Raw genomic sequence first — 57,218 nt, 5'->3', positions numbered from 1 at the left:
CGAAGCCCAGAATGCTGAGCAGGCTGACAAAGATGTTGTACAGCGAAACGTACAGACTGACGGTCGCACGAATATAGTTGGTTTCACCGCCGTGAATGATGTTACTGGTTTCATACAGGATAGCGCCCGAGGAAATCAGGATAAACACCGCGCTAATCGCCAAGTGCAATGCAGGCAGTTGCAGGAAAATATTCGCCACCATACCAATCAGCACGACGACGATCCCGGCCATTAACATACCGCCCAGGAAAGACATATCCTTACGGGTGGTCAGAACGTAAGCGGAGCAGCAGAAAAATACTAACGCGGTACCACCCAGCGCCAGGCCAATGACATCGCCCATGCCTGCTGACAGATAGGCGTTAAGAATCGGGCCCAGGATATACCCGAGGAAGCCGGTAAACGCAAAAGCAGACAGGATACCGACCGGCTTATTGGCGGTTTTATAGGTCAGGAACATCAGCCCATACATACCGACCAGCGTCAGAATCAGGCCGGGGGAGGGCAGCATCAGTACCGTACTGGCTGTCGCGGTAATTGCGGAGAAAGCCAGCGTCAGGCTCAACAGAAAATAGGTGTTGCGCAGTACTTTGTGCGTACTCAGTAGCGAGCTACGATCACGCGATGATGTAATGATACGATCCATTAGTCACTCTCTTATGACAGATGTAATTAATAAAGGAGAATAATAAAAACAGTCACTGTCACCCAGTGGTTTTACCCATCTTTACGCATTCGTTTACGTTTAGTTTCCTTTAGAGATTTCAGGTGATTACCGTCGTTAAAACGGTCTGCTCATGCCTGGCGCTACGCCATAAAACAGGCGGCTGCGCCAGCCACGCGTTACCGATAAAAAATTGATAATCACAGCGGTAAAACAGTGGGGACGATCAACACGTATTAAGCCCGTTTTTGTGTTGAAGAAATGGTCAATGTGCCGCTATTTCAGGCAATTAACGAAAATTTGCCTGTTTTTCACGCAAACGAACACATTCGGTCTTTACATGACGCACCGGGATGTTTATAGTGCGCCTCATTCCGGAAGTGTGGCCGAGCGGTTGAAGGCACCGGTCTTGAAAACCGGCGACCCGAAAGGGTTCCAGAGTTCGAATCTCTGCGCTTCCGCCAGATTAAACAAGGGGTTACCGAAAGGTAACCCCTTTGTTTTTTGGGTGCTTAGAATATAGTTAGAAAATACTGCTAGAACATTTCCCGAAAAAACGGACTACGTGGGTTTTTAGTTTCTTTTCGTTTCCTGATGTGTCTATTTATTGAAGATGTAGACCATTCTGGGAGGTGAAGGATGCCCCATCTCTTTCAGAATAATGTTGGTATATTCGACAACAGGGCCTCTTGGATGATTTTCTTCTTTATCCTGAAGATGGGTCAGTGCATGTACAACTTCATGAATAAATGAACGTTTTGTGTCAAAAAGTTGTCTTCCTTCGTTACTTTCATAATGTTCGGTATATGAATCATCAGAATCGTCCAGATTGAGACAAATAACTTTCCTGCCTTCTGAAAGTTTGAAGTGTTCCTGAGCCACGGTAGTTTCAAAGGCTTCGCCTGCCCCCAGTAGCCAGCGCTGCTCCACATCATGTAGTTCTTTTTCATATGCGTAACTCATCAGTCTGCGGAATGTTTCGCTTTGGGTATACGCATTTTGAAGTACGGAGGATAGTTCATCGTAGCATTCGTCATAAGTGTCGTCATCAATTTCTGTATCAGGGTCTATTCCACCCGCGCCTGAGATAAGGTATTCCACCACACACTCTGGCTCCAGACGGAATTCACTGTTTATGGCAAGGCTGTCATGAGCAAGGCGTAGCCGTGAGGGGTTTGGTGCATGTTCGGGAATATCGGGGAAAACAGGTGTATCTGCGGTATTTAATCCATATGTGGATACTCCGCTTTGAGGTATTAATCTGTAGGTGACCGGAAGCATAACTTCTTATTTCCTGACTACAATTATGAATTATTTAAATTAAACAATAATAGTGTTTTTAGTTAATGTGCCACATACAGATAACGCTATGATTCAGACAAAGTCAACAAGTAATACGCTGAAAATGTTATTTATAATGAAACTTAGGAGCGGGGTTATTTAATAAAACAAGGGGCTTCTGTTTGAATACTTCTTGTTTATAAAATCCCTTTATCTCGACTAAAATATCGGATGGGGGAAAAGAGTTCTATCATTGTAATCCGGGAGTGGAGTAGGGGTATGTTGACTACCTGTCAGATCGGCTCCTGTTAATGATTTCGCTAAAGTTAGAGCTATCTTATCTAATTTCGCACCATTTAGTTTGGTGTCAGTTAAGTCTGAGCCGAATAGAATTGCAGCGGTTAAGTTTACACCGGACATGTTAGCGCAAGTCAGGTTTGCGTGAGTCAGGTTTGCTTTAGTCATGTTTGAACCCATTAGATTTACAGCGTGTAGATTTGCACAACACAAATTTGCACCGACTAAATTTACATTAGATAGAGTTGTTTCACGGAAATCTGCATCAGAAGCATCTATGTCTGACAAATCTTCCCCCTGGAAATCTTTATGAGCCAGATTTACTCCGCGCAGGTTCAGAAAACCATCCTCGGTTATAAGTGAATCAGGCTGTTGTATATTATGTTTACTCATCAGCTTTAACATTCGGCATACATTCCAAAATCTCTCACTATCAACTTTATCCGTTACAGTTTTTCCATTTTTGTTCACTTCAATAATGACCATGGGAGCCGTATTTTCGGATGCTGCTCCACATGACAGACATATAGTACACCCGTTGACATCCTCCAGAAATATTTTATTACCATCGAAGAAAGCATCTTTATTTACATATAATAATGATGTGGTCAGTTTTCCAATTACCTCCTGAAAGCATCTTTCATTGCTTCTTCTTACTCCACCACAGGTAAAAAAATTGACAAACCATTCCAGTATACCGCGTGGTGAAGTTGCACTTTTCATTGCTTCTTTCGTACCGGTACCGGCCGCATGCAAATATCTTAATATATTTTCTGGGGACGCGTTAGTTATTGGCATTTTGATTCCTTCTTATGGAAGTGAGTCGATTCCTTATAGGTGTGAGTCAAGTCACATTTATACAAGAAATAATAAAAAAAGATATAAGGTGATTTTTGTATTTAGAGCTTTGGTTGAGTATGAGTAGGTGTCTGGCATCTGACAAGAGGCGATGATATCTGCCATAACGGTGAAGCAGAAGTAATATCACCCGTGAATAATAAGATTATCCTTGCTATTGACTTCCTTCATTTCCAGCATAGCTTACGCTTCATCATCATTGAATAAACAATTAAGTTTGTTGAGCGAAAATTTACCTAAAGAAAAAATAATAAGCTTTAATATTTTTTGCAGCATTTCAACTTATAGCAGAATAAATGTGCGTAGATGGCGTAAAAACCTGATGAGCAGGAATACTTACACACTAAAAATGCTCCCGCAAACAGAGCAAAATGAGAGAGATGAACGTTTGCCCCTTACATTTCCACCAAAGATTCTGGTCTTGTCTCTTGTAAAGGGCATACGTATCGCGTTTTATCTCATTAAGAAAGTATGTTGACGTATTAAATTATGCATAATGCTCTTTCAATTGCTTCACGTTTGAAATGAATAATTCAAAACCAGTGAGCGCCTCTTCTTCGGTACTGGTTTGTGGCAAGCGATAAAGCGCCACTAAAGCAGTATTGTCTGCGTCAGCGCCGATAGTGACGGCGCTGGTGTAGTTCAGACGTAAAAAATGCTGCAAAGTCAGGATGTCGTCAGGCAATGGCATAAAGGGACAGCACATTTCCAGTGTATGATCGGATTCATTAAAATAAACCTGTATCCCATCATCAATGATAAGCAGTGGCTCATCTTCTGGCGCATCCAGGCCTAACGCGTCATATAAACGATTTAATAGACTTTCCATATAGTTACCTCAAGACTCAAGATGTGATTAATGAAGAAATGCCTTTTACTGACTGCCAAATATTTTCATCCCCAACTCGTTTTTGATAGGAAAGATTGAGCACCTCTGGCGATAAATTTTTCATTACTTTGTTTCCCGCCCCGCCCGTATTTTGTTTCTGAATCTCCAGGTTACCGCTATTCAGTAATACTTTTTGGAAAATTTTCTGTCCACCGCTATCCGGAAGACTACCAGGCGCACTTAACATATGGGTCTGATGTAAAGAAATGTGCTCTCGCTTGATTTCTGAATCCATCATTCCTGTACGATCTTTGCCGCTTTTACAATTCCAGGCGGGTACCGCGTCAATTTCATGGGCTAACATGGCAAGGCGTTGTGCGAGTTTATAGGGTTCGCCGCCATCTTTATGATGTTGGTTATTTTTCCATATATCCTTAATCTGGCGCGCTAATGTATTGACGACCTCATAATTATCCGGGTATTGCGCCAGCCATTCGCCAACCCAGCCACCTGGTCTGGCTTCAGGGCGTAAATCATTGCCTAATAACTGATGTAGCGCCTCGGCATTATAGCTATCCGATGCCTTAAGGCCAAAGCCGAGCTTGAGCGCCAGCTCATTAACACCCACATTAAATGCGGCGACGTCCGGTTTTATTTTTACCGTCTGTAGATCGCCATCTTTATTGCGGATTTTTAAATGAATCATTTTTCCCGGCTGGGTCAACGATTGCCATGCGCGCATTTGGTCCTCGACCATCGTTCCCTCTTTGCCGAAAATATTCGACGCGGTGAGTAACCCGACGGATACCAGTTTCAGGCTTACCGCCTCGCCCGCTAAGGCTTTGTTAAGCAACTCAGGTTTACTAAAAAGTGCCGCAGTTAATACTTCTTTGGCTTTGTTTTCAGCGCCGACGTGACGCAGAAGCGGATCTTTTTCATGATAGGGGGAAAGCACGCCATGACGTATCCCGCAAAAAAGCGTTTTATCTTTACCGTCCTCATGCACACTCACCGTGGACATCCACAAATTATTGGCGTGATGAATATTCTTGGTATCCCAACTGCATACGCCCTTTCCCTCATAAGCACTGGGAAAGATATCTTTTGCGCCGATTTTCATCTCTGCTGCAGGGAGCTGCGTGTTGGTATAGTGATGCCCGTTATGCGTGAGTGTATTTTTTATGGTTTGCCAGGGCTGGTTATTAAGCTGCTTGACCTGAGCATCTCTAAACGCTACTGCCGCAAAGCGATGAGCTTCTTTTGCAGGTAAGCCATCCTGCTGCTGAGTGCGTGCTGCAATAAGTTCGATAAGATTTTTCTTCAATGCTTTTGCCGCGGCTTCTTCTTGTTTTGTTGCTGGCCGGTCCGCTTTAACTTTGGCTAACTCCATTTGGTTTGCCATTGACGTTAGAACCGGGTCTTGTTTACCCAGAACGGTTGCCGCGACGGTAAGAAGATCGCGCTGTAAGTTATAGAGGTTATGCAGCGAGTGGTTAGACGTCTTCTGATGCTGTAGATAATTCCCCCATGTCGCGCCAGGTTCTCGCAGGACAATAATTTCCGGGCGAGCGTCGGGCGCTTTAGCCGGCGCTTTGCCCTGGCCTGAGAGAATCTGCATTCCGTTGTATAAGGTTTTTTGTAGGCTTTTAAAAGCCTCCTGGGTTTTTAGTGAAGCTGAGTGATAGAAGCTCTGTATTTGCATAGCGTTTTTAATATTCCTGAATAGGGGAGTGGGAACATTCAATAGGGTTAACAACCCTTTAAAAGGATGTGACTTTTATGCACCAGGAACTTTAAAAAAATGTCCTTTTTAATGAGGAAACGCTTCTGATCAGGCGGGGAGGCATCCTGACGTCCATACGTAGTGGCGATCATGGGGGAGATCGGTACATCAAATGTTCATAAAATCTACAAACTTCACAATTTATGGCACAACTTTTATTGAAAACCCACCTTCTTGACTCAGATCAAATTCACCGATTTACTCCTGCGTAAAGTAACGGCGTTACATCAAATGTTATACAGGTGTGTGTATGCCAGCAAAGCCCCGGACAAGTAAGACCGTGACGAAGAATATTCGTTTTTCCTATTCCATGCTTGAACAGATAGAATTCGCGTTGAAATCTGAAAAGACGCGGAATTTTTCAGCATGGGTAAAAGAGGCCTGTCGGGAAAAGTTATGTAACACGGGACATAAGCTGTAGTTATCGTCTTATGTAAGAGGGGGCGGCCATTTTGAAAAGAACAACGTGCTTATATACCTCCTGGGTTTTTGCCGCTTTTGTCTCTCTGCTGATATTTGCCTGGAGTGTCATAAACTATCCTCTCTATGAATCCATAATAATTATTGTCTTTTATATCTGGCTAATTCTGGTACCGCTTTATCTTATTGTGTATGAGTGGCTAATAGATTGTCATTAAATTTATGGTTGCGTACTTGAAAAGTGATATTTCATATCTGTACGGTAAGTCATTGTCGTAATAATATTATTGGTCAGGCGACGGGCGAGCGTCTGCGCATTTTGCATCGTTTTATCTTCAAAATTTTGCAGTAAGCGTTGCGCTTCTTTCGGATGCGACGCATATAATCTCAGATAGCTCTGCTCCATCTTATACTGCTGCTTAGCTGTTTGCTGTTCAAATGTTTTCCAGGCGTGTTGCACATCTGGCGCAAACGCATTGTAGTCCTGCATAACCAGCGTTTGCAGCGTGCGGAATGTCCAGTAGGTAGAGTCGTTGCTCGCCCGATCGGTTCCTTTATCATCTCCGGGTTGATAATGACGCATCCCCTGATAATAGGGGAGATAGACGCTAAGAGATGGCATTCCATAGGCGATGTATTCTACGTTGCCGATAGCCTGCGGTAATTTCGGTCTGACCTGTAAAATATGCGACTCCTGGGTACGAAAAACGGATATGGGTCGCCATGGTTCTTGTGGATTATGACTGGCATAAGGGTCGTGCGACGTTCCCTGATAGTGATTTCGTAACGCGTTTTTTACTGCCGCCACGCTAATTTTTGTTATTGGTGTTAAAAAAACAGGAAATGTTTCCCCTTCGCTAACGGCCGTATCCAGATGCGGATTAAACTGGTGTTGTAGCGTCCAGACGCGCGGATAATTATAGGTGGTATCGTTTTTGTTATCCTGCGAATAGGCTTGATGAAAGTCGAATTCGCCGCGGGCCGGATCATATAATCCCTGCTTTTTCGCAAAGCTTACTAACGTTGGTGACGCCATATAATTCGCGTTATCATTCGGATCGTAATGGCGTAAACGTCCCTGATTGGCGGAAACGAAATAGCTATCTGCCGGAAGTCGTACTGCCAGCCATTGATGACCGCTTCCCGTCTCCAGATACCATATCTCTTTGCTATCAATAAACGCGACGCCGAAACCTTCGCCAGCGCCTTTTTGTTCAATAATGTCTCCCAGTAATTTGGCGCCCTGACGCGCCGATTGCGCCACTGGCAGGATCACGGACTCAATGGCGTCTTCCGTGATTCCTGTTTTTGTCACGTAAGGATCGGCAGCCAGCGCCGCTCTGCCGTTATAAATGGTTTCCGTTGCGCTCATTCCGACGCCCGCCGAATTGAAACCGGCTTCACCCATGGCGTTATCGTTAGTATCAAAGTCATGAATCGCCGTATAGCGCATCGCTGTCTCCGGAAGCGGCCAGCTAAAATTGTTGCGATGTGCTTTATACTCGCCTTGTTGATGAAACGCGACGGGATGAATAACCTTATGCTTGGCGTTATTTGCCGAGCCATCTTCGTTGCGCGCGATAATGAAGGAGCCGTCAGCCGAAGCCTGATTGCCTACCAAAAGGGTAGTACAGGCGATGACTTTACCCATACCCAGCAGCGTAACGGCGAATGCAAGATACTTTTTCATAAAGGTTCCCACTGAATAACGCGTTATGGGATGAATTGACCCTGGATTGGAAACCGAGAAAGTGATCGAGCCAGCAATATTCTTTGCCGGCATCCTTTATTTTCTCTTTATTGAGGTTGTATTGATAACCACAGCCCTGTGGCAGGGAAGGGGAACAGAACCTGTACTGACCTTAGCTATCACCGCTATCGGGCAGACGAACCGAAAAGATATTATGTTCATCGGCATAGCGGTAAGATGCCGAACCACCGTGTAATAGAGCAATCGCGTTAACTAACGATAACCCCAGGCCGAAACCGGCAGTGTGGCGGGCATTATCTCCTCGCCAAAAACGCCGGAAAAGCTTATCCGCATCGGCTGGGTGGCTGCCCGGATTAGCGACCCGAATTTCTGCAACGTTATCATCATAAGCGCTTTCAATACGTATCACGGCGTTTTCATCAGAATAACGGATGGCATTCGTCAGCAGGTTTGAGAGCACTCTTTGTAATAATATTTCGTCAGCCCATACCGTTCCCTGACATTGATTTATAAAACAGATGCGCTTCTCCTCGGCAAGGGGGCTAAGATAATCCAGCATATTTTCGACCAGCGCATTGAGCGAAACAGGCTGTTTTTTTACCGCTATATTCTGGTGCTCCGCGCGTGCCAGAAAGAGAATATTTTCTGTCAGTCGCGACAGTCCCTCCAGCTCTTCAATATTATCGACAAGGGCTTGTTGATACTCTTCGGCGCTGCGTTCCTGACTCAGCATCACCTGATTCTTCCCCAGTAAAATATTAACCGGCGTGCGCAGCTCATGCGCCAGATCGTCGGCAAATTGGTTCAGGCGTTCAAAATCGTCGGAAAGCTTCTGGCGCATGGTATTTAGCGCTTGTCCAAGCGGCCTGAGCTCAACGGGTAACGCCTGTTCCGCCAACGGCTGGCGAAGTGTGCCGCTATCTGTCGCCGCGGTGAGTCGGCTGAGCGACGTAATGGCCCGCAGCCCGTTTCTGATGACTAATGGACTGAGCGCCGAACAGACGAGGATCGCGATAAGGCTCATCAGCAAACTGTTGCGGCGATATTGCGTCAGCATTTGCCGCCTTTCCGTCGCCAGCCTGGCAATAGTAAGGGTCAGCGGGTCATCGCCGCTTCTGGCGTTTACTCGTACCGCGGTAAGTTCCGTGCCTTGTACCGCCTGGCGAAATAAGGTTTCGCGGGTGATGTTTTTAGCCAGCGGAATCTCGTTAAAGCGTTGGTCGGGGATGCCGCTATGATTAATCGCAACATTGTGGCCTGTTGCTGAATGGATCAATAAGATATCCTGCTTCGTATCCACCATCCGATTGAAATAGAGCGGCAGATTTTCCGGCCTGGCGCCATCCAGTAACAGTTGCTGCATTTGCGCCGCCCGATTTATTAGCGTCATATCATCACGATACGTTAATTCTTTGCTCAGCGCGTTATAGAGCGTCCAGCTAATGCCGGTACAGGCGAGGATAAGGATGGCGATAAAAGAAATTGTCAGGCGCAGCGTCATTGATAACTTAACCATTCTGCGACGTTTCCGCCTGTAATCGATAACCCATCCCCCGGACGGTCATAATGAGCTTCTTTTCAAATGGATCGTCTACTTTGGCGCGCAGCCGACGAATCGCGACATCAACGGTGTTGGTTTCACTATCAAAGTTAATTCCCCAAACTTCGCTGGCGATCGCGGTTCGGGGCACGATTTCTCCTGCCCGGGACGCCAGTAACCAGAGGAGCAGGAATTCTTTGCGGGTCAGGGAAATCGGTTTGCCATTTCGTGACACCGATTGCTTTGTGGCATCCATGTCCAGACCATTGATCGTCAGTCGGGTAAAGACAGGGACATGCTGTCTGAGTTGAGCTCTCACCCGGGCCAGCAGTTCGGCGAAGGAAAAAGGCTTAACAAGGTAATCATTAGCGCCCGCCTCAAGACCTTTGACGCGATCCTCAACCGAGTCGCGCGCCGTCAGGCAAATAACAGGGGACTGATGCGCAGTGCGTAACGCGCGTAAAACCTGCCATCCATCAAGCCCCGGCAGCATAATATCAAGAATAATCAATGAATAATGTTCCTGAAGGGCCAGGTGTAATCCGTCTCGTCCATCACAGGCATAATCAACCACATAGCCTGCTTCCGTGAGTCCCTGACGTACCCACTCAATGGTTTTCTGGTTATCTTCAATCAATAAAATCTTCATCAACGCAGTATGCCATAGGCTTGTTAGCGAATCCGTAAATCTCCAACAAGATGACATAATTGTCATGTCCGTGTAAGGTTAATCCTGGACGCGCCAGATATATTTTCCTGCATCAATACCGTAAAGGAGTGAAGCATGAAACGACATATACTGGCTACCGTGATAGCATCTCTTGTTGCAGCCCCGGCAATGGCGCTGGCCGCTGGCAACAATATTCTCAGCGTACATATTCTCGATCAGCAAACAGGCAAACCGGCGCCCGGCGTGGAGGTGGTACTGGAGCAGAAAAAGGATAACGGATGGACGCAATTAAACACCGGGCATACCGACCAGGATGGACGTATTAAAGCACTGTGGCCCGAAAAAGCTGCCGCGCCGGGGGATTATCGCGTTATTTTTAAAACCGGCCAGTATTTTGAAAGTAAAAAACTGGATACGTTTTTCCCGGAGATTCCCGTCGAGTTTCATATCAGCAAAACGAATGAGCACTATCATGTGCCGCTGTTATTAAGTCAGTATGGTTATTCAACCTATCGCGGGAGCTAATTTAGAGCCTATCCCATTAGGGCTATTTTACTTGCCATTTTGGACCTGGGCAGTGCTCGCCAAAACGCGTTAGCGTTTTGAACGCCGCTAGCGGCGGCCCGAAGGGCGAGCGTAGCGAGTCAAACCTCACGTACTACGTGTACGCTCCGGTTTTTGCGCGCTGTCCGTGTCCAAACTGGCTGCGCCAATAACACCTGGTGGGATAGGCTCTTAGATTGTATTAATCGCCGCGATTTATGGCGAGCAAACATCGCGGCGGGAATAAAAATCTTCAGCGTATCGACTCTTCTCCCACAAGCGGTGGTTATCCCGCTTGTGGGCATGAGTGACGGTTAAACAGGCGCTTCCATCTCAAGTCTGACCGGATGAAAACGGCGTTTGAAATAAATCAGGCCATGCCCATCCTGGCTAAGAATAATATTTTTGATCGCCACCAGATACACCAGATGCGTGCCAATGGTTTGTACCTCGCTGATCTCGCCTTCAAGACCGGCCAGCGCGCCGTTAAGTACCGGCTGGCCCAGCGGCCCGTTTTGCCAACATGGCTGGTGAAAACGCTCTTCCATCGCCATCCCCGTCATACCGGCAAAGTGGCGCGCCATCAGCTCCTGCTCATGGTTAAGTACATTAATGCACAGCTTGCCGTTGCCCTGAAAGACGGGGTTCATGGCGCTATTGGCATTAATACATACCATCACGGAGGGCGGCGTATCGGTGACGGAACAGACCGCTGTTGCGGTGATACCGCAGCGTCCGGCGTGACCCGCCGTGGTTACGATGTTGACCGCTGCCGCCAGACTTGCCATCGCATCGCGAAAACGCAGACGTTGTTCATCTACTTGCATGAGAACCTCCTGCCGCGTTATTTCAGCAGCTTATCCAGTTGATTGATGTCGTCGTTATTGTGCAAATGCGAAACCGTCCAGCCATTCTGATCGTATTCGGAGAGGCAGCGATCAACCATTGCCATCATCTTATCCATATTGCCGGAGCTCTGGGCCTGACGCAGGCACTGCAGACGAATTTCATCCTGGCTGCCCGAGTAGTTAATCTCGTACAGCTCATGGCGACCGCCAAACTCGCTGCCGATGGCATCCCACATCAATTTAAGAATTTTGATACGTTCAACATGGTCCATTCCGTTAGAGCCGCGTACGTATTTCGCCAGGTACTGGTCGATTTGCGGATTATTCAGATCGCGGGCGCTGGAAGGCAGGTAAATCAGGCCGCTGGTAACGTTACGTTCAATAATATTTTTAATTTTCGCGTAGGCCATTGGGGCCATGACACGATAGGTTTGCAGCGCGGCGTGGTCCGGTAGCCAGGCGCCGTTTACCCACGGGGTTGCTTCAGAACACATAGAATCGCTCAATGCCCAGAACATATTGCGCCACGCCACGACTTCTCCGAGATCGGCCTGCACGCCCCGGAACTCTACGGTACCCGTACATTCGAGCGATTTTTTCAGCAGCGCGGTAATGAAATCAAGTTTAACCGCCAGACGAACACAGGCTTGCAGTGGATACATACGGGCAAAGCCGCCTTCCATCGTCCAGCGACGGCAACGATCGAAATCACGGTAAATCAACACGTTTTCCCACGGGATCAACACCTTGTCCATCACCAGAATGGCATCGTTTTCATCAAAGCGGCTGGAGAGTGGATAATCAAACGGCGAGCCCGTCGCGCCCGCGACCATTTCATACGAGGCGCGCGAAATAAGTTTTACGCCTTCGGCATCCATTGGCGCGACAAACATCAGAGCGAAATCCGGGTTTTCGCCCATCACCTGGGCTGAGCCGAAACCAATCATGTTGTAGTGAGTCAGGGCGGAGTTAGTGGCGACGACTTTCGCCCCGCTGACAATAATCCCGGCGTCCGTCTCTTTCTCCAGCTTGATATAGACGTCTTTCACTTCGTCGGCAGGTTTGTGGCGGTCAATGGGCGGGTTGACGATTGCATGGTTAAAGTACAGGCCGGTCTCCTGAATACGGGTGTACCAGTTGCGGGCGTTCTGCTCAAACTGGCCGTAGAAGGCTGGGTTAGCGCCCAGGGCGCAACCAAAGGCGGCTTTGTAATCCGGTGTGCGTCCCATCCAGCCGTAACTCAGGCGTGACCACTCGGCGATAGCATCACGCTGTTGGCGCAGATCGTCTGCGCTTTTCGCAACGCGGAAAAATTTATGCGTATAACCGCCGCTGCCGGTATCGGTATTCCAGCATAGGGTATCTTGCATCGACGGTTTATGTAATGCGTCATACAGTTGTGCGACAGAGGCTGCGGCATTGCGGAATGCCGGATGTGTCGTAACATCTTTAACGCGTTCGCCGTAAATATAAATTTCCCGCCCGTCCTGCAGGCTTTTTAAATACTCTTCGCCCGTTAACGGACGCTTGTTATCAGTACGAAAATCTTCAGGTTTCATTGCGGCCTCTTCCTCATTAATCGGAATGTTTTGTTAATAATATGTTTCTTATTTGTTGTTTAATTGAATAGGCAGAAGCGTAAACTGTGAAGAGACTTTCAGGACAACGGCGGGTACTTTTCAGATGAACGTCGAAGAAGAAGAGTAAAATGCGATCGCCGTCAACGTTGTAAGCGGGAGGGGATTCCCGTGTCGGCGGCGTGGGAAGGTAAGAATACTATGCTTCCGCTTCGCTATCAGGATGCTGGCGTCCCAGGGCAATAAGATCGTCCAGCAGCAGCATCAATTGCTGTGTTTTTTCGGGCGTGAAATCGGCCTCAATTTTTCGATAAGCCTCTTCTACCTGGCTTCGGGCACGGGCGTACAACGTTTGTCCCTGCTCCGTCAACATGACATATAACTTACGCTGATCGTTAACCGGCTTGAGTCGCAACACCAGTCCGTCTCGCTCCATGCGCGTCAATATTCCGGTCAGACTTGGACGCAAAATGCAGGTACGAAAGGCCAGCTCGTGAAAATCCATAGAGGGGCTATCGGCCAGGATTCGCACAATGCGCCATTGCTGGTCGGTCAGATTGTGGCTTTTAACGATGGGGCGGAAATAGGTCATTGCCGCTTCGCGCGCCTGAAGCAAGGCGATGGTTAATGAATCATGCATAAGCGTTTCTCTTTTGCAGAATTATTAATACCTGAATAATCGTGTTTACCGATGTGAGCTATGACATCTGTTTTATGTCCAAAGTTTAACAGAAACAAGGGGTTTTATTTAACTCTTTGATATGTATGCATTTAATAATAAATTTGTGAAAATATTGTTAATCACATCACAAATACTTTACTTCAGCTTGCTAAATGTACAGCGAAAGCATAAATCTAATCATTAATATATTAATGAAATCACAGCCCGTTGAATCGGCCTGAGGAGTTTATGTATGAAGGGTACTGTTTTCGCCGTTGCGTTAAACCATCGCAGTCAGCTTGATGCCTGGCAAGAGGCTTTCTCTCAGCCTCCCTATAATGCGCCGCCTAAAACCGCAGTGTGGTTCATCAAACCGCGTAATACGGTGATTCGTCACGGCGAACCCATTCCTTATCCGCAGGGAGAAAAGGTACTGAGCGGCGCGACAGTGGCGCTCATTGTGGGGAAAACCGCCAGCCGGATACGCCCTGAAGCGGCGGCGGACTATATCGCCGGGTATGCGCTGGCTAACGAGGTCAGCCTGCCGGAAGAGAGCTTTTATCGCCCGGCGATTAAAGCGAAATGTCGCGATGGCTTTTGCCCGCTGGGTGAAATGGCACCGCTGAGTGATGTGGATAACCTCACCATTATCACGGAAATCAACGGACGAGAAGCGGACCACTGGAATACTGCCGATTTACAGCGTAGCGCCGCACAACTACTTAGCGCGTTAAGTGAGTTCGCTACGCTTAACCCTGGCGATGCGATCTTACTCGGTACGCCGCAGAATCGCGTTGCGCTGCGTCCCGGCGATCGGGTGCGTATTCTGGCGAAAGGTTTACCCGCGCTGGAAAATCCGGTTGTCGCAGAAGATGAATTCGCCCGCCACCAGACGTTTACGTGGCCGCTGTCAGCGACGGGTACGTTATTTGCGCTGGGGTTGAACTACGCCGATCACGCCAGCGAGCTGGCATTTACGCCGCCGAAAGAGCCGCTGGTATTTATCAAAGCGCCAAACACCTTTACCGAACATCACCAAACGTCGGTGCGCCCGAACAACGTCGAATATATGCACTACGAAGCCGAGTTGGTCGTGGTGATTGGCAAAACGGCGCGTAAGGTGAGCGAAGCCGAAGCCATGGAGTATGTGGCCGGTTACACCGTCTGTAACGACTACGCGATCCGCGACTATCTGGAAAACTACTACCGTCCGAATCTGCGGGTAAAAAGCCGCGACGGCCTGACGCCGATAGGCCCGTGGATTGTGGATAAAGAGGCGGTTTCTGATCCGCACAACTTGACGTTACGCACCTTTGTTAACGGTGAGCTGCGCCAGGAAGGGACGACCGCCGATCTGATCTTCAGCATCCCGTTCCTGATTTCTTATCTGAGCGAATTTATGACGTTGCAACCGGGCGACATGATTGCCACCGGTACGCCGAAAGGGCTTTCCGATGTGGTGCCGGGGGATGAAGTTGTCGTGGAAGTAGAAGGCGTGGGCCGCCTGGTTAACCGAATCGTCAGTGAGGAGAGCGCAAAATGAAGAAAATAAATCATTGGATTAACGGCAAAAACGTTGCAGGTAATGACTACTTCCAGACCACTAACCCGGCGACCGGTGACGTGCTGGCGGAAGTAGCCTCCGGCGGTGAAGCAGAAGTGAACCAGGCTGTCGCGGCGGCAAAAGAGGCGTTCCCGAAATGGGCCAACCTACCGATGAAAGAGCGCGCGCGCCTGATGCGCCGCCTTGGCGACCTGATTGACCAGAACGTACCGGAAATCGCGGCGATGGAAACCGCCGACACCGGTCTGCCTATTCACCAGACTAAAAACGTGCTGATCCCGCGCGCCTCGCATAACTTCGAATTCTTCGCCGAAGTGTGCCAGCAGATGAACGGCAAGACCTATCCGGTTGACGATAAAATGCTCAATTATACGCTGGTGCAGCCCGTCGGCGTCTGCGCGCTGGTGTCGCCGTGGAACGTGCCGTTTATGACCGCGACCTGGAAAGTCGCGCCGTGCCTGGCGCTGGGCAACACCGCGGTGCTCAAAATGTCCGAGCTGTCGCCGTTGACTGCCGACAGGTTGGGCGAGTTGGCGCTGGAGGCAGGAATTCCGGCAGGCGTGCTGAACGTGGTGCAGGGCTACGGCGCGACGGCGGGCGATGCGCTGGTACGCCACCATGACGTGCGTGCGGTGTCGTTTACCGGCGGTACCGCCACCGGTCGCAATATCATGAAAAATGCCGGCCTGAAAAAATACTCGATGGAGCTGGGCGGCAAATCGCCGGTGCTGATTTTTGAAGATGCCGACATTGAGCGCGCGCTGGACGCCGCGCTGTTCACCATCTTCTCGATCAACGGCGAACGCTGCACCGCCGGGTCGCGCATCTTTATCCAGCAGAGCATTTACCCTGAGTTCGTGAAGCGCTTTGCCGAACGCGCGAATCGCCTGCGTGTCGGCGATCCGACCGACCCGAACACTCAGGTCGGCGCGCTGATTAGCCAACAGCACTGGGAAAAAGTCTCTGGCTATATTCGCCTCGGCATTGAAGAGGGCGCAACGCTGCTGGCGGGCGGTGCGGAAAAACCCACTGACCTGCCTGCGCATCTGAAAGGCGGTAACTTCCTGCGCCCAACCGTGCTGGCCGATGTCGACAACCGTATGCGCGTCGCGCAGGAAGAGATCTTTGGGCCCGTTGCCTGTCTGCTGCCATTCAAAGACGAAGCGGAAGGGTTACGCCTGGCGAACGACGTCGAATACGGTCTGGCCTCTTATATCTGGACCCAGGACGTGAGCAAAGTATTGCGCCTGGCGCGTGGGATTGAAGCCGGCATGGTCTTCGTCAACACCCAGAACGTCCGCGACCTGCGCCAGCCGTTCGGCGGCGTGAAAGCCTCCGGTACCGGGCGCGAAGGCGGCGAATATAGCTTCGAAGTGTTTGCGGAAATGAAAAACGTCTGCATCTCAATGGGCGACCATCCTATCCCAAAATGGGGAGTTTGATATGGGCAAGTTAGCGTTAGCAGCAAAAATTACCCACGTGCCGTCGATGTATCTTTCTGAACTGCCGGGAAAAAATCACGGTTGTCGTCAGGCAGCCATTGATGGGCATATTGAAATTGGCAAGCGTTGCCGCGAAATGGGCGTTGACACCATTATCGTATTCGACACCCACTGGCTGGTGAATAGCGCTTACCACATTAATTGTGCCGACCATTTCCAGGGCGTCTATACCAGCAACGAATTGCCACACTTTATTCGCGACATGACCTATGACTATGACGGCAATCCGGAGCTCGGCCACCTGATCGCCGACGAGGCAGTCAAACTGGGCGTGCGCGCTAAAGCGCATAACATCCCGAGCCTGAAGCTGGAGTATGGCACGCTGGTACCGATGCGCTACATGAACAGCGACAAGCACTTCAAAGTGGTCTCCATCTCGGCGTTCTGCACTGTGCATGATTTTGCCGACAGCCGCAGACTGGGCGAAGCCATTCTCAAGGCGATTGAGAAATATGACGGTACCGTAGCGGTATTCGCCAGTGGTTCTCTGTCGCACCGTTTTATTGACGACCAACGGGCGGAAGAGGGGATGAACAGCTACACCCGCGAGTTCGATCATCAAATGGACGAGCGTGTGGTCAAGCTGTGGCGCGAAGGAAAATTCAAGGAGTTTTGCACCATGTTGCCGGAGTACGCCGACTACTGCTACGGCGAAGGCAACATGCACGACACGGTCATGCTGCTGGGAATGCTGGGTTGGGACAAATACGACGGCAAGGTGGAGTTCATCACCGACCTGTTCGCCAGCTCCGGTACCGGCCAGGTAAACGCTGTTTTCCCGCTGCCTGCGTAAGGGGTGTTTATGCCGCACTTTATTGCTGAATGTACTGAAAATATTCGCGAGCAGGCTGATTTACCCGGCCTGTTCAGCAAGGTAAACGAGGCGCTGGCCGCCAGCGGGATTTTCCCCATCGGCGGTATCCGCAGTCGCGCCCACTGGCTGGATACCTGGCAGATGGCTGACGGTAAGCATGATTATGCGTTTGTGCATATGACGCTGAAAATCGGTACCGGGCGCAGCCTGGAGAGCCGTCAGGAAGTCGGCGAAATGCTGTTTGGGCTGATTAAAGCCCACTTCGCCGACCTGATGGAGAACCGCTATCTGGCGCTGTCGTTTGAGATTGCCGAGCTACATCCGACGCTCAATTACAAACAAAACAACGTACACGCGTTATTTAAATAGCACACTCTTTCGCCCGGTGGCGCTGCGCTGACCGGGCCTACAAAAAAACGATGCACGAAGCAATACCGAACCGTAGGCCGGGTAAGACGCACCCGCGTCGCCACCCGGCACAGCAGCACCGAATGACGTAACAGGAAACACTATGCTCGATAAACAGACCCATACCCTGATCGCCCAGCGACTTAATCAGGCTGAAAAACAGCGTGAACAAATTCGCGCAGTGTCGCTGGATTATCCCAACATCACTATTGAAGATGCCTATGCCGTACAGCGTGAATGGGTCAATATCAAGATCGCCGAAGGGCGCACGCTCAAAGGCCACAAAATCGGCCTGACCTCAAAAGCGATGCAGGCCAGCTCGCAAATCAGCGAACCGGATTACGGCGCGCTGCTTGACGATATGTTCTTCCATGACGGCGGCGATATCCCCACCGACCGTTTTATCGTCCCGCGTATTGAAGTGGAGCTGGCGTTCGTGCTGGCGAAACCGCTGCGCGGCCCTCACTGCACGCTGTTCGACGTCTACAACGCCACGGATTATGTGATTCCGGCGCTGGAACTGATTGACGCCCGCAGCCACAACATCGACCCGGAAACCCAGCGCCCGCGCAAAGTGTTCGACACCATTTCCGACAACGCCGCCAACGCCGGGGTGATCCTCGGTGGTCGCCCCATCAAACCAGACGAGCTGGATCTGCGCTGGATCTCCGCGCTGCTCTATCGCAACGGCGTGATCGAAGAAACCGGCGTCGCCGCAGGCGTGCTGAATCATCCGGCCAACGGCGTGGCGTGGCTGGCGAACAAGCTTGCCCCCTACGATGTCCAGCTTGAAGCCGGGCAGATCATCCTCGGCGGCTCGTTCACCCGCCCGGTGCCGGCGAGCAAGGGCGACACCTTCCATGTCGATTACGGCAACATGGGCGCGATCAGTTGCCGGTTTGTGTAAGGAAGAAACGATGAAAAATGCTTTCAAAGACGCGTTAAAAGCGGGGCGCCCGCAAATCGGTTTGTGGCTGGGGCTTGCCAACAGTTACAGCGCTGAACTGTTAGCGGGCGCCGGCTTCGACTGGCTACTGATCGACGGTGAACACGCGCCAAACAACGTGCAGACGGTGTTGACCCAGTTGCAGGCGATTGCGCCTTATCCCAGCCAGCCGGTGGTGCGTCCGTCATGGAACGATCCGGTACAGATTAAGCAACTGCTCGACGTCGGCGCGCAAACGCTGCTGATACCGATGGTGCAGAATGCCGATGAAGCGCGAAACGCCGTAGCGGCTACGCGTTATCCGCCTGCCGGTATTCGCGGCGTGGGCAGCGCGCTGGCGCGGGCATCGCGCTGGAACCGCATTCCGGACTATCTCCACCAGGCCAACGACGCCATGTGTGTACTGGTGCAGATTGAAACGCGTGAGGCGATGAGCAATCTGGCGTCAATTCTCGACGTGGATGGCATTGACGGCGTGTTTATTGGTCCGGCGGATCTCAGCGCCGATATGGGCTTTGCCGGCAATCCGCAGCACCCGGAAGTGCAGGCGGCGATTGAGAACGCCATCGTGCAGATACGCGCGGCGGGGAAAGCGCCGGGGATTCTGATGGCCAATGAAGCACTGGCGAAACGTTATCTGGAACTGGGGGCGCTATTTGTCGCCGTCGGCGTTGACACCACGCTGCTGGCGCGCGGAGCGGAGGCGCTGGCGGCGCGCTTTGGCGCAGAAAAAAAACTGTCCGGTGCGTCCGGCGTCTATTAAGCCTGGCCCGGTAAGCGCAGCGCTACCGGGCAACCGTAGTACCCTACAAAATTCCCATCAGAGGAAAAAAAAATGAGCGACACATCATCTGCACTTCCGGAAAGCCCCGAGTCTGTCCGTTCGCACAACGCGCTCAGCACGGGTCAACAAACCGTCATAAATAAACTGTTCCGCCGACTGATCGTATTTTTATTCGTGTTGTTTATCTTCTCGTTTTTAGACCGTATCAACATCGGTTTTGCCGGGTTGACGATGGGGCAGGATCTGGGGTTAAGCGCCACCATGTTTGGCCTTGCCACGACGCTGTTTTACGCCACCTACGTCATTTTCGGCATTCCCAGCAACGTGATGTTGAGCATTGTCGGCGCCCGCCGCTGGATTGCGACCATTATGGTGCTATGGGGCATTGCATCTACCGCCACGATGTTCGCGGTGGGACCGAAAAGCCTGTATGTGCTGCGAATGCTGGTGGGCATTACCGAAGCGGGCTTTTTGCCAGGAATACTGCTCTATTTAACCTACTGGTTCCCGGCATTTTTCCGCGCCCGCGCCAACGCATTATTTATGATTGCCATGCCGGCCACTACCGCGTTGGGGTCGATTGTCTCCGGCTATATTTTATCGCTGGACGGCATATTCAATCTGCATGGATGGCAGTGGTTATTCCTGTTGGAAGGATTTCCGTCAGTTTTGTTAGGCATTATGGTCTGGTTTTACCTGGATGATACCCCGGCAAAAGCCAAATGGCTGACGGCAGAGGATAAAAAATGTTTGCAGGAGATGATGGATAATGACCGCCTGACGCTGGTTCAGCCGGAGGGGGCCATCAGCCATAACGCCATGCAGCAGCGTAGTCTGTGGCGCGAAGTATTCACGCCAATTGTACTGATGTATACGTTGGCCTATTTTTGCCTTACCAATACGCTTAGCGCCATTAGTATCTGGACGCCGCAAATCCTGAAAAGTTTTAATGAAGGCAGCAGCAATATCACCATCGGCCTGCTGGCGGCGATCCCGCAGATTTGTACTATTCTGGGCATGATTTACTGGAGCCGCCATTCGGACAAACATCAGGAACGTAAACATCACACGGCGTTGCCGTTCCTGTTTGCCGCCGCGGGCTGGCTGCTGGCGTCGGCGACCGACCATAACCTGATCCAGCTCCTGGGGATCGTGATGGCATCCACGGGTTCCTTTAGCGCGATGGCGATCTTCTGGACCACGCCGGATCAGTCGATCAGTTTACGCGCCAGGGCGATAGGCATTGCGGTCATCAATGCCACCGGCAATATTGGCTCCGCGCTCAGCCCGTTTATGATTGGCTGGCTAAAAGATATCACCGGTAGCTTCAATAGCGGCCTCTGGTTTGTCGCTTCTCTGTTAGTCGTCGGCGCCGCCATTATCTGGCTTATTCCCATGAAAGCATCGCGTCCGCGCGCCACCCCTTGAGGAGAAACTATGTGCCAACGTGCGATCGCCAATATTGATATCAGCAAAGAGTATGACGAAAGCATGGGCAGTAACGATGTGCATTATCAGTCGTTTGCTCGTATGGCGGATTTCTTTGGTCGTGATATGCAGGCGCATCGCCACGACCAGTTTTTTCAAATGCACTTTCTTGATACCGGGCAGATTGAGCTACAGCTCGACGATCATCGCTATTCGGTGCAGGCGCCGCTATTTGTGCTAACGCCGCCCTCGGTGCCGCATGCTTTTATTACCGAATCGGATAGCGATGGTCATGTTCTGACGGTACGCGAAGAGCTGGTTTGGCCGCTGCTGGAAGTGCTTTATCCCGGCACCAGAGAGGCCTTCGGCCTGCCGGGAATCTGTCTGTCGCTGGCGGATAAACCCAACGAGCTGGCGGCGCTCAAACATTACTGGCAGCTAATTGAGCGGGAGTCCACGGAACAACTGGCTGGCTGCGAACATACCCTGGTGCTACTGGCGCAGGCGGTATTTACCTTGCTGTTGCGTAATGCGAAGCTGGACGATCACGCCGCAACCGGGATGCGCGGTGAACTGAAACTTTTTCAGCGCTTTACCCTGTTAATTGACAACCACTTCCATCAGCACTGGACGGTGCCCGATTATGCCTGTGAGTTGCATATTACCGAATCTCGTTTGACCGATATTTGCCGCCGTTTTGCTAATCGCCCGCCTAAACGCCTGATTTTTGATCGGCAATTACGCGAGGCGAAACGACTGCTGCTTTTTTCCGACAATGCTGTCAACGAGATCGCCTGGCAATTAGGTTTTAAAGATCCGGCTTATTTCGCCCGTTTCTTTAATCGCCTTGCTGGCTGTTCTCCTTCGCAGTTTCGCCAACGTGAAGTTCCCTCTTTTCTCAACTAAGAAGAGTAAAAACATGATGAAAAAAAGCGTCGCTATGCTGGCGGTTTGTATGCTGGCGCAAAGCCACCTTGCCATTGCTGCCAGTGCTCCTGCGCCTCAAGAGATCAACATTGTTTTACTGGGCACCAAAGGCGGGCCTTCTTTGCTCAATACAGCCAGACTACCGCAAGCGACAGCGCTCACTATCGGCGATAAAATATGGCTGATAGATGCCGGCTACGGCGCCAGTCTGCAACTGGTGAAAAACGGCATTCCACTGCGCAACATCAATACTATTTTGCTCACCCATCTGCACAGCGACCACATACTGGATTATCCTTCCTTGCTGATGAATGCCTGGGCAAGTGGCCTGAAAGACCATACCATACAGGTGTATGGCCCGCCGGGAACCCAGGCGATGACGAAGGCTAGCTGGAAGGTCTTTGACAGGGATATCACGCTACGCATGGAAGAAGAGGGGAAACCCGATCCGCGCAACCTGGTTAAGGCGACCGATATTGGTCAGGGCGTCATCTATAAAGATGAACTGGTTACAATAAGCGCGCTGAAAGTGCCTCATTCCCCTTTCCCGGACGGTGAAGCGTTTGCTTACCGTTTTGATACCCAGGGTAAGCGAATCGTCTTCTCTGGCGATACGTCCTGGTTTCCGCCGCTTGCAACGTTTGCCCAAGGGGCGGATATCCTGGTACATGAGGCGGTACATGTCCCCTCGGTAGCAAAACTGGCTAATAGTATTGGCAACGGAAAAACGCTGGCTGAAGCGATTGCGTCGCATCACACCACGATTGAAGATGTCGGTAAGATTGCTCGCGAGGCCCACGTGAAAAAACTGGTGTTAAGTCATCTGGTGCCTGCGACGGTTGCGGATGACGTCTGGCAACAGGAAGCCATGAAAAATTACCCGGGCCCTGTCATTGTCGGTCATGACAATATGACGATAAGCGTACCGTAAGTATCAGAGCAGGGATAAACCCACGGGCTGACATGATGTCAGCCCGTTATGCTTTTGGCGATCAGCATGACGCGCAGAGCTTTTGTCTAAAACATTATTTTTTCTAAACACTACTTGCTGATTTTTATGCACAATAAAGGTAAGATGATTGCTCTGGTGAAATATCACTAAATAAGAATGTCACGGATGGAATTTATACAGTGTTAAAAGCAATGCGTTTCTTTGTCTGCCGGCCATCAGTAATATCCTCTGTACCGGCTCCTCGTTGCCAAAGTGAAGGTTAGATTAAACGAATCAAAAAATATCCGAACTGTACAATTTTTATATCAAACATATTTAACTGCAAAATACTGCAAACGTGCGCGAATACACTTAATCAGTAGTATGGCTAATGCATACTTTATTTCCTAAACTTTCTTATTATCTATTTGAATATTTCTGGTTAAACCAAATGGACAAACGGATACCAGACACTCGAAAGGATAACTGCAGGCTTCTGGTTTAGGATTGCAGTTACCAGGACAGTGGCTATTTTCTTTAAGCGATTTCCATAGAACAGGATTAAACCTGGTAACGTTGTAAACAGTAACGGGATAAAGTTTATCGTTTATTAAGACCCCCTTATTAAAGGGGATGATAATGCTACCTGGAGGCATGTAAACATCTGCCTGATACCATAAGGTCAATCTAAGATTTTTTAGGCTATGTATGCATGAGAACGACACTCCGGTAGAGGGACTTATAACTGTATCAACGACCTTCCATTCCATTACAGAAACCTTTTAAGTGAAATAGTCAATGGTGTAAATTACATTTTCCGTAAGCCTATTCAGGATAGATGAAAATCTGAGAAACATAACTCGTTGAAAACGATCGTTTTTTATTGACCACTCTATTTATATTGATTTTTTAATAAGTTATTTATTTTATGCTCTTATTTTGTTTACATTCTATTACATTTTTGTATTTTAGACGTGGTGTAAATATTGGGCGGTAGTGGATGTTATAACGCTGAATTATTAAACTGTAAGTGACTGTTGTATTTCTTATTTATAAATACCGCAACCTGTAAGCGCAGCGGTACATTTTACCCGGCATTGACAGGGAGAAGGTACGTATCAACCAGAGAGTACAAAACAGTGAAAGAATATATTCTTCAGGCAATAAATGATCGCTAACGTGTAAAAATAACCGACGTATCTAAAAAATGTGAACGTGTGGCTGGTCTTTATTTAAACGATGATCTTCGCAATGGCGCATTAATGGCTGACATTGGCGGTTCGTTGATCGGGTTGTGCGCGGTGAAAGGCTATATTTCTTCCGTTGGGGGAAGTATGTCAGAGGCATTCTGGTATTATACCGGGTGCATGTAAATCCGGGGTGGGCAGAAAGCCCACCCTCGGTTTATTGCCTTTATCGTGGATTAGGGATGCGAGATAAAGCGAGAAAGGCGTTGCAGTAGTAACCGGTTTTCTTCGCGCAGCCGTGAATTCTCTTCCAGCAGCGTTAACGCGACCGCGATCCCAGGCCAGTCGAGCGCCAGCTCCTCACGTAAGCGTAGCGCGCGTTGTACCACGCTCGCTGCGCGATCGTCGAATTGCCAGTCGGCGTTATCGTCTTCGTAAGGCTCAATTACGCCAAGTCCGACGATTTCGTTTAGCTCCTCTTCCGTCACGCCGGTGTGCAAACAAAATTCGGTGATGGTAAAGGTGACAGTGATGTTAGCCATTATGCTTTCCCCCATTGCTGGCGTGGGTCAAAGGACGACTGCGCGTCCGCCAGTTGTTGCCACAGGGCAGCTGTTTTCTCGTCAGGTTTCGGCGGCATAACGATTTTGATGATGGCATAGAGATCGCCAGTGTGCTTTTTACTGGCTAATCCTTTTCCTTTGATACGCAGCCGCTGACCTGCCTGGCTACCGGGGGGAATGGTCAGCAAAATACGCTCTTTAAGCGTTGGCACAGACACCTTAGCGCCGAGCGCCGCCTCCCATGGGGCAAGCGGAAGGACGACTTCCAGATCCTGATTGACAATATCAAAGAGCGGATGCGGGGCAATATGGATAACGAGCCATAAATCGCCATTAGGTCCGCCGTTTTCCCCCGGCGTGCCCTGGCCTTTCAGTCTGATTCGTTGCCCGTTGCTGACGCCAGCCGGGATTTTCACATTCAATGTCTTGGGAATTTCCCGCTCCACCAGGCCGAACGCGTTATAAACGGGGACGGAATAGCTAATCGTACGCTGGTGCTCTTCCAGCGTTTCTTCCAGGAATACCGCCACTTCAATTTCGATATCATGACCGCGTGCGGCGTGGCGGTGATGCGAATGGCGACCGTGCTGACCAAAAATAGACGAGAAAATATCATCAAAATCTTCAGCGTTATACGGCTGGCCTTCGTGTTGCTGGAACTGGCGATTAAATTGTGGATCGTTACGGTGTTGCCATAACTGGTCATACTCGGCGCGCCGTTGCTCATCACTCAGCACTTCCCATGCTTCAGCAACCTCTTTGAAACGGGCTTCGGCATCGGGTTCTTTGCTGACATCTGGATGGTACTTGCGGGCCAGTCGGCGATAGGCGGTCTTAATCGTCTTGAGATCGTCCGTCGGTTTCACGCCCATAATGGCGTAATAATCCTTAAGTTCCATAGCATCATCTCGCTAAATCAATACATACAGAAGGGACCCCAAAAAGGTTTCTCCACTAAGTGTAGGGTAAACCTGAAAAGTGCGTATGAAAACACCAGTTATATCATTAGTAAGAATAAATTACGTTGTTCGACTATCAGAAGGTTGCGCAGCGCGCCGACATAACTTTACAGGGGAAAGGTTGCCAAAACCGCGCCAGTGGCTAAGATAACTCGCGTTAAACAGTGAGGGCGCAATGGCGAAACAACAACGGATGGGCTGGTGGTTTCTTTGCCTTGCATGTGTCGTGGTAATGGTTTGTACCGCGCAACGCATGGCGGGCCTGCACGCCTTGCAGATGCAGGCGACGGCCTCTGCTGCGGTGATCAGCGCTCCCTCCTCGACAGATGACGGCTCGCCGGTCACCCCCTGCGAATTAAGCGCCAAGTCGCTGCTGGCGGCGCCTCCGGTACTCTTTGAAGGCGCTATCCTTGCGCTTTGTCTACTGCTTTCCTTACTGGCGCCTGTCCGGGTCATGCGCCTGCCGTTTTCGCCTCCACGGGCTATTTCGCCGCCCACATTACGGGTACATCTACGATTTTGTGTCTTCCGTGAATGACAGACCGGTTATTGCTAACGGTTAATTACTCATTCACGGAGAAAAAATATGATGATTTTATTCAGGCGGATACTGTTCTGCCTGTTATGGCTTTGGCTGCCCGTCTCCTGGGCGGCGGAAAGCGGCTGGCTGCGTTCGCCCGATAACGACCATGCCAGCATACGGCTACGTGCCGATACGTCCGCTAACGGTGAGACCCGGCTGTTGCTTGACGTCAAACTGGAAAACGGCTGGAAAACCTACTGGCGCGCGCCGGGGGAAGGGGGCGTGGCGCCCTCTATCGCCTGGAAAGGTGACATGCCTGAGGTAAGCTGGTTCTGGCCAACCCCCTCGCGCTTTGATGTGGCGAATATCACCACCCAGGGATATCACGACGAGGTGACCTTTCCGATGATCGTGCGCGGTACGCCGCCCGCGACCTTGAGCGGCGTGTTGACGTTATCAACCTGCAGCAATGTTTGTCTGTTGACCGATTACCCCTTTTCCGTGACGGCCACTGTGCAGAATGCCGATTTTGCCCATGACTATGCGCGGGCGATGGGTAAAGTTCCGCTCCGCAGTGGACTAACGGACTCGCTTGACGTCGGCTATCGCCCGGGAGAACTGGTGGTCACTGCTACGCGAGCGGCGGGCTGGTCATCGCCCGGGCTCTATCTTGACACCATAGATGACGTCGATTTTGCGAAGCCTCGCCTGCGCGTAGAGGGCGACAGGTTACAGGCGACGGTGCCGGTGACGGACAGTTGGGGCGAAAAGGCGCCCGATTTGCGCAACAAATCGCTGACCCTCGTGTTAGCCGATGGCGCTATCGCCCAGGAGAGCACGCAAACCATTGGCGCTGCGCCAGCGCAAACGCCGGACAATGCGGCGCTACCTTTCTGGCAAGTTGTAATGATGGCGCTGATCGGCGGACTGATTCTTAATTTAATGCCCTGCGTACTGCCGGTTCTGGGCATGAAACTTGGCTCTATTTTATTGGTAGAGGAAAAAAGCCGCTCTCACATCAGGCGACAATTTTTGGCTTCGGTCGCCGGTATCATTGCGTCATTTATGGCGCTGGCGGCGTTTATGACCCTCCTTCGCCTGTCAAACCATGCGCTGGCTTGGGGAGTCCAGTTCCAGAATGTATGGTTTATTGGTTTTATGGCGCTGGTGATGTTGTTGTTTAGCGCCAGCCTGTTCGGGCTTTTTGAGTTCAGGCTTCCCTCATCTATGACCACGAAACTGGCCACTTACGGCGGTAACGGTATGTCGGGACATTTCTGGCAGGGGGCATTCGCCACGCTGCTGGCGACGCCTTGTAGCGCGCCGTTTCTGGGCACGGCGGTCGCGGTGGCGCTCACGGCGTCGTTGCCGACGCTGTGGGGGCTGTTCCTTGCGCTAGGCCTGGGGATGAGCGCGCCGTGGCTACTGGTCGCGATACGACCAGGGCTTGCGCTACGTTTACCGCGCCCCGGGCGTTGGATGAATGTCCTGCGTAGGATCCTCGGTCTGATGATGCTGGGGTCGGCTATCTGGCTGGCGACGTTACTCCTGCCGCATTTCGGCTTCACTGCGTCAAAGAGCGCGCAAGACACGGTTCAGTGGCAACCGTTGAGTGAACAGGCAATCCAGTCGGCGCTGGCGCAGCATAAGCGGGTATTTGTCGATGTCACTGCGGACTGGTGTATTACCTGTAAAGTGAATAAATACAACGTCCTGCAAAAAGAGGATGTGCAGGCCGCCTTGCAACAACCGGATGTTGTGGCGCTGCGGGGAGACTGGACGCTGCCGTCCGATGCCATTACAGATTTTCTGAAAACGCGTGGCCAGGTCGCCGTGCCGTTTAATCAGGTATATGGCCCCGGCTTGCCGGAAGGGGAGGCACTGCCCACTTTGCTGACCCGCGATGCGGTATTACAAACGTTGAAAAAAGCGAAAGGAATAACCCAATGAAATACATGATTGTTTTACTGCTGGCGCTGTTTTCAACGCTGAGCATCGCGCAAGAAACCGCTCCTTTTACGCCCGATCAGGAAAAGCAGATTGAAAATCTGATCCATGCGGCGTTGTTTAACGATCCTGCCAGCCCGCGGATAGGCGCTAAACACCCTAAGCTGACGCTGGTGAACTTTACGGATTACAACTGCCCGTACTGCAAACAGCTCGATCCGATGCTGGAAAAGATTGTGCAGAAATATCCTGACGTTGCGGTCATTATTAAACCGCTGCCATTCAAAGGAGAGAGTTCCGTACTGGCGGCGCGTATTGCGCTGACCACCTGGCGCGAGCATCCGCAACAGTTCCTCGCGCTACATGAAAAACTCATGCAAAAGCGCGGTTACCATACGGATGACAGTATTAAACAGGCCCAGCAGAAAGCAGGGGCTACGCCAGTGACTCTGGATGAAAAAAGCATGGAAACGATACGCACTAATTTGCAGTTGGCAAGGCTGGTCGGCGTGCAAGGAACGCCAGCGACGATCATTGGCGACGAGCTGATTCCGGGCGCGGTGCCCTGGGATACGCTGGAAGCGGTGGTGAAAGAAAAACTGGCGGCTGCCAATGGCGGCTAAACTGCGGCGTTGGCTGCGTGAAGCCGCGGTTTTTCTGGCGCTCCTCATCGCGATAATGGTGGTCATGGACGTCTGGCGCGCGCCGCAGGCGCCTCCGGCGTTTGCCGCGACACCGTTACATACGCTGACGGGAGAGTCGACAACTCTGGCGACCTTGAGCGAAGAACGCCCCGTACTGCTCTATTTTTGGGCCAGCTGGTGCGGGGTATGCCGCTTTACTACGCCTGCGGTCGCTCGCCTGGCGGCTGAAGGGGAAAACGTCATGACCGTTGCGCTCCGCTCCGGCGATGACGCTGAGGTTGCCCGCTGGCTGGCGCGCAAGGGCGTTGACTTCCCGGTCGTCAATGATGCTAAAGGCGCCTTATCCGCTGGCTGGGAAATCAGCGTGACACCAACGCTGGTGGTGGTTTCACAAGGTCGGGTTGTGTTCACCACCAGCGGCTGGACCAGCTATTGGGGCATGAAGCTTCGGCTGTGGTGGGCAAAAACGTTCTGAATATGCGCCGGGGTTTCCCGGCGCTAACGCGTTTACTGTAAGAAAAACCCCCGTTTTGCGAAATCGTTCCCGGAAAAATGATCCATTTCTGTCACACTCAGAACGATTTGATAACAACAAGAGGTCATAGGGATGAAAAAATCATTACTCGCTGTTGCTGTGGCAGGGGCTGTTTTGTTGTCATCCGCCGTACAGGCGCAGACAACGCCGGAGGGTTATCAATTACAACAGGTGCTGATGATGAGCCGCCATAATCTGCGGGCGCCGCTGGCGAATAATGGCAGCGTACTGGCGCAGTCGACGCCGAACGCCTGGCCGGCGTGGGACGTTCCCGGCGGGCAACTGACGACGAAAGGCGGCGTGCTGGAAGTCTATATGGGACATTACACACGTGAATGGCTGGTCGCGCAGGGGCTGATACCGTCGGGAGAATGTCCGGCGCCCGACACGGTATATGCCTATGCGAATAGTTTGCAGCGCACCGTCGCCACCGCGCAATTTTTCATTACCGGCGCTTTCCCCGGCTGTGATATTCCTGTTCATCATTAGGAAAAAATGGGCACTATGGACCCTACCTTCAATCCGGTGATTACCGATGATTCCGCCGCGTTCCGGCAACAGGCCGTACAGGCGATGGAAAAGGCGCGTAGTCAGCTACATCTTGATGAGAGTTATAAACTGCTTGAGCAGATAACGCATTATCAGGACTCGCCGTCCTGCAAAGAGAAGCATCAGTGTTCGCTAATCGACGCGAAAGATACCTTCAGTGCGAACTATCAGCAAGAGCCTGGCGTGCAGGGGCCGCTGAAAGTAGGGAACTCGCTGGTGGATGCGTTTACCCTGCAATATTACGAAGGGTTTCCGATGGATCAGGTCGCCTGGGGCGGGATCCACACCGATCGGCAGTGGAAGGTGCTGTCAAAACTGAAAAACGGCTACCAGGACAGCCTGTTTACCTCACCCACGGTGGCACGCAATGTCGCTGCGCCGCTGGTGAAATATATCGATAAGGTGCTGGTTGCCGATCGCGTTAGCGCGCCGAAGGTTACCGTGCTGGTGGGGCATGATTCCAATATCGCGTCGCTGCTGACGGCGCTGGATTTTAAACCCTATCAGCTCCATGACCAGTATGAGAGAACGCCGATTGGCGGTCAGCTTGTCTTCCAACGCTGGCATGACGGCAACGCTAACCGGGATTTGATGAAAATCGAGTATGTCTACCAGAGCGCCCGGCAGTTACGCAATGCGGAAGCGTTAACGCTCAAATCGCCCGCGCAAAGGGTAACCCTGGAACTGAAAGGATGTCCGGTGGATGCGAACGGCTTCTGTCCGCTGGATAAGTTCGATAACGTCATGAACACTGCTGCAAAATAGCCATATGCCCCCGCGCAGGCGGGGGCGTTTGTGTTATACGTTTTTACGTTCGATGATTTGTTCGCCCCAGAAGAGCGAGTCTTTGTCCGTTTTCTCAAAGGCTTTGATCAGCACCTCATCGCTACCTTCTTCCCATATTTTTTCTGCCAGTTTCTCGTCATAGTGAGCGACTTCAAAAATGGCTTCGGCAATTTCCGGCGACGTATTACGCAGGCTTGCCCATTCGCCGACGCGGTGCGCTTTTGCTTCTTGAGTTGGCATTCGAATCCTCCTGTTGAAGATTAGCCGTTGAGTTTGACTGCCAGACCGGCGACGTATTCCCCCTGATAGCGAGCGATAGAGAGTTCCTCCTGGCTTGGTTGACGTGAACCGTCGCCTCCGGCGATAGTCGTTGCGCCGTAAGGCGTGCCGCCGCGAACCTGGGAGACGTCAAACAGTTCCTGTGCGGCATAGCCTATCGGGACAATCACCATCCCATGATGGGCAAGCGTAGTCCAGGTCGAGGTGATGGTCTGCTCCTGGCCACCGCCCGTTCCGGTAGAACTGAACACGCTGCCGAGCTTGCCGTATAGCGCGCCGGATGCCCACAGTCCACCGGTTTGATCCAGGAAGGTACGCATCTGGCCTGACATATTGCCAAACCGGGTTGGCGTACCAAAAATAATGGCATCGTAATCCGCCAGCTCCTGTGGGGTGGCAACCGGTGCGTTTTGCGTTTTACCGCCAGCTTTTGCGAAGATTTCAGGCGGCATTGTTTCTGGCACACGCTTTATAATGACCTCTGCGCCGTCGACTTTCTTTGCCCCTTCCGCCACCGCGTGCGCCATGGTTTCAATGTGTCCGTACATGGAATAATAGAGCACCAGAATCTTTGCCATTTGTACTACTCCTCAGATTAATCAGGTGTGTAGCGATTCGCTACGTCTATTTAAAGATATGCCCTCCTGTGAAGAGTGCAAATTTCAGCGCCATTTCTTTGATTTATAACAATAATTAATTTGGCGACCTTTGTTGCAAAATGATACATTTTTAAGCGCTTTGATTTTTCCAAGTATAAGAATAACTTATTTATTTCTCATTGTTATTATTCTGCATATTCGGCTTCTGATGTTGCAGAATATTTCGGTAAGCGGCCTACCACGGCGTTTTTCACTATGCTTAATTTTACGCGGCGTTACTGATGATATCGTTCATACGCGGCGCGAGGAGATACTCCTCATTACCTATGCAATATGATGTCTAATCTATGACGGAGGTCAGTAATGGCAAACCATCGTGGCGGTTCCGGTAATTTTGCGGAAGACCGCGAAAGAGCATCAGAAGCAGGTCGTAAAGGTGGTCAGCACAGCGGGGGCAATTTTAAGAATGACCCGCAGCGTGCATCCGAAGCAGGCAAAAAAGGGGGCAAAAGCAGTAACCGTAATAGCTAGCCTGCGTCACAACAGCAAGACGCTGAGCGTTTCGCGCTAAAAAGCGTCATGCGCCACCGCCGCCGGATTTCCGGCGGTTTTTTTGTTTATAAGCCGGATTTGGTATGCTTGCGTCCTGACAAAAAGGAGAGGGCGCATGTCGCAACGCACAGAGAAAAAAATCGGGAAACGCTCGCAGGCCACCGGTGCAAAACGGCAGCTTATCTTAACTGCCGCGCTTGCTGTTTTTTCCCAGTATGGCATTCATGGCGCGCGTCTTGAGCAGGTCGCCGAGCGGGCAGGCGTCTCCAAAACCAATCTGCTTTATTATTATCCCTCGAAAGAGGCGCTGTATGTCGCGGTAATGCGACAGATTCTGGATGTCTGGTTGGCGCCGCTCAAGGCGTTTCGCGCAGAATTTTCCCCTCTGGAGGCCATCAAAGAGTATATCCGTCTCAAGCTGGAGGTTTCGCGTGATTATCCGCAGGCGTCGCGGCTCTTCTGCATGGAGATGCTGGCGGGCGCGCCGCTCTTAATGGAGGAACTGACCGGCGATCTAAAAGCGTTGATAGATGAAAAATCCGCGCTGATTGCCGGATGGGTGCACAGCGGGAAACTGGCGCCCGTCTCCCCGCACCATTTGATCTTCATGATTTGGGCCGCCACGCAACATTACGCCGATTTTGCCCCTCAGGTTGAGGCGGTAACCGGCGCGACGCTTCGCGATGAAGCCTTTTTCAACCAAACGGTCGAAAGCGTTCAGCGCATTATTATTGAAGGGATTCGCGTGCGTTAACCGGCTGGCGGCAGTGGGCAGCTCAAATCACCCTCTTCACATTGCAGCAGCGAGGCTAAAAACGCTTCGCGTTCGTTCGTTTTATCGGTCAGGCACTGGCTGGCGATCATGGGTTGCACGCTGCCGCCCTCCGTACCTGAGCGAATCAGAGCGCAATCGGCGTCCCGCAGTGCAATCCATGCCACCTGCGCTTTTTGCAACAGCTCGCGCTGCGGCGGTTGCGCACGCTTAATCGCGCTTTGATAGGTTTCGTTCAGCTTTTTATCTGCCGCCTGGTATTGCGCGGCGGCGCAGCGATTCATTTCCAGCTGCGTACTGGCGCTGGCACACTCATCGGCCAACGCCTGACTGCTGAACCACAACGCCGCGCAGGTAAGGAAAATTTGTTTCATACGGTCCTCTGACGCGAGTAAAAAGGCTCCATTGACGGAGCCTTAATTAACCACAGTATTAGCCAATTGTCATCAGGCTGGCATTACCGCCAGCGGCGGCAGTGTTTACGCTCAGCGAACGTTCAATATAGAGCCGTTCCAGCAGTATATTGCTTTCGCCGCGGGCGAACCCCTGTACCGACACTATCGCGCCTTCGCGGGCGGCGACGGCTTCGCGGGCGGCGACGGCTTCGCACACGGTTCGCAGCTTGTCGGAGTCGCCGTGGAAAATCACCGCGTCAAACGGCTGCGCCATCAGCGTTTCCGCTTTCGCAAACTGGACACGCGCCGCAACGGCGGCGGGGAGACGTTTCGCCAGATCGCGGTGGAAGGCGTCGTCTGACCATAGCGCCTGACTGCCGACGGCGAGAACGGCGGCAAGCTGCGTCAACGCGTCCTGTTCGTCATCAGCCAGGCATAATACCCGTTCACGCGGCAACAGCGTCCAGGTATTGCGCTCGCCGGTCGGTCCCGGTAGCAGGCGCTGCGTGCCGGCCTGCGCCAGATCGGCGAATTGTCGGCAGAGCGTCTGTAGCGCCGGGCGATCCGCCGCCCATTGCGTCAGAGCGGTCAACGGCGCGAGTAGCGTGGTTTTAAGCTGCGCATCCACCGGGTAACGCGCATCCTGACGAGTCAGCGTCGTATTGAGCGCATTGGGCGGGCGGTGTGCCAGCAGGCGGTAGAGATAGAGCGGTCCTCCCGCTTTTGGCCCGGTGCCGGACAGGCCTTCGCCGCCAAACGGCTGGACGCCGACGACCGCGCCCACCATATTACGGTTAACGTACAGGTTGCCGACATGGGCGGAACCGGTGACTTGCGCAATGGTTTCATCAATACGGGTATGTACGCCCAGCGTTAGCCCGTAGCCGGAAGCGTTAATCTGTTCGATAAGCTCCGCCAGTTGGTTACGGTTATAACGCACGACGTGCAGCACGGGCCCGAAGACCTCTTTTTCCAGTTCTGCGAAGTTTTCCAGCTCAATAAGCGTGGGCATAACAAACGTACCGGTCTGCCATTCCTGCGCATCATCGCTGTTTTCACGTGCGGCCTGGAAAACCGGGCGGCCTTTGGCGCGCATCGTCTGGATGTGACGTTCAATGTTGGCTTTGGCCTCGCTATCGATCACCGGCCCGATATCGGTCGTCAGACGGCCTGGATTCCCCATCCGACACTCCGCCATCGCGCCGCGTAACATTTTCAGCGTATGTTCGGCGATATCGTCCTGCAAACACAGCACGCGGAGCGCGGAACAGCGTTGTCCGGCGCTGTCGAAAGAGGAAGCCAGCACATCCACGACCACCTGCTCGGTGAGCGCGGAAGAGTCGACAATCATAGCGTTCATACCGCCGGTTTCCGCAATCAACGGAATAGGGCGGCCCTGGGCGTCAAGACGCGTGGCGATGTTGCGCTGCAACAACGTCGCGACCTCCGTGGAACCGGTAAACATCACGCCGCGTACACGCGCATCGGCGGTAAGCTGGGCGCCGACGGTTTCTCCCCGTCCCGGCAACAGTTGCACGACGCCCGGCGGTACGCCCGCTTCCAGCAAAATGGCAATGCCCTGGGCGGCAATCAGCGATGTCTGCTCTGCCGGTTTCGCCAGAACGCTGTTACCTGCCGCCAGCGCGGCGGCGATTTGGCCGGTGAAAATGGCCAGCGGGAAGTTCCACGGACTGATGCAGACTACCGGCCCTAACGGGCGATGCGTTTCGTTATCGAAATCGTCACGCACTTGACCGGCATAATAATGGAGGAAGTCTACCGCTTCGCGCACTTCGGCAATGGCGTTGCTGAACGTTTTCCCCGCTTCACGCACCAACAGGCCAATCAACTGCTGCATTTGGTCTTCCATTAATACCGCCGCCCGCTGCAAAATGGCGGCGCGTTCTTGCGGCGGCGTCGCAAACCAAACCGGCGCCTGATTGACCGCGTTTTGCAATGCCTGTTCAACCTCGCTTTCTGTCGCTTCGCGTCCCCAGCCGACAATATCTTTCGGTTCCGCCGGGTTGATAACCGGCGTCATCTCACCGTCGGCCACCGGTTGTTCCAGCACAGGTTTGGCCTGCCATTTCTGCATGGCGTTGCTTAACAGGGCAGAAGAAAGCGAGGCGAGGCGATGTTCATTCGCTAAATCAAGTCCGGCGGAGTTTATCCGACCTTCGCCGTACAGATCGCGCGGCAGCGGAATTTTCGGATGCGGTATGCCAGCCTGACCTTCCTGCTGCGCCAGTTTTTCCACGGCCTCGACCGGGTCCGCCACCAGTTCATCGAGCGGTAGGGTGGCATCGGCGATACGGTTGACAAAAGAGGTGTTGGCGCCGTTTTCCAGCAGGCGTCGTACCAGATAGGCCAGCAGGGTTTCGTGTGTTCCCACCGGCGCGTAAATACGGCAGGGACGGTTAAGTTTTCCGTCCGCCACTTTACCGGTGACCTGTTCATACAGCGGTTCGCCCATGCCGTGCAGGCACTGGAATTCGTACTGACCCGGATAGTAATTTTGCCCGGCCAGATGATAAATCGCCGCCAGTGTGTGAGCGTTATGGGTCGCGAACTGCGGGTAGATCAGATTAGGGACGGCGAGCAGTTTTTTCGCGCAGGCCAGATAAGAGACATCGGTATACACTTTGCGAGTATAAACCGGATAGCCCTCCAGCCCTTCCATTTGCGCGCGTTTGATTTCGCTATCCCAGTAGGCGCCTTTCACCAGACGAATCATCAGCCGCCGGCGGCTACGGGAGGCCAGATCGACTAAATAATCAATGACCAGCGGGCAGCGTTTCTGGTAAGCCTGGATCACAAAGCCAATGCCGTTCCAGCCCGCCAGTTCGGGTTCGAAGCAGAGTTTTTCCAGCAGATCGAGCGAGATCTCCAGACGATCCGCCTCTTCGGCGTCGATATTGAGACCGATATCATACTGGCGCGCCAGCAGCGTCAGTGATTTCAGGCGCGGATAAAGCTCCTCCATTACCCGATCGTATTGCGCGCGACTATAGCGTGGATGCAGGGCGGACAGCTTAATCGAGATGCCTGGCCCTTCGTAAATACCGCGACCGTTAGACGCTTTGCCGATGGCATGAATCGCTTGCTGGTAAGAGACCATATAGGCCTGCGCATCGGCGGCGGTTAACGCGGCTTCGCCCAGCATATCGTAAGAATAGCGGAACCCTTTCTCTTCCAGTTTTCGGGCATTCGCCAGCGCCTGAGCAATGGTTTCGCCAGTCACGAACTGCTCGCCCATTAAACGCATCGCCATGTCGACGCCTTTGCGGATTAACGGTTCGCCGCTCTTGCCGATAATGCGGTTCAGCGAGCGCGAAAGATTGGCTTCGTTATGCGTTGAGACCAGTCGGCCGGTAAAGAGCAGCCCCCAGGTGGCGGCGTTTACAAACAGCGACGGGCTACGGCCAATATGCGACTGCCAGTTGCCATTACTGATTTTGTCGCGAATTAACGCATCGCGCGTAGCTTTGTCGGGAATACGCAGCAGCGCTTCCGCCAGACACATCAGCGCAACGCCTTCTTGCGAAGAGAGGGAAAACTCCTGCAACAGCCCTTGCACCATACCCGCGCGACCGCTGGCGGATTTTTGATTGCGCAATTTCTCCGCCAGTTGATACGCCAGTTTATGCGTCTGCTCAGCGACAGGCGGCGACAGGCGCGCCTGTTCCATTAGCATTGACACCGCATCGGTTTCCGGGCGGCGCCAGGCGGCGGTGATGGCGGCGCGAGAGACGGATTGGGGAAGAATCTGTTCGGCAAACTCCAGAAAGGGCTGATGCGGCTCATCCTGCGGCGCGACCGGCTCCTCGCTTTCATTTGCCGCGCCGGCAAACAGCGCAGGTAGCTCCGGTAGCGTATCGCTATTTTCCAGCTTGTCCAGATAGCTAAAGATTGCCTGTTTTATTAACCAGTGCGGCGTGCGATCGATACGCGACGCGGCCATTTTGATCCGTTCGCGCGTGGCGTCGTCCAGCTTAACCCCCATCGTGGTGGTTCCCATACCCTCTACTCCTGTTATTCGCTCTATCTGCTAACCAATAGTTAGCGGAAAATATCCACTATGTTGCAACTTTGTGCAACCGCGTTAAATGTGACCTGCGTTGCAAGCTTAAAAATGAATAAATTGTTAAAAAAAGAAAGAGGGAGTCTGACGGGGAAAACCATCTGGATTTATTTTCTCTGCGGTAGTTAACACTTTTAAAAGGTGCAACCGCAAAAAATGTGAGAGAGTGCAACCTGGAGAAAAATAGTATCCCTCTGCAATCAAATTTGATGTAAATGGTGTGTTAAATCGATTGTGAATAACCACCGCTTCCGGCAGGATACGGTCGCCCTGGTAAACATAACACCCTTGCCACGTTCCGGCAGGGTACAAAACGGCACGCTACGGTAGTGCCAATAAATAAATTTGGAGAACCTTGATGGCTATTAGCACACCGATGTTGGTGACATTCTGTGTCTATATTTTTGGCATGATATTGATTGGGTTTATCGCCTGGCGCTCAACCAAAAACTTTGATGACTATATTCTTGGCGGTCGCAGCCTGGGGCCGTTTGTTACGGCTTTATCAGCCGGCGCGTCGGATATGAGCGGCTGGCTGTTAATGGGGCTGCCTGGCGCTATCTTTCTGTCGGGGATCTCTGAAAGCTGGATCGCCATTGGCCTGACGTTAGGCGCATGGATTAACTGGAAGCTGGTGGCCGGGCGCCTGCGCGTGCATACCGAATTTAACAATAACGCGCTCACGCTACCGGACTATTTTACCGGTCGGTTTGAAGATAAGAGCCGAGTCCTGCGTATTATTTCCGCGCTGGTCATTCTGCTGTTTTTCACTATCTATTGCGCATCAGGTATTGTCGCTGGGGCACGACTGTTCGAAAGCACCTTCGGTATGAGCTATGAAACCGCACTGTGGGCGGGGGCCGCGGCAACCATTATTTATACCTTTATCGGCGGGTTTCTTGCCGTTAGCTGGACGGATACCGTTCAGGCCAGCCTGATGATTTTTGCGTTAATCCTGACGCCGGTGATGGTTATTGTCGGCGTAGGCGGTTTTAGCGAGTCGCTGGAGGTGATCAAGCAAAAGAGCATCGAGAATGTCGACATGCTCAAGGGGCTGAATTTTGTCGCTATTATTTCTCTGATGGGCTGGGGACTGGGTTACTTCGGTCAGCCGCATATCCTGGCGCGCTTTATGGCGGCGGATTCCCATCACAGTATTGTTCATGCGCGTCGTATCAGTATGACCTGGATGATTCTGTGTCTGGCGGGCGCGGTGGCGGTGGGCTTCTTTGGCATTGCGTACTTTAACAATAACCCCGCGCTGGCCGGGGCGGTGAACCAAAACTCAGAACGCGTATTTATTGAACTGGCGCAGATCCTGTTTAACCCGTGGATTGCCGGTGTTCTGCTGTCTGCTATCCTGGCGGCGGTGATGTCGACGTTGAGCTGTCAGTTGCTGGTATGCTCCAGCGCGATTACAGAAGATTTATATAAGGCTTTTCTGCGTAAAAGCGCCAGCCAGCAAGAGCTGGTATGGGTAGGGCGAGTGATGGTGCTGGTGGTAGCGCTGATCGCCATTGCGCTGGCGGCGAACCCCGATAACCGTGTGCTGGGGCTGGTGAGCTACGCCTGGGCTGGATTCGGCGCGGCATTTGGGCCTGTTGTCCTGTTTTCTGTGATGTGGTCGCGTATGACACGTAACGGCGCGCTGGCGGGAATGATTATTGGCGCGGTGACGGTTATCGTCTGGAAACAATATGGCTGGCTGGATCTGTATGAGATTATCCCTGGCTTCATTTTCGGCAGCCTGGGGATCGTAATCTTTAGCCTGCTTGGCAAAGCGCCGACAGCAGCGATGCAGGAACGCTTTGCAAAAGCGGACGCGCATTATCATTCCGCGCCGCCGTCGAAGCTACAGGCGGAATAACCGACATGTCCGATAGCATTATCGCCATCGGACATATTTTACCAGGCGGCGTTATACGCCTGCCTGGTCCTCTGATAAGTCCCGTACCGATTGACTGAAGATGTTCAGGTAAATGAGGACGCTCTCTCAAACTATTTTTAGCCCTTGAGCGCCGTTAACGCGGGCGTAATACGTCTCGAGTAATCACTAACTGGCCATATATGAAATCGCCTGTTAATGGTACCAATAGCCTTGACGCAATAGAGTAATGACAAAAATTAAAACGAGTCAGCGTTACCGGCGTAAGTATGCCGCACAAAATTTTGCATAAATAATGCCGTTTTAGCGATGGGAGAGAGGACACGTTAATTACTCCGTTTTAACCTTTTATATGTTGAATATTCAATGGGTTATGGGTGGTTTTACCATTAATACCCATAGTAGCTAATGATTATCTTTTTTAGTCTCCTGCCAATGAAATAATTGTGTAATCTTTCTGTAAGAGACTGACAATGACGCAATAATGTTTGGTTAATGTTTGGTGAATATATTGTTGCATTATTGATGTTTTGTGTTGTACTTAGTAGTAATAGCGGTAGTTCCCCGGCAGTGATGGTCACTCACTATGGAGATCGCGAATGGTAATGTCCGCACCAGGACACATTGTTTACAGTAGTTACAACACCCTGTACGGACATTCTCTCTCCGGTGGTGGTCTTGTCATCTTAAAAGCTCTCATCATTTCTCTTACTGTCCATACCCATGACGTCATATGTGGTGCGCGTAGCCGTGTGTGGCGTCGTTTCAAAAAGCAAGCTAAGGCTTACAAGGAAGCCAACCCTCAGATGTGTGTGCGCATAATCGCGTTCAAGAGAACGCGGGTGATGTATACCTACAACTCAAGGTGCTATCCATGGGAAGACAAAAAGCAGTGATCAAAGCTCGTCGTGAAGCAAAGCGTGTGTTGAGACGAGATTCGCGTAGTCATAAGCAACGTGAAGAAGAATCGGTCACGTCACTGGTACAGATGGGCGGAGTAGAAGCCATTGGCATGGCGCGCGATAGTCGCGATACCTCGCCTGTTAAGGCGCGAAATGAAGCACAGGCGCATTATCTGAACGCTATCGACAGTAAACAGCTTATTTTTGCGACCGGCGAAGCCGGCTGTGGAAAAACATGGATCAGTGCGGCAAAGGCGGCAGAAGCATTGATTCATAAGGACGTCGAGAGGATCATTGTGACGCGTCCGGTATTGCAGGCTGATGAAGATCTTGGTTTTTTGCCCGGTGATATCGCTGAAAAATTTGCGCCTTATTTTCGTCCCGTCTACGATGTCCTGCTTAAACGGTTGGGCACGTCCTTTATGCAATATTGTTTGCGCCCGGAAATCGGTAAGGTAGAAATTGCCCCGTTCGCCTATATGCGTGGGCGTACTTTTGAAAATGCGGTCGTGATCCTCGACGAGGCGCAAAATGTGACTGCGGCGCAAATGAAAATGTTTTTGACGCGACTAGGCGAAAATGTCACGGTCATTGTCAATGGCGATATTACGCAATGCGACCTGCCGCGCGGCGTGCGTTCCGGATTGAGCGATGCGTTGGAACGCTTTGAAGAAGATGAAATGGTAGGGATTGTGCATTTCAACAAAGACGACTGCGTGCGCTCGGCGCTTTGTCAGCGAACGCTCCACGCATACAGCTAATATAGCATTGACTTTCAGAGCCCGGGAGACCGGGCTTTGTTGTCTATAAAGCGTCCAGCAGACTCATGGACAAAAAAGGAAAATGACGCCTGTACGTGAAGGGAATTATTTTGTCATGTCCAGGGCATTCATTGTCCGTAATTTGCTTTCTCGGGCCTGTTCCGGCGAGGACTGTACAAGAAGGGTATAGAGCAGGTCAAAGACGAAAAGCTGCGCGGCTTTCGTACCGATCGAGTCACCCTGCAACATTCCTTGCCGATTACCATTGATCAGGCAAAAATCGGCCTCTTCACATAATGGAGAACCCAGATTATGGGTAATGGCGACTGTGGTGGCGCCAGCCTGTCGGGCCAATCGGAGTGAATGCACTGTTTCTGGCGATGTGCCCGAGTGACTGACACCCATCGCGACATCGCCTGCTTTTAATAGCGTAGCCTGCATGTACATAAAATGGTTATTGCTTACCGCATCGCCCCGTAAACCAATACGCATTAGCTTGTGTTTCATATCCAGCGCCGTGATCCCCGATGAGCCCACACCAAAGATATAAACTGAGTGACAGTGACGTAGGGCGTCCACGACACCGAGAACCTGTTGCATATCAAGCAGATTTAGCGTTTCAGACAATACATTACTAATGGTGTTCTGCAATTTTAAACCAATGGCGTGGGCATCGTCGGATTCGCTAACTTCGGCATCCAGTAGAGGACTACTGTCATCAGACTCGGTAGTGGCAAGTTCAATGGCCAGGTCCATTTTAAAATCCTGAAAACCTTTATAGCCCAGGGTGCGACAAAAGCGAATAACCGTGGCTTCTCCGGCCTGTGTGTCGCGCGACAAATCGGCAATAGATGACTGTGTCACCTGTCTGGGGAAGGCTAAAATATATTGCGCAATACGCTGGGAGGCACGTGTCAGGCTTTTTTGCATAGCACCCAGAGTGTCAAGGATTTTTCCGGGTTTAAGACGTGGGGGTTGAGGCTCCATATAGTTCCTGCTCTTGAGGGCTGATTGCGGCACAAAGCCTGCAATATCGAACAGAGCAGAGCCTATCAAGTCTGCGGCATGAAAAAAAGCGCGATGTAAGTAAAGGAGGGGGAATATTTACATCGCGTTGCCAACTTATGACAGAACATCACTGGAGAGTAATCTGTTTGCTCTTACGGTGTTTATAGCGCGCCATCTGACGGATGGTTTATATCTGGCCCGGTATTGTCGCCCCGCGCGTTGGCGTCACCGTGTGCTGTGTCGGTATAGCGTGGTATCATGAAATCATAATGTCACCTTTGGCTCAGGTTTTTCATCCAGCGTCAATGGCGGTGCCGGGGCAAATAACGGGGCGAAAATAACGCCGCTGATCACCACGCTTAGCGAGCCAATGACCCCATAAAAGAAGAAGTTAAGGTCAGTGGCATAGCGTGCGCCCAGCACGGTAATGACGCTGATAATAATTCCTAAAACCGCACTCCCGGCATTTGCTCGTTTAAAGAAAATGCCCAGCATGAACAGACCGGTCATTGGCCCTCCCATCAGACCTATCAGACTATTAAATGCATCCCAGATTTCTGATTCATCGGCCATGACCAGCCATACTGAGGCCGCGCTACTTATCAGGCCCGCGACCAGAATAACTAACTTAGCTATTTTCATACGGTTTTCAGGCGTTCTTTTTTTATGACTCAAACGCTGATAGATATCGGAATTAAAACAACTGGAAATGCTGTTTAAGCTGCTGGAGATACTGGACTGCGCAGCAGCGAAAATAGCGGCGATTATCAACCCTGCAATGCCGACTGGCATTTCGGTGACCACGAATAAGGGCAAAATGCCGCCAGTGTTGAATCCCGCCGGTAATAATTGTGGATGTTGCTGATAGTAGACAAACAATGCCGAGCCGATAGCAAAAAAGAAAACAGGGATCACAGCAACCAGTTTGGCATTTGTAAGTAATGTTTTCTTCGTTTCCTCTATGGAGTCAGTCACGATATAGCGTTGGACCACATCCTGACTGGCAGTAAATTGCTGAATATTGGCAAACAGAAAACCAATCATCAATACAGGTACTGTGCTTTCCGTCCAGCTCCAGTGGAACTGCGTAGCCGGAAAGAATTTATCCGCCTGCTGCGTCACCGTAAAAATTTCACCAATGCCGCCCTGGACTTTGAGACATATCACTATAAAAATCAGTATCGCGCTGCCAGAAAGTAAGAGGCCTTGAATAACATCAGTCCATATTACTCCTTCAATTCCACCCATCCAAGTATAAATGATACACATCACGCTAATCAACAGTACCAAAATCACCGGGTCTATAGCGATGAAGGGGCGCAAGGCCAGCACGGTGAGGAAAGTGATAATGGCGATACGTCCGATATGAAACAACATAAATGACATGCTGGCGAATAGACGGCAGCGCACATCGAACCGTGCTTCGAGATATTCATAGGCTGATGTGACTTTCAATTTCCGAAAAAACGGAATATAGAAATAAAAAACCAGCGGTAAAATTGCGATAGCCAGATACTGACCAATGATAAACGTCCAGTCGGAAGTAAACGCTTTGGCAGGAATTGACATAAATGTAATTGAGCTTAACGTAGTAGCAAATACACTGACCCCAGCCGCCCAACCAGGAACCCGGCCACCACCGCGAAAATAATCGTCTGCTGTTTTTTGCCGTCTGGAAAAATAGACACCGACTAACATCATGGCCAGGAGGTAGCCAAATAATACAAGATAGTTAACGATGCCGAAAGAATGTGTAATCATAGTTCTTTCCTGCTTATGGTTTTGAGTAGAGTTGCGGTCATCGTCTGTGTATTTTTATCTTCCCATCATTCAGACGATACGATATTCAGATCAAGTAATAGTTTTTGTTACTCTCAATGACGGTAATCATGAGATGTAAAAGGCAGAGCATTTATGCTCCACCAATGGTGATGCCCAGACGTATGTCCTGCCGGATACCTGAAATAGCAGATATCCGATATTGCGTTCAAACAGGCTTCAGGCCTGGGGATCGTATTTGCCGATAGCATTATTAACGTCGGATTATTCTCTGAGACATACATATCAATAGTAAGCGTGTTCATTTTCTTTTCCTGTTCAGCGTTTTACTGCGTGACTGAACCACTGACAGATATGCTCGATACGGGTGATAGCGGAACCAACGGTAACTGCCCAGGCACCATGCTCAATAGCATTGGCCGCCAGTGCAGGCGTGTTATAGCGCCCCTCGGCAATAACACGACAACCTGCATGGCTCAGTTGTGTCACCATTGCCAAATCTGGCTCAACCGGCGTGATGGGGCCGGTATAGCCAGACAGTGTTGTACCAATGAATTCGATTCCTTTCTGATGGCAACTTATGCCTTCATTCACGGTTGAACAGTCTGCCATCGCCAGTAATCCATGCAGGCGAATACGTGTCAGTAAACTATCAATATCAACCGGGCGAGAGCGGAATGAGGCATCAAAAGCGATAATATCGGCACCTGCCTGCGCCAGGGCGTCAACATCCTGTAAATAGGGAGTGATACGGACTGGCGACCCTGTAAGGTCACGTTTAATTATCCCAATAATAGGAACAGAAAGATGGGGACGAACAGCCCGCAGATTCTCAATGCCTTCAATGCGCACAGCGACCGCACCCGCCGAAGCCGCTGCCTGTGCCATTGCAGCCACAATTTCAGGTTTATCCATAGGGCTGCCTGGTACCGGTTGGCATGAGACAATCAGCCCACCGTTTTCGTGTACACTTTGTTCCAGCCTGGCTAATAGTGACATCCAGTTCCGCCTTATATATTTTGAAGTTTTGCTCCGTTTTATATTATGTTGCGGAGTGTTGCTGCATCAAGCAAAAAGATAGAAAAATGTGAACACAGTCATAAGGTATGTTTGTTATTCAATTACTGCGCCAGCGGATTTGAGGCTATAACCTGAAGCTACAAGACAAATACAATTCACTCTGACGGCAGCATGCTGTATTTTATTAACTGCTTCCGGCATAAAGATAAAATGCTCAGAAGGAGCTTATACGCCACGGGATAGCCAGTATGAAATGCATCACATAATTCTTGTTGTATTTATTCGAATGCTATCACTAATGAGTTTGACCATAACAGGTCACCCATAATCACTTCTAACATCACCATGGTGTGCTTTTACCTCGCACATGATAACCTCATGTAATTATTTTTAGCGCTTGGTCACATTTTGTCATTATCATTGTTGAAATTGTGCACCATAATATCACTAATGATGAAGCTTTACTCCAATTGTATTTCTTCGCATGGGGATGCAGATGAAAAATTTTAAGAAAATGATGACGCTAATGGCGCTATGTTTATCAGTCGCTATCACCACATCAGGATATGCAACGACGCTTCCTGATATACCAGAACCACTGAAAAATGGTACTGGCGCTATTGATAATAATGGCGTGATTTATGTCGGCTTAGGTACCGCAGGGACATCCTGGTATAAAATTGATCTTAAAAAGCAACATAAAGACTGGGAGCGTATAAAGTCGTTTCCTGGTGGAGCTCGTGAGCAATCAGTGTCGGTATTTTTAAATGATGAGCTTTATGTTTTTGGTGGCGTAGGGAAAAAAAACAGTGAATCACCGTTGCAGGTTTATAGCGATGTGTACAAATACTCACCGGTGAAAAATACATGGCAAAAAGTTGACACTATATCTCCAGTTGGATTAACAGGGCATACGGGAGTAAAATTAAACGAAACGATGGTACTTATTACCGGAGGGGTTAATGAGCATATCTTTGATAAGTATTTTATTGATATAGAAGCTGCGGATGAAAGTGAAAAAAATAAAGTCATCTATAATTATTTTAATAAACCTGCCAAAGATTATTTTTTTAATAAAATCGTATTTATCTACAATGCTAAAGAGAACACATGGAAGAATGCCGGTGAGCTGCCAGGCGCGGGGACGGCAGGATCGTCATCGGTAATGGAAAATAATTTCCTGATGCTGATTAATGGTGAGCTCAAACCGGGTTTACGTACCGATGTGATTTACCGCGCCATGTGGGATAACGATAAGCTAACATGGTTGAAGAACAGCCAGTTACCGCCATCGCCTGGAGAACAACAGCAAGAAGGGTTGGCCGGAGCATTTTCGGGCTATAGTCACGGTGTCCTGCTTGTCGGTGGTGGCGCGAATTTTCCGGGAGCAAAACAAAATTATACCAATGGAAAGTTTTATTCCCACGAAGGAATAAATAAAAAATGGCGAGATGAAGTCTATGGTTTGGTTAATGGCCATTGGCAATATATGGGTAAAATGAAACAACCTCTCGGCTATGGTGTATCAGTAAGTTATGGTGATGAAGTTTTCCTTATTGGTGGTGAAAATGCTAAAGGGAAACCTGTTTCGTCTGTAACCTCCTTTACCATGCGTGATGGTAATTTATTAATAAAATAATTTTTTAAATACAAAAATAAAGTTAATTGATGAGCGGAGTATTTTATGAAAATCAACAAATATCTTCTGGGTATGGTTTCGTTTATAGCATTTTCATCATATCTACAAGCGGCAACCCTTGATTATCGGCATGAATATGCTGATAGAACCAGAATTAATAAAGACCGTATTGCTATAATTGAAAAGCTTCCTAACGGCATTGGTTTTTATGTCGATGCCAGCGTTAAATCGGGAGGAGTAGATGGTGAGCAGGATAAGCATTTAAGCGATCTCGTCGCAAACGCTATAGAACTGGGCGTAAGTTATAATTATAAAGTTACGGACAATTTTGTTTTGCAGCCTGGATTTATATTTGAAAGCGGTCCAGACACTTCAATTTATAAGCCTTATTTAAGGGGGCAATATAATTTTGATTCTGGTGTTTATATGGCTGGTCGTTACCGTTATGACTATGCAAGGAAGACAGCTAACTATAGTGATGATGAGAAAACGAATAGATTTGATACTTATATAGGTTATCTTTTTGATGAGTTGAAATTAGAATATAACTTTACCTGGATGGATAGCGATCAAATTAAATTTGATAACAAAAAAACAAACTATGAACATAATGTGGCTTTAGCCTGGAAACTGAATAAGTCATTTACACCATACGTTGAGGTCGGAAATGTAGCGGTGAGAAATAATACCGATGAGAGACAGACCCGTTATCGCGTTGGATTACAATACCACTTTTGAGAAAGGTTAAAGAGTTACTGTACTAATCTTTGCTTAGTATTCATATCGATAATCTTATAGCCCGTAGCTACGTTACAGAACGTTAGACTTTGTCTTGAGTATTCACGTCCTTAACGTAGCTACGAATAAGGATGATAAACAATGAATATACGCCTTACATAGCTACGATCTCAGGCGGTTGTCGGAAAGTGCCGATTGATAGTGTCTTATTCGGCAATTGATATGACTTAAAAATTAATTCCGTAAGCATTTCAGACGGTAACAGCAAATAAGGGTTTTATTGTGATAGCAAAATTCTTCCCGTGGTATAGCGAGATAACACGTCCACAAAAAAATGCTTTATTTTCAGCATGGCTGGGTTACGTTTTTGATGGCTTCGACTTTATGCTGATTTTCTACATTATGTATCTGATCAAGGCTGACTTAGGATTGACAGATATGGAGGGCGCATTCCTTGCCACAGCGGCCTTTATTGGGCGACCATTTGGCGGGGCGCTATTTGGTCTGCTGGCAGACAAATTTGGCCGTAAGCCGTTAATGATGTGGTCGATAGTTGCCTATTCTGTAGGTACAGGGTTAAGTGGCCTGGCTTCCGGTGTAATTATGCTGACGCTTAGTCGCTTCATTGTCGGTATGGGGATGGCGGGGGAGTATGCTTGCGCTTCTACTTATGCCGTGGAAAGTTGGCCAAAGCATTTAAAATCTAAAGCGAGCGCATTTCTGGTTTCAGGTTTCGGTATTGGTAACATCATAGCAGCCTATTTTATGCCGTCATTTGCCGAAGCGTATGGTTGGCGTGCTGCTTTTTTTGTCGGTTTGCTACCCGTTCTTTTAGTAATCTACATCCGGGCCAGGGCTCCTGAATCTAAAGAGTGGGAAGAAGCTAAACTCAGTGGTCCCGGAAAGCATTCACAAAGTGCCTGGTCAGTTTTCTCTTTGTCAATGAAAGGGCTATTTAATCGAGCTCAATTTCCACTGACATTATGTGTATTTATTGTTCTGTTCTCTATTTTCGGCGCAAACTGGCCGATCTTTGGTCTACTGCCTACATATTTGGCGGGAGAGGGCTTTGATACGGGCGTGGTCTCTAATTTAATGACGGCGGCGGCATTCGGCACTGTATTGGGAAATATCGTTTGGGGTCTGTGCGCAGATAGAATTGGTTTGAAGAAAACGTTCAGCATTGGTCTTCTCATGTCCTTTTTATTCATTTTCCCGTTATTCAGAATTCCGCAAGATAATTATTTACTGCTGGGCGCATGTTTATTCGGTTTAATGGCGACTAACGTAGGTGTTGGCGGGTTGGTTCCCAAATTTCTCTACGACTACTTTCCTCTTGAGGTTCGTGGTTTGGGTACCGGGCTGATTTATAATCTTGCTGCGACATCAGGCACATTCAATTCAATGGCGGCGACCTGGCTTGGAATAACAATGGGGCTAGGCGCTGCGCTAACGTTCATTGTTGCTTTCTGGACCGCAACAATTCTACTCATTATTGGCCTATCCATTCCGGATAGACTAAAAGCACGTCGTGAAAGTTTTCAATCAACAAAAGAATTTTAATAGAGGATAAATGATGACGAAATACGGTGTTGTAGGTACAGGTTATTTTGGCGCTGAACTGGCGCGATTTATGTCTAAGGTTGAAGGGGCGAAAATCACTGCGATTTACGATCCGGTAAATGCGGCTCCGATAGCGAAAGAGTTGAACTGTGTCGCCACTGCAACGATGGAGGCGCTTTGTTCCCATCCTGATGTGGATTGCGTAATTATTGCTTCACCAAATTACTTACATAAAGCGCCAGTCATTGCGGCGGCTAAAGCGGGTAAACACGTGTTTTGTGAAAAACCTATCGCCTTAAATTACCAGGATTGTAAGGATATGGTTGATGCCTGCAAAGAAGCTGGTGTTACCTTTATGGCGGGTCACGTTATGAACTTTTTTCACGGGGTTCGCCACGCTAAAGCGCTCATCAAAGCTGGTGAAATTGGTGAAGTTACACAAGTTCACACTAAACGTAATGGTTTTGAAGACGTGCAGGATGAGATCTCATGGAAGAAGATTCGCGCAAAGTCAGGTGGGCATCTGTACCATCACATTCACGAGCTAGATTGTACACTGTTCATCATGGATGAAACCCCATCCCTGGTTTCAATGGCGGCGGGGAATGTTGCGCACAAAGGTGAAAAATTTGGTGATGAAGATGATGTTGTCCTAATCACCCTTGAGTTTGAAAGCGGTCGTTTCGCGACACTTCAGTGGGGATCATCGTTCCACTACCCTGAGCACTATGTATTAATTGAGGGCACGACAGGTGCAATTCTCATTGATATGCAAAACACGGCTGGTTATCTAATAAAAGCGGGCAAAAAAACACACTTTCTTGTGCATGAAAGCCAGGCGGAGGATGATGATCGTCGCAACGGTAACATATCCAGCGAGATGGATGGCGCAATCGCTTATGGTAAACCCGGTAAACGTACGCCGATGTGGCTCTCATCAATTATGAAACTGGAGATGCAGTACTTGCATGATGTGATAAACGGTCTGGAGCCAAGCGAGGAGTTTGCTAAATTGCTAACGGGAGAAGCGGCGACAAATGCTATTGCTACCGCTGATGCTGCGACGCTTTCCTCAAACGAGGGGCGCAAAGTTAAACTCACTGAAATTCTTGGCTAAAATTGAAAGCCGGATGGTGGTGTTATTGGCCGGTGGCGCTGCGCTTATGTAGACCGGATAAGGCGCCCGTGAACTGTGCCGCCATCCGGCAATGGACGGGTCACATATATGAAAAAAGCCCGTTGTTCTGGTGTGAACTCCGACTGTCGGGCTTTGTTGTTTTTGGTTATAAGACCGCTTTTAATTCCGTGACCATCATTGTGGGTTCAAAAGGAATCAAATCGACTTTAGCTACGCCAGACAAGCGAAAAGGATCTTGTGCCAGATAGTTTTGCAGTACATCCGCGTCATCATAGTTTGCAAGTATTACGCCTCCTGTGCGCGGAATTTTTCGCCCGGAAGCCAGAAAAAGTCCATCGGCATAACCTTTTTTTAGCCATTCCACATGTGCAGGGATTTGCGCATCAATTTCATGCAATGGTTTTACGTAGGTTAAGACAACCACACAAAGCACACTCATTTTGTTGTCCATAAATATAAAGGGGATATTATGCTAGCACTCTATGCAGAGACGCGAAAAATTTTAATGTCTGGAATTATGGAAACGACCTTCCTTAGTGGGCCGTTCTTCTATGCGCCAGGAGACGCCGCCAGTAATCTTGATGAACTTTATGTGAGGTTGGCTGAATTGCAATATGCGAAAAAAGCCGAGCTTGATGACAAACCTGTTGTGCGGTTACACATTATCCGACGTGGCAACGTTGGGTGAGGCGAAACCGAAACCCAACATTGCGGTATTGGGTATGAATGTTGGGTTACGCGCCGTTCCACCCAACCTCCGGGAACGATGGTTTTGGCAGTTGGAAAAGCGAAGCGCATTTCGGCATCAAGGTTTGTCAGTCGTCTGATACTTTCGTACAGGCTCTTTTTTGAAGATGCCGGTAAGGGGGAATTGACTCGCTTCGCTCGCCCTTCGGGCAGTCTCCTCGCAGGCTCGTCGTCTGTCCAGCTGGCTGCGCCGCTACTCAGCCCATCCCTGGACCTCGCCCCTTCGGGGCCAGAGCAAGCTCTGTTCAAAAACGCTCCCGGCGTTTTTGTGTCGAACCCCGGTCGGTGGTTCTCATCCCCCCTTGGTTTGGGGGATATATAAGCAAAAAGCCCGTACTTCTGTACGAGCTCTTTCTTGAATATGGCGGCGAGGGGGGGGGCCATATTTACGTTCATTATCAGTTGACGAACTTCTTTTGGGATTTTAGAAGATAAATAATAATACTCGTCTGGGGTATATGTTTTTGAATATTCTGGCTCCTCGCGTGAATATGATGAGTTGCACACAAAAAGTAAAAAGCATAACAGTAAACGGGTCATGATTATTTCGTATCCTCTGTATAATTAGGAATATCAGCATGCATCAATTGTTCGGCTCTTTGTTTGTTTAGTTCAGCCATACAGAAATATATGCGAGTAAAACTCCCCACACCATTTCCCCATGATTCTGCAAACGAGCACTGAGCAAGACGATAACGAATAAACTCTTGATTAGATTTATCCAGTCTGTAGAGTGCAATCGGGATAGCATCATCCAGTGCTGCATTTTTGACTTCAGACCATTTGTTTATACGTAATCTGATATTTTCTTCGGCCTTTCTCAGCGTTATAGTGCTTTCAAGTACTTCATTTCTCAGGCAGTCGACAAGTTCCGCCTCTTCTCCTGATTCACAGTTGTTCTTACTGGGATAATAAACATTATTTGCATATGTACTATGGATTGAGGAAAAGCTAAATATCAACGTGGCTAATATTATAAAAATCCGTGCAATACTAATCATTGATTTTTATTTCCTGTTGCAGAGGTAAATAATGCATATACATAAGGCAATTTTTCTGCATACTTAGAATCTCCTCCGCCATTATAACTACATCCACTAGCTCATTAAATGATAGTCGCAAAATCACTCATTACTTTCATTTTTTATTTGCGTCTTTTTATACTCGTCATATATTATGATGGTATCATCATAGACCGTTAGTCTTGCTGAATAATCTTTATTATTCTTGTATTTGTTTTTCATCGAGAGTAATTTATTTTCAATGTTTGAGCAGTCTCTTTTAATCGAATCCTCTACAAACTGATAAGTCAATTTTTCTTGACGAACATCAAAATCCCTTATCCATCCTTCACAGGAATCAGCGGTTTCAAAAAAATCCCGTAAGTCTTGCGGCATATCATAAATAACGATATGGTTAACATTTTCTGCAAATAAATAGTTACAGTAAAAAAATGCCATAATGAAATTAATTATAATAAGGAACTTCTTGCGCATAATAACCTCTATATATAATCGTTAAGCCATTTTATTTGTGAAATATTCATCTCGGTTTTACAATATAATGAAGATATTGGAACCCTATAACCGGAAAGCGATCCAATACTAAGTGATGCATAGCCGCATTGTTTTTCCCTGTAAATGATAAAATAACGATGAAGTTCGGGGAAGGTTATTCTTGCAAGGTGAATGTTAGAATCGTATGCAAGAGTCCCATCTTCATTAAGGCCTCTTTCCTTTCCTTCATTTTTATCGAATCTTTCCAGCCTTTTTTGTGCATTAATTTCTTCTTTTTTTAAAGCGATAACACTTTGCTGGTATTTATCCATAAGGCACCAATAGACGTCATCCTGTTGTATCTCATTATTGCATTTCGCAGGATCGATGTTATGCGCATTGGCTGCACCACATATAAGAAAAAGACATAGAATTTTTTTTATGTTCATTGATTATTCCTTGTAAACGTTATTTACTCTCATCTGCGACAATGAGAGCGTATGTGAATCTGATTTTATCCGCATAGGTGTGATCCCCTCTATGACCAGGTTGTGCTTTTGTTGGGTCTATATTATATTGTTTTTGAATGTTTTCAGGTGTAAATAAAAGCCATCCTGGTATATACTGTTCCAGATGCGCTTTCTTATACTTAAGTTTATCTCCGGGGTGAATGACTTTAACGCCATTCAGTTTAGTAAGAACACTCTGTGTTGTACCTATTTTCTTGGCTATGGAGCTATAACCACGATCACCCTCAACAACTTCATAGGTATCTTCATTTTCATTGTCATAAACAATTTTATCTTTTTCTGTTTCTGACATTTTTATCATTAAAAGAGCAATGCCCGCCCGGATGTTATATTCTGGATTGCTCCTTATAAGATCTGTCTTATTGATTAAATATGTGTTCCATGTTTTCGGAATTATGATGTTGTACTTTCTAGGGCGAGCAGGAATAACCACTTCTTTGATCCCCTCATCTCCTGTGTTTCCTATCTGTATTGGTCTCGTTTTCCACGCCGTTACCGCCGCACCTGTTTCAGTCCATATCATTGCCTTAATCAATTTCCAGTCCAGCGGCTTATATTTTTCGATGTTTTTAGATGTTGATAAATGCCGATTAATCTCAGATACAAGTTTCCTGATTGTATTATCATAAATATACCAGTCAGGATTGCCAATCGCTTTTTCCCGGCCAGCCTTCCACTCATCAAGAGGACTGAGTTTTTTGGGAGGGTGTCCAGACCCTTTCCCTGTTGTCCGGGTATTTACCTGGGGTCTTTCCCTCGGATTTTCTGTTGTTGGGATGCCTTTGTGTGCCGATGCTGTGCGATTTACCATGTGCAACCCTCCATTCATTTGTAAAATTTTTACTAAAACACCCTCTCATCCCATAAACTGAATGCACTGGTCCCGGCAATACAGTGTTCCCAGTTTATGGATTCATATATAAAAGAAATACTTTCCTGAGGTTGTGCTTCACTGTCAATGACTACATGCGCAATCGAGAAATTAATATCACTAATTCGGGCGTTTTTTAATTCCAGTTTGTAATATTTTTCATTAATACCAAATCGATTTGTTCGATAAAAATCAAAAGTGCAGGTCAATATTTCATTATCGTTAATTGCTTTTCCCAGTAAAGGAGATGATTTATCGACAGGTTTTTTTATCGTAACTGAATGATGATTGACATTTTGATCCCGACTTAACCCATGTGTCAGTTCATATACCATAATATGATCAAGGTGCAGTAACTGTGCTTTATTACCGATAGAGTCAAGGGAACAACAACCTGCTGAAATCAATCCTTGCTTTTCACCGTTCAGTGTTAAATAAATTAAATTGGCCATGTTAATCTCCTTGATTTAACTATTATTTTCGGGGGGGCTTTAGTTGCCGTTTCCGGCACTACATTGTTTTTCAGCAACAGCCAGCGGCTTAACACCCCATCCAGCCGTTCATTAATTTGTTTTTCCAGCACCTCCGCATTCCGTCCCTGAGCGCGGGCATCTTGGTACTGCGTCAGCAGGGACTCCAGCGGCGTTTCCTGGTTCAGCAGGCGTTCCGCCTGCCAGGTCACCGTTTTAATATAGGAGAGGGTAAAGCCCTGCTTCTCCGTTTCCCGCTGCATCATCAGGTCAGCAAAGTCACGCAGATTCTGGCGCGCCTGCTGCCAGCCGCGCATTTGTGGGCTGCTTTGCGCGCGGGTTTTCAGGATTTCATTCCACTGCGCTGTTGCCTGCTGCTGTTGCAGACTCTCCGGCCAGCGGCTGTCTGCGGTATGCATCATCTGCATCCCCGCCTCCAGCAGTTGCAGCGGCGAGGCGTCGGGAAGCTGTTGTAACCGCTGCCCGTAGCTGTCCAGTTCAGGCGAGGCCAGCCAGAGCATTGCCGCGCCCTGCGCCGTGTCCCTTACCTGCGCCAGTTGCTGTTGCATCGGGTACACCTGCCACCACCAGAGTGCGGCTGCGACAGCCGCAGCGCAGACGACACCGGCCATAAAGCCTTTTATAGTCCGGCCTGACGTGGCCCTGGCGACAGGCTCTGGATCCTCCACCGCGCCGTGGTGGACTTCCACCTTCATTTCCGGCAACTCAGGCAGGGGCGGAAGGTTTTCCGCCGTGAGGGGCTGCGTGCTCTCCGGGGCGTAGATCAACGTTCTGACGGTGGTCTGCGGCGGAATGTCCACGCTGCTTTTCGGCGGCGGCTCAAGCCGCTTACGTGTGTTCTGCACAAAATAAAGCAGGTTCTCCACATGCGGCTGGCGTTTCAGTTCCACCTGCTGGAGTTTGTCGCAAATCAACTGTAACGCCCGTTCGGTGCGGTACAGCAACGGCAGGTCCGCGCCGGAGAAGGACAGCTGCTGGCGCAGAATATTGCCGGTGCGCGAATTAAGCCAGTCAAGCATCCCGGTGCGGGCTGACTCATCCTGCGGCCAGAATTTGTCCCAGTCGTGGCTTATCATGGCCGCCAGTAGCTCCACCCCTTCGCAAAATCCGGCCAGGCCGTGCGTGCGGGTGCGCGCCAGGGTGTAATAAGTGGCCGTGTGCAGATCCACGCCATGGGCTTTAAAAATGGCCAGCGCCAGCGATTCCACCAGTTTCCAGTTCAGCTCCGGCTGCGACGGGTGAGACGATTTGTTGATCTCTTCCCGCAGGGCGCTGAACTCCGGCAGGCCGCGCGGATCCTGGCCGGTAACAATAATGTGCGTGAGTGCGTCCTGACTCATTTCAGCCTCCTCAGTACAGGGTATCCGGCAGCCGGAACTGACTGAACAGCCCGCCGGTGAAGGGGTTATCTTCCGTATCGGTATGTACCCGGTACACCATCGCTCCGCCGTCCACGTTAAAGCGCACGCTGAATGTCCCCTCCTGAACGCCGGTAAGTTGCCCGGCGCCGAACAGCCTGAACTGCGCCCACGGCCCGCTGAAACTGATGCTGCGCGGCGCGCCGCCACTGACGCCTATCAGCGTCAGCTTACTTTCATTGCCTTCACGCATGTTGTTCGGCCAGACCAGATGGGCGGTGTAATTGCGGCCCTGGCTGTAGTCCACTAACTGCCCGTCCAGATTCAGCACGCTGCGCCGTTTGTTGCCGGAAAGCGACACAGTTTCCACGGCAAACTGCGCGCCCAGGCCGTTCTGTCTGCTGAAAAACGCCTCGCGGATTTCCTGTGCGGTATCCAGTTGCTCCCGGACATCCTCACGAATAATCACGTTGTTATCCCCGTCCTCCAGACTCAGATCGTTTTCCATAAACAGACGCAGGTTCTGCTGATAAAAGGTATCCAGTACGCCATTCGGTTTAAAGAAGCGTTCAAACGCATCCAGCGACGCATCTGACTGTGAGCGTGGGTTAAACGGATAATTGTCGGCGAGTTGTTCATTAAAGGGTTTGACCACGTTGTCGCGCCAGTCCACTTCCATATAGTGAACTGCCTCCACCATCACCACATGCCAGGCCTGATCCGCCAGCTTGCCCACCCAGCGGTTGAGCGGGGCAGGCAGGGTTTTCGCCATCTGGCGGGTGGCGAAAATAGGATCGCTGCTGTTCTGATCCAGCCGTAGCTGCACCGCTTTCAGCGCTGATTTTCCCGGCACCGGCGCGTTCTGAATAGCCAGCAGGTAACGGTGCAGCTCCGTCAGTTGCTGATAGACCGCCTGGAGAGTGTTTTCTTTGTCTTTCTGTACCGCCAGCGTGCTGTTTTCCGGGGCAAATTCATGCCCCAGGCGGGTCAGCAACTGGTAATCCGGCTCCGCCATCGCCTCCTGAAGCGCCTTGTCATCCAGTTTTTCAGAGAGAACGGCAGGCTGCGTGTTGTCGCGCAGTGCCGTCAGCGCCCGCTGGAGCGGCTGATCGCCGCTGATGATCTGCTCCAGCGCCCCGGTCAGTTGCGCAATGGATTCGTAATTGCGCACGTTAAGGTTGTCCATTCCGGCGCGCCAGGTGGCGGTGTAGTCGCTGAGATACTGTTCAGTGAGCTGGCGCTGGATTTCCGCCCGGTCGGCGTCGCTGTATTTCACGCTGCGGGTCAGGTTCAGCACCCAGGAATCCATCGCCGTCAGTTCGATCAGCGCGTCGCGCTGTTTGACAAAATAACTTTGCAGACCGTAACGGGTGAGGAACTGCGGAACAATGAGCTTATTATCATCCCCGGAGGTAAAGACCTGATCAAACGTGGCGCCCACCTGGTCACGCAGGTTCAGATCAGCGGGCAGCACGCCCATCGCCCGCGTTTTCAGACTCTGGTAAACGCGCTGGTAGACGGGCAGTTTGCTGAGCTCTTTCTGCGCCGCCACGACCGGATTGTCATACGGCGTCCAGCGGCTGATGGCGTCGCCGTCGCCTGCCTGACGCTCCGCGTGCCAGTCGGTGTGTTTCAGCGCGTAGTCCAGATGAGACATTAGCTGTGCCTGAATATCGCGCTGGCCGTGAAATTTATCGCTCCAGCGTTTCGCCATATACTGCTTCACCACCTCGTCGCTGCGTCCGCTTTTATCTTCCAGCATTCTGATAACGCGCAATACCGCGAGCTTCTCCTCGCTCTCCGCAGGCGCGGCATTCATCTCTTTGACCAGGCCGTTAAACAGGGCGGGCAGGTAACGCTGCTCCAGCAGTTGCAGGTAGGTCTGCTCCACATATGGGCCGACACGCCTGCCCTGATATAATCCCATATCGGCCA

At 50.1% G+C, this 57,218-nt stretch carries 54 protein-coding genes, 1 tRNA gene and 2 pseudogenes (2 of these 57 cut by a window edge); 27 read left to right on the top strand and 30 right to left on the bottom strand.

The features are described from left to right. Positions 1–646, bottom strand: the 5' portion of a protein-coding gene (gene yccA / locus J1G48_RS14120; RefSeq protein WP_000374046.1) for an FtsH protease modulator YccA. It extends 14 nt beyond the left edge of the window; 646 of the gene's 660 nt are visible here — the first part of the coding sequence; the start codon lies at positions 644–646; its stop codon lies off the left edge, out of view. A 394-nt stretch (positions 647–1,040) separates the two neighbouring features. Between yccA and J1G48_RS14115 the strand changes: the two genes are divergently transcribed. Continuing rightward, positions 1,041–1,128: transfer RNA gene (locus J1G48_RS14115), tRNA-Ser, on the top strand. A 136-nt stretch (positions 1,129–1,264) separates the two neighbouring features. Here the strand turns inward: J1G48_RS14115 and pipA are convergent. Both pipA and pipB read right to left on the bottom strand, forming a co-directional pair. Continuing rightward, positions 1,265–1,945, bottom strand: a complete 681-nt coding sequence (gene pipA / locus J1G48_RS14110; RefSeq protein ID WP_000938186.1) for a type III secretion system effector protease PipA — start codon at positions 1,943–1,945, stop codon at positions 1,265–1,267. Between the two features lie 219 nt (positions 1,946–2,164). Continuing rightward, complete coding sequence (gene pipB, locus J1G48_RS14105; RefSeq protein WP_001123028.1) at positions 2,165–3,040, bottom strand: SPI-2 type III secretion system effector PipB; 876 nt, start codon at positions 3,038–3,040, stop codon at positions 2,165–2,167. A gap of 217 nt (positions 3,041–3,257) precedes the next feature. Between pipB and J1G48_RS14100 the strand changes: the two genes are divergently transcribed. Continuing rightward, on the top strand, positions 3,258–3,578 hold the full coding sequence (locus tag J1G48_RS14100; RefSeq protein WP_016716169.1) for a hypothetical protein: 321 nt from the start codon (positions 3,258–3,260) through the stop codon (positions 3,576–3,578). 9 nt (positions 3,579–3,587) lie between these two features. Here the strand turns inward: J1G48_RS14100 and sigE are convergent, their stop codons facing one another. Continuing rightward, positions 3,588–3,929 carry a type III secretion system chaperone SigE gene (gene sigE, locus J1G48_RS14095; RefSeq protein WP_000444724.1) on the bottom strand — a complete coding sequence of 114 codons (342 nt, stop codon included), beginning with the start codon at positions 3,927–3,929 and terminating at the stop codon, positions 3,588–3,590. Positions 3,930–3,945: 16 nt separating this feature from the next. Next, positions 3,946–5,631 carry an SPI-1 type III secretion system effector inositol phosphate phosphatase SopB gene (gene sopB, locus J1G48_RS14090; protein WP_001166949.1) on the bottom strand — a complete coding sequence of 562 codons (1,686 nt, stop codon included), beginning with the start codon at positions 5,629–5,631 and terminating at the stop codon, positions 3,946–3,948. A 331-nt stretch (positions 5,632–5,962) separates the two neighbouring features. Between sopB and J1G48_RS14085 the strand changes: the two genes are divergently transcribed. Continuing rightward, the gene (locus tag J1G48_RS14085; protein WP_001111006.1) at positions 5,963–6,133 is read left to right on the top strand and encodes a YlcI/YnfO family protein; all 171 of its coding nucleotides are present in this window, start codon (positions 5,963–5,965) and stop codon (positions 6,131–6,133) included. On the opposite strand, the gene J1G48_RS14080 is transcribed toward J1G48_RS14085, so the two are convergent. From J1G48_RS14080 to hprR, 4 genes are all read right to left on the bottom strand, one after another. Further along, positions 6,134–6,244 (bottom strand): hypothetical protein, encoded by a 111-nt coding sequence (locus tag J1G48_RS14080; RefSeq protein ID WP_000174813.1) that lies wholly within the window; start codon positions 6,242–6,244, stop codon positions 6,134–6,136. It abuts the gene before it with no gap. A 108-nt stretch (positions 6,245–6,352) separates the two neighbouring features. Next, on the bottom strand, positions 6,353–7,822 hold the full coding sequence (locus J1G48_RS14075; RefSeq protein ID WP_000760232.1) for a C69 family dipeptidase: 1,470 nt from the start codon (positions 7,820–7,822) through the stop codon (positions 6,353–6,355). A gap of 172 nt (positions 7,823–7,994) precedes the next feature. After that, complete coding sequence (locus tag J1G48_RS14070) at positions 7,995–9,359, bottom strand: heavy metal sensor histidine kinase (protein ID WP_000240033.1); 1,365 nt, start codon at positions 9,357–9,359, stop codon at positions 7,995–7,997. Beyond that, the gene (hprR, locus tag J1G48_RS14065; protein ID WP_000698207.1) at positions 9,352–10,032 is read right to left on the bottom strand and encodes a response regulator transcription factor HprR; all 681 of its coding nucleotides are present in this window, start codon (positions 10,030–10,032) and stop codon (positions 9,352–9,354) included. The genes J1G48_RS14070 and hprR overlap by 8 nt, the downstream gene beginning before the upstream one ends. Before the next feature lie 135 nt (positions 10,033–10,167). Here hprR and hiuH point away from each other — a divergent pair, with 135 nt between their 5' ends. Continuing rightward, positions 10,168–10,578, top strand: a complete 411-nt coding sequence (gene hiuH, locus J1G48_RS14060) for a hydroxyisourate hydrolase (RefSeq protein ID WP_000820358.1) — start codon at positions 10,168–10,170, stop codon at positions 10,576–10,578. 332 nt (positions 10,579–10,910) lie between these two features. Here the strand turns inward: hiuH and J1G48_RS14055 are convergent, their stop codons facing one another. The 3 genes from J1G48_RS14055 to hpaR form a co-directional block, all read right to left on the bottom strand. Continuing rightward, positions 10,911–11,423: a 4-hydroxyphenylacetate 3-monooxygenase reductase subunit gene (locus J1G48_RS14055; RefSeq protein WP_001195551.1), complete on the bottom strand. Its 513-nt coding sequence runs from the start codon at positions 11,421–11,423 to the stop codon at positions 10,911–10,913. Positions 11,424–11,440: 17 nt separating this feature from the next. Continuing rightward, complete coding sequence (hpaB, locus tag J1G48_RS14050) at positions 11,441–13,003, bottom strand: 4-hydroxyphenylacetate 3-monooxygenase, oxygenase component (protein WP_000801496.1); 1,563 nt, start codon at positions 13,001–13,003, stop codon at positions 11,441–11,443. A 217-nt stretch (positions 13,004–13,220) separates the two neighbouring features. Beyond that, entirely contained in the window at positions 13,221–13,661 is a 441-nt protein-coding gene (gene hpaR, locus J1G48_RS14045) for a homoprotocatechuate degradation operon regulator HpaR (protein ID WP_000543922.1), read from the bottom strand. A gap of 274 nt (positions 13,662–13,935) precedes the next feature. Here hpaR and hpaG point away from each other — a divergent pair, with 274 nt between their 5' ends. From hpaG to J1G48_RS14000, 9 genes are all read left to right on the top strand, one after another. Beyond that, positions 13,936–15,225, top strand: a complete 1,290-nt coding sequence (gene hpaG / locus J1G48_RS14040; protein ID WP_000679210.1) for a 4-hydroxyphenylacetate degradation bifunctional isomerase/decarboxylase — start codon at positions 13,936–13,938, stop codon at positions 15,223–15,225. Then, positions 15,222–16,688, top strand: coding sequence for a 5-carboxymethyl-2-hydroxymuconate semialdehyde dehydrogenase (gene hpaE / locus J1G48_RS14035; protein ID WP_000723529.1), 1,467 nt, complete (start codon positions 15,222–15,224; stop codon positions 16,686–16,688). Before hpaG ends, hpaE begins: the two co-directional genes overlap by 4 nt. A 1-nt stretch (position 16,689) precedes the next feature. Next, positions 16,690–17,541, top strand: coding sequence for a 3,4-dihydroxyphenylacetate 2,3-dioxygenase (hpaD, locus tag J1G48_RS14030; protein ID WP_000516978.1), 852 nt, complete (start codon positions 16,690–16,692; stop codon positions 17,539–17,541). A gap of 9 nt (positions 17,542–17,550) precedes the next feature. Further along, positions 17,551–17,931 (top strand): 5-carboxymethyl-2-hydroxymuconate Delta-isomerase, encoded by a 381-nt coding sequence (locus J1G48_RS14025; RefSeq protein ID WP_001119850.1) that lies wholly within the window; start codon positions 17,551–17,553, stop codon positions 17,929–17,931. A 142-nt stretch (positions 17,932–18,073) separates the two neighbouring features. Beyond that, entirely contained in the window at positions 18,074–18,877 is an 804-nt protein-coding gene (hpaH, locus tag J1G48_RS14020) for a 2-oxo-hept-4-ene-1,7-dioate hydratase (protein ID WP_000884796.1), read from the top strand. Positions 18,878–18,887: 10 nt separating this feature from the next. Beyond that, a complete protein-coding gene (gene hpaI / locus J1G48_RS14015; RefSeq protein WP_000785061.1) occupies positions 18,888–19,679 on the top strand; it encodes a 4-hydroxy-2-oxoheptanedioate aldolase in 792 nt (263 codons plus the stop codon). Between the two features lie 72 nt (positions 19,680–19,751). Beyond that, complete coding sequence (gene hpaX, locus J1G48_RS14010; RefSeq protein WP_001285795.1) at positions 19,752–21,128, top strand: 4-hydroxyphenylacetate permease; 1,377 nt, start codon at positions 19,752–19,754, stop codon at positions 21,126–21,128. 9 nt (positions 21,129–21,137) lie between these two features. Further along, positions 21,138–22,034, top strand: a complete 897-nt coding sequence (hpaA, locus tag J1G48_RS14005; RefSeq protein WP_000336602.1) for a 4-hydroxyphenylacetate catabolism regulatory protein HpaA — start codon at positions 21,138–21,140, stop codon at positions 22,032–22,034. A gap of 13 nt (positions 22,035–22,047) precedes the next feature. Then, positions 22,048–22,986, top strand: coding sequence for an MBL fold metallo-hydrolase (locus tag J1G48_RS14000; RefSeq protein WP_000976566.1), 939 nt, complete (start codon positions 22,048–22,050; stop codon positions 22,984–22,986). Between the two features lie 407 nt (positions 22,987–23,393). On the opposite strand, the gene J1G48_RS13995 is transcribed toward J1G48_RS14000, so the two are convergent. The 3 genes from J1G48_RS13995 to cbpA all read right to left on the bottom strand — a co-directional run bounded on the left by J1G48_RS13995 (position 23,394) and on the right by cbpA (position 25,635). Continuing rightward, positions 23,394–23,756 carry an anti-adapter protein IraM gene (locus tag J1G48_RS13995; protein WP_001537781.1) on the bottom strand — a complete coding sequence of 121 codons (363 nt, stop codon included), beginning with the start codon at positions 23,754–23,756 and terminating at the stop codon, positions 23,394–23,396. 653 nt (positions 23,757–24,409) lie between these two features. After that, positions 24,410–24,715 carry a chaperone modulator CbpM gene (gene cbpM, locus J1G48_RS13990; protein ID WP_001284251.1) on the bottom strand — a complete coding sequence of 102 codons (306 nt, stop codon included), beginning with the start codon at positions 24,713–24,715 and terminating at the stop codon, positions 24,410–24,412. Beyond that, entirely contained in the window at positions 24,715–25,635 is a 921-nt protein-coding gene (gene cbpA, locus J1G48_RS13985; protein WP_000420603.1) for a curved DNA-binding protein, read from the bottom strand. The genes cbpM and cbpA overlap by 1 nt, the downstream gene beginning before the upstream one ends. Positions 25,636–25,870: 235 nt before the next feature. Here cbpA and J1G48_RS13980 point away from each other — a divergent pair, with 235 nt between their 5' ends. The 5 genes and pseudogenes from J1G48_RS13980 (at position 25,871) to agp (ending at position 30,658) form a co-directional block, all read left to right on the top strand. Then, positions 25,871–26,233, top strand: a complete 363-nt coding sequence (locus tag J1G48_RS13980; RefSeq protein WP_001118899.1) for a copper resistance protein — start codon at positions 25,871–25,873, stop codon at positions 26,231–26,233. Positions 26,234–26,281: 48 nt separating this feature from the next. Continuing rightward, positions 26,282–28,168, top strand: a complete 1,887-nt coding sequence (locus J1G48_RS13975) for a thioredoxin family protein (protein ID WP_000972965.1) — start codon at positions 26,282–26,284, stop codon at positions 28,166–28,168. Then, positions 28,165–28,788 (top strand): DsbA family protein, encoded by a 624-nt coding sequence (locus tag J1G48_RS13970; protein WP_000876690.1) that lies wholly within the window; start codon positions 28,165–28,167, stop codon positions 28,786–28,788. Before J1G48_RS13975 ends, J1G48_RS13970 begins: the two co-directional genes overlap by 4 nt. Continuing rightward, on the top strand, positions 28,778–29,284 hold the full coding sequence (locus J1G48_RS13965; RefSeq protein WP_000729206.1) for a protein disulfide oxidoreductase: 507 nt from the start codon (positions 28,778–28,780) through the stop codon (positions 29,282–29,284). Before J1G48_RS13970 ends, J1G48_RS13965 begins: the two co-directional genes overlap by 11 nt. A gap of 132 nt (positions 29,285–29,416) precedes the next feature. Then, a pseudogene (gene agp / locus J1G48_RS13960) lies at positions 29,417–30,658 on the top strand (bifunctional glucose-1-phosphatase/inositol phosphatase). Positions 30,659–30,691: 33 nt separating this feature from the next. Here the strand turns inward: agp and J1G48_RS13955 are convergent. Together J1G48_RS13955 and wrbA are read right to left on the bottom strand one after the other, a co-directional pair. Further along, entirely contained in the window at positions 30,692–30,919 is a 228-nt protein-coding gene (locus J1G48_RS13955; protein WP_001143125.1) for a YccJ family protein, read from the bottom strand. 20 nt (positions 30,920–30,939) lie between these two features. Continuing rightward, positions 30,940–31,536: an NAD(P)H:quinone oxidoreductase gene (gene wrbA, locus J1G48_RS13950; RefSeq protein WP_001062898.1), complete on the bottom strand. Its 597-nt coding sequence runs from the start codon at positions 31,534–31,536 to the stop codon at positions 30,940–30,942. 384 nt (positions 31,537–31,920) lie between these two features. Between wrbA and J1G48_RS13945 the strand changes: the two genes are divergently transcribed. Continuing rightward, positions 31,921–32,088, top strand: a complete 168-nt coding sequence (locus tag J1G48_RS13945) for a general stress protein (protein WP_001273663.1) — start codon at positions 31,921–31,923, stop codon at positions 32,086–32,088. A 136-nt stretch (positions 32,089–32,224) separates the two neighbouring features. Next, on the top strand, positions 32,225–32,863 hold the full coding sequence (gene rutR / locus J1G48_RS13940) for an HTH-type transcriptional regulator RutR (protein ID WP_000083128.1): 639 nt from the start codon (positions 32,225–32,227) through the stop codon (positions 32,861–32,863). Here rutR and J1G48_RS13935 read toward each other — a convergent pair. Beyond that, complete coding sequence (locus tag J1G48_RS13935; protein WP_000809344.1) at positions 32,860–33,255, bottom strand: lysozyme inhibitor LprI family protein; 396 nt, start codon at positions 33,253–33,255, stop codon at positions 32,860–32,862. The genes rutR and J1G48_RS13935 overlap by 4 nt on opposite strands. Before the next feature lie 58 nt (positions 33,256–33,313). Further along, positions 33,314–37,294, bottom strand: coding sequence for a trifunctional transcriptional regulator/proline dehydrogenase/L-glutamate gamma-semialdehyde dehydrogenase (gene putA, locus J1G48_RS13930; protein WP_000537514.1), 3,981 nt, complete (start codon positions 37,292–37,294; stop codon positions 33,314–33,316). Between the two features lie 421 nt (positions 37,295–37,715). On the opposite strand from putA, the gene putP reads away from it, so the two are divergent. Both putP and phoH read left to right on the top strand, forming a co-directional pair. Next, a complete protein-coding gene (gene putP, locus J1G48_RS13925) occupies positions 37,716–39,224 on the top strand; it encodes a sodium/proline symporter PutP (protein ID WP_001018467.1) in 1,509 nt (502 codons plus the stop codon). 892 nt (positions 39,225–40,116) lie between these two features. Beyond that, positions 40,117–40,905: a phosphate starvation-inducible protein PhoH gene (gene phoH, locus J1G48_RS13920; RefSeq protein WP_000533528.1), complete on the top strand. Its 789-nt coding sequence runs from the start codon at positions 40,117–40,119 to the stop codon at positions 40,903–40,905. A 105-nt stretch (positions 40,906–41,010) separates the two neighbouring features. Here phoH and J1G48_RS13915 read toward each other — a convergent pair whose 3' ends face one another. The 3 genes from J1G48_RS13915 to J1G48_RS13905 all read right to left on the bottom strand — a co-directional run bounded on the left by J1G48_RS13915 (position 41,011) and on the right by J1G48_RS13905 (position 44,691). Continuing rightward, entirely contained in the window at positions 41,011–41,892 is an 882-nt protein-coding gene (locus J1G48_RS13915; RefSeq protein WP_000433673.1) for a MurR/RpiR family transcriptional regulator, read from the bottom strand. A gap of 285 nt (positions 41,893–42,177) precedes the next feature. Continuing rightward, a complete protein-coding gene (locus J1G48_RS13910; protein WP_000628085.1) occupies positions 42,178–43,674 on the bottom strand; it encodes a sodium:solute symporter in 1,497 nt (498 codons plus the stop codon). A gap of 336 nt (positions 43,675–44,010) precedes the next feature. Next, positions 44,011–44,691: an N-acetylmannosamine-6-phosphate 2-epimerase gene (locus J1G48_RS13905; protein ID WP_000054241.1), complete on the bottom strand. Its 681-nt coding sequence runs from the start codon at positions 44,689–44,691 to the stop codon at positions 44,011–44,013. Between the two features lie 505 nt (positions 44,692–45,196). Here J1G48_RS13905 and J1G48_RS13900 point away from each other — a divergent pair. The 4 genes from J1G48_RS13900 to J1G48_RS13885 all read left to right on the top strand — a co-directional run bounded on the left by J1G48_RS13900 (position 45,197) and on the right by J1G48_RS13885 (position 49,769). After that, the gene (locus J1G48_RS13900; RefSeq protein WP_000525764.1) at positions 45,197–46,351 is read left to right on the top strand and encodes an N-acetylneuraminate epimerase; all 1,155 of its coding nucleotides are present in this window, start codon (positions 45,197–45,199) and stop codon (positions 46,349–46,351) included. A 45-nt stretch (positions 46,352–46,396) separates the two neighbouring features. Beyond that, positions 46,397–47,089 carry an oligogalacturonate-specific porin KdgM family protein gene (locus J1G48_RS13895; RefSeq protein WP_000700608.1) on the top strand — a complete coding sequence of 231 codons (693 nt, stop codon included), beginning with the start codon at positions 46,397–46,399 and terminating at the stop codon, positions 47,087–47,089. A 282-nt stretch (positions 47,090–47,371) separates the two neighbouring features. Then, a complete protein-coding gene (locus tag J1G48_RS13890) occupies positions 47,372–48,652 on the top strand; it encodes an MFS transporter (protein WP_000560758.1) in 1,281 nt (426 codons plus the stop codon). A 10-nt stretch (positions 48,653–48,662) separates the two neighbouring features. Then, on the top strand, positions 48,663–49,769 hold the full coding sequence (locus J1G48_RS13885; protein WP_000988586.1) for a Gfo/Idh/MocA family oxidoreductase: 1,107 nt from the start codon (positions 48,663–48,665) through the stop codon (positions 49,767–49,769). 166 nt (positions 49,770–49,935) lie between these two features. Here the strand turns inward: J1G48_RS13885 and J1G48_RS13880 are convergent, their stop codons facing one another. Then, positions 49,936–50,229, bottom strand: a complete 294-nt coding sequence (locus J1G48_RS13880) for a YciI family protein (RefSeq protein WP_000114401.1) — start codon at positions 50,227–50,229, stop codon at positions 49,936–49,938. A gap of 30 nt (positions 50,230–50,259) precedes the next feature. Between J1G48_RS13880 and J1G48_RS13875 the strand changes: the two genes are divergently transcribed. Further along, positions 50,260–50,478: a hypothetical protein gene (locus J1G48_RS13875; protein WP_000880618.1), complete on the top strand. Its 219-nt coding sequence runs from the start codon at positions 50,260–50,262 to the stop codon at positions 50,476–50,478. A gap of 601 nt (positions 50,479–51,079) precedes the next feature. On the opposite strand, the gene J1G48_RS13870 is transcribed toward J1G48_RS13875, so the two are convergent. The 7 genes and pseudogenes from J1G48_RS13870 to tssM all read right to left on the bottom strand — a co-directional run. Further along, positions 51,080–51,538, bottom strand: a complete 459-nt coding sequence (locus J1G48_RS13870; protein ID WP_000623373.1) for a lysozyme inhibitor LprI family protein — start codon at positions 51,536–51,538, stop codon at positions 51,080–51,082. Between the two features lie 123 nt (positions 51,539–51,661). After that, entirely contained in the window at positions 51,662–52,033 is a 372-nt protein-coding gene (locus J1G48_RS13865; protein ID WP_001227393.1) for a hypothetical protein, read from the bottom strand. An 8-nt stretch (positions 52,034–52,041) separates the two neighbouring features. After that, positions 52,042–52,482 carry a hypothetical protein gene (locus tag J1G48_RS13860; protein WP_001022121.1) on the bottom strand — a complete coding sequence of 147 codons (441 nt, stop codon included), beginning with the start codon at positions 52,480–52,482 and terminating at the stop codon, positions 52,042–52,044. 19 nt (positions 52,483–52,501) lie between these two features. Further along, positions 52,502–53,374: a LysM peptidoglycan-binding domain-containing protein gene (locus J1G48_RS13855; RefSeq protein ID WP_000248213.1), complete on the bottom strand. Its 873-nt coding sequence runs from the start codon at positions 53,372–53,374 to the stop codon at positions 52,502–52,504. 32 nt (positions 53,375–53,406) lie between these two features. Then, complete coding sequence (locus tag J1G48_RS13850) at positions 53,407–53,886, bottom strand: Hcp family type VI secretion system effector (protein ID WP_001284963.1); 480 nt, start codon at positions 53,884–53,886, stop codon at positions 53,407–53,409. Continuing rightward, positions 53,874–55,265 carry a type VI secretion system ImpA and VasL domain-containing protein gene (locus tag J1G48_RS13845; protein WP_000076067.1) on the bottom strand — a complete coding sequence of 464 codons (1,392 nt, stop codon included), beginning with the start codon at positions 55,263–55,265 and terminating at the stop codon, positions 53,874–53,876. Before J1G48_RS13845 ends, J1G48_RS13850 begins: the two co-directional genes overlap by 13 nt. Positions 55,266–55,275: 10 nt before the next feature. Continuing rightward, positions 55,276–57,218 (bottom strand): annotated as a pseudogene (tssM, locus tag J1G48_RS13840) (type VI secretion system membrane subunit TssM) (its annotated part continues 682 nt past the right edge of the window); the annotation flags it as partial.

The sequence above is a fragment of the Salmonella sp. SAL-020 genome (assembly GCF_017372215.1).
Classification (GTDB): domain Bacteria; phylum Pseudomonadota; class Gammaproteobacteria; order Enterobacterales; family Enterobacteriaceae; genus Salmonella; species Salmonella enterica.
The sequence above is the reverse complement of the archived record's forward strand: the minus strand, read 5'-3'. Positions and strand labels throughout refer to the sequence as shown.

Coding starts and splice junctions, on each gene's coding strand:
- pipA (WP_000938186.1), bottom strand. CDS start 1,945: ATGCTTCCGGTCACCTACAGATTAATACCTCAAAGCGGAGTATCCACA.
- pipB (WP_001123028.1), bottom strand. CDS start 3,040: ATGCCAATAACTAACGCGTCCCCAGAAAATATATTAAGATATTTGCAT.
- sigE (WP_000444724.1), bottom strand. CDS start 3,929: ATGGAAAGTCTATTAAATCGTTTATATGACGCGTTAGGCCTGGATGCG.
- sopB (WP_001166949.1), bottom strand. CDS start 5,631: ATGCAAATACAGAGCTTCTATCACTCAGCTTCACTAAAAACCCAGGAG.
- J1G48_RS14085 (WP_001111006.1), top strand. CDS start 5,963: ATGCCAGCAAAGCCCCGGACAAGTAAGACCGTGACGAAGAATATTCGT.
- J1G48_RS14080 (WP_000174813.1), bottom strand. CDS start 6,244: ATGACACTCCAGGCAAATATCAGCAGAGAGACAAAAGCGGCAAAAACC.
- J1G48_RS14075 (WP_000760232.1), bottom strand. CDS start 7,822: ATGAAAAAGTATCTTGCATTCGCCGTTACGCTGCTGGGTATGGGTAAA.
- J1G48_RS14070 (WP_000240033.1), bottom strand. CDS start 9,359: ATGGTTAAGTTATCAATGACGCTGCGCCTGACAATTTCTTTTATCGCC.
- hprR (WP_000698207.1), bottom strand. CDS start 10,032: ATGAAGATTTTATTGATTGAAGATAACCAGAAAACCATTGAGTGGGTA.
- hiuH (WP_000820358.1), top strand. CDS start 10,168: ATGAAACGACATATACTGGCTACCGTGATAGCATCTCTTGTTGCAGCC.
- J1G48_RS14055 (WP_001195551.1), bottom strand. CDS start 11,423: ATGCAAGTAGATGAACAACGTCTGCGTTTTCGCGATGCGATGGCAAGT.
- hpaB (WP_000801496.1), bottom strand. CDS start 13,003: ATGAAACCTGAAGATTTTCGTACTGATAACAAGCGTCCGTTAACGGGC.
- hpaR (WP_000543922.1), bottom strand. CDS start 13,661: ATGCATGATTCATTAACCATCGCCTTGCTTCAGGCGCGCGAAGCGGCA.
- hpaG (WP_000679210.1), top strand. CDS start 13,936: ATGAAGGGTACTGTTTTCGCCGTTGCGTTAAACCATCGCAGTCAGCTT.
- hpaE (WP_000723529.1), top strand. CDS start 15,222: ATGAAGAAAATAAATCATTGGATTAACGGCAAAAACGTTGCAGGTAAT.
- hpaD (WP_000516978.1), top strand. CDS start 16,690: ATGGGCAAGTTAGCGTTAGCAGCAAAAATTACCCACGTGCCGTCGATG.
- J1G48_RS14025 (WP_001119850.1), top strand. CDS start 17,551: ATGCCGCACTTTATTGCTGAATGTACTGAAAATATTCGCGAGCAGGCT.
- hpaH (WP_000884796.1), top strand. CDS start 18,074: ATGCTCGATAAACAGACCCATACCCTGATCGCCCAGCGACTTAATCAG.
- hpaI (WP_000785061.1), top strand. CDS start 18,888: ATGAAAAATGCTTTCAAAGACGCGTTAAAAGCGGGGCGCCCGCAAATC.
- hpaX (WP_001285795.1), top strand. CDS start 19,752: ATGAGCGACACATCATCTGCACTTCCGGAAAGCCCCGAGTCTGTCCGT.
- hpaA (WP_000336602.1), top strand. CDS start 21,138: ATGTGCCAACGTGCGATCGCCAATATTGATATCAGCAAAGAGTATGAC.
- J1G48_RS14000 (WP_000976566.1), top strand. CDS start 22,048: ATGATGAAAAAAAGCGTCGCTATGCTGGCGGTTTGTATGCTGGCGCAA.
- J1G48_RS13995 (WP_001537781.1), bottom strand. CDS start 23,756: ATGGAATGGAAGGTCGTTGATACAGTTATAAGTCCCTCTACCGGAGTG.
- cbpM (WP_001284251.1), bottom strand. CDS start 24,715: ATGGCTAACATCACTGTCACCTTTACCATCACCGAATTTTGTTTGCAC.
- cbpA (WP_000420603.1), bottom strand. CDS start 25,635: ATGGAACTTAAGGATTATTACGCCATTATGGGCGTGAAACCGACGGAC.
- J1G48_RS13980 (WP_001118899.1), top strand. CDS start 25,871: ATGGCGAAACAACAACGGATGGGCTGGTGGTTTCTTTGCCTTGCATGT.
- J1G48_RS13975 (WP_000972965.1), top strand. CDS start 26,282: ATGATGATTTTATTCAGGCGGATACTGTTCTGCCTGTTATGGCTTTGG.
- J1G48_RS13970 (WP_000876690.1), top strand. CDS start 28,165: ATGAAATACATGATTGTTTTACTGCTGGCGCTGTTTTCAACGCTGAGC.
- J1G48_RS13965 (WP_000729206.1), top strand. CDS start 28,778: ATGGCGGCTAAACTGCGGCGTTGGCTGCGTGAAGCCGCGGTTTTTCTG.
- J1G48_RS13955 (WP_001143125.1), bottom strand. CDS start 30,919: ATGCCAACTCAAGAAGCAAAAGCGCACCGCGTCGGCGAATGGGCAAGC.
- wrbA (WP_001062898.1), bottom strand. CDS start 31,536: ATGGCAAAGATTCTGGTGCTCTATTATTCCATGTACGGACACATTGAA.
- J1G48_RS13945 (WP_001273663.1), top strand. CDS start 31,921: ATGGCAAACCATCGTGGCGGTTCCGGTAATTTTGCGGAAGACCGCGAA.
- rutR (WP_000083128.1), top strand. CDS start 32,225: ATGTCGCAACGCACAGAGAAAAAAATCGGGAAACGCTCGCAGGCCACC.
- J1G48_RS13935 (WP_000809344.1), bottom strand. CDS start 33,255: ATGAAACAAATTTTCCTTACCTGCGCGGCGTTGTGGTTCAGCAGTCAG.
- putA (WP_000537514.1), bottom strand. CDS start 37,294: ATGGGAACCACCACGATGGGGGTTAAGCTGGACGACGCCACGCGCGAA.
- putP (WP_001018467.1), top strand. CDS start 37,716: ATGGCTATTAGCACACCGATGTTGGTGACATTCTGTGTCTATATTTTT.
- phoH (WP_000533528.1), top strand. CDS start 40,117: ATGGGAAGACAAAAAGCAGTGATCAAAGCTCGTCGTGAAGCAAAGCGT.
- J1G48_RS13915 (WP_000433673.1), bottom strand. CDS start 41,892: ATGGAGCCTCAACCCCCACGTCTTAAACCCGGAAAAATCCTTGACACT.
- J1G48_RS13910 (WP_000628085.1), bottom strand. CDS start 43,674: ATGATTACACATTCTTTCGGCATCGTTAACTATCTTGTATTATTTGGC.
- J1G48_RS13905 (WP_000054241.1), bottom strand. CDS start 44,691: ATGTCACTATTAGCCAGGCTGGAACAAAGTGTACACGAAAACGGTGGG.
- J1G48_RS13900 (WP_000525764.1), top strand. CDS start 45,197: ATGGGGATGCAGATGAAAAATTTTAAGAAAATGATGACGCTAATGGCG.
- J1G48_RS13895 (WP_000700608.1), top strand. CDS start 46,397: ATGAAAATCAACAAATATCTTCTGGGTATGGTTTCGTTTATAGCATTT.
- J1G48_RS13885 (WP_000988586.1), top strand. CDS start 48,663: ATGATGACGAAATACGGTGTTGTAGGTACAGGTTATTTTGGCGCTGAA.
- J1G48_RS13880 (WP_000114401.1), bottom strand. CDS start 50,229: ATGAGTGTGCTTTGTGTGGTTGTCTTAACCTACGTAAAACCATTGCAT.
- J1G48_RS13875 (WP_000880618.1), top strand. CDS start 50,260: ATGCTAGCACTCTATGCAGAGACGCGAAAAATTTTAATGTCTGGAATT.
- J1G48_RS13870 (WP_000623373.1), bottom strand. CDS start 51,538: ATGATTAGTATTGCACGGATTTTTATAATATTAGCCACGTTGATATTT.
- J1G48_RS13865 (WP_001227393.1), bottom strand. CDS start 52,033: ATGCGCAAGAAGTTCCTTATTATAATTAATTTCATTATGGCATTTTTT.
- J1G48_RS13860 (WP_001022121.1), bottom strand. CDS start 52,482: ATGAACATAAAAAAAATTCTATGTCTTTTTCTTATATGTGGTGCAGCC.
- J1G48_RS13855 (WP_000248213.1), bottom strand. CDS start 53,374: ATGGTAAATCGCACAGCATCGGCACACAAAGGCATCCCAACAACAGAA.
- J1G48_RS13850 (WP_001284963.1), bottom strand. CDS start 53,886: ATGGCCAATTTAATTTATTTAACACTGAACGGTGAAAAGCAAGGATTG.
- J1G48_RS13845 (WP_000076067.1), bottom strand. CDS start 55,265: ATGAGTCAGGACGCACTCACGCACATTATTGTTACCGGCCAGGATCCG.